Origin of the sequence: Marinitoga sp. 1138 (assembly GCF_013363265.1) — a bacterium.
Classification (GTDB): domain Bacteria; phylum Thermotogota; class Thermotogae; order Petrotogales; family Petrotogaceae; genus Marinitoga; species Marinitoga piezophila.
Window position 1 is genome coordinate 1 of sequence record NZ_LBFA01000002.1, and the last position, 57,671, is coordinate 57,671.

Genomic DNA, 57,671 nt, shown 5'->3' on the forward strand with positions numbered 1-57,671 from the left:
CTTGAATTATTAAGAATAAACATCATATTTATTCCTAAACACAAATAATCTCTTATAACCAACTATAATTAATTTACACAGTATTTTGGATAGTCCCAAAATTTTTGATATCTCATTAAAAATTATAACTTTAATATCTTGCTTTTACAAAGTATTGAATTTTCTTGAATTATTAAGAATAAATGTCATATTTATTTCCAAATGCAAATAATTGTTTATAACTAACTATAACCAATTTACACAGTATTTTGGATAGTTCTGAAAGTTTTATAGTTAAATTATCGCTTGATTATACTTATAATTTTCTAATAATATTTTTTTATTTTTTCTTCAAGTTGTTCGCTTAAATGTTTAAAACTTTCGTTTGATTTTTGATCTAGAAAATTTTTTAATTCATTCCAAAAAATCCCTTTTTTGGATATTTCTTGTGCTAATCCAGATTCCCAAATATCTTCAGATAATAAATTTTTAATTTTTTTTGTGAGACTAGGCATTTCATTTTTTGAAATATTATCAAATAACTCGAAATCAATATAACTATCAAAATCAATTTTTTGGATTTCTTCTTCCATTTCTTTTCTTAATTGTTTTATCCAATTTAATAATTCTTCCCAATAGTTTGAAAGATTTAAATAGTCAAAAAATTCTTTTCCATATTTTAAAAGTATTTCATCACTTTTATCGAATATACTTTTTTCTTTCTTTTCATTTATTATACGTTCATAAAAATTTTTATTCTTTTTAAAAGAAGGATCAATAAAAAAAATAATTCCTATTATTTTTTTAGAAGCATTTTCATTTCGTTGTTTAAGAATCTCATATTTATTAAAGAAATTTTCTATTTGTCCTCTTCTTTTAGTAGAATCATGATCATCTCTTATTTTTATTTCTCCAAAGTAAATTTTAGAATTTTTTTCAAAATGAAAATCTAAGTCTTTTTTATTTCTAGTATTTTCAGAAATATCATTTATTTTTCTATTCTTTTTTTCAAAACCTTCATCTTCTAAAATTTTATTTATAACATCTTCTAAAGCATTTCCAAAATCTATTTCTCCTTTTTGAGTTAAAAATTGCATAATCTTCAATTTTGGACTAGTTATCCTGAATTTACTTGAAAATCTTTGCGGTTTGTCTAAAATACTAAATAATAATGTGTAATTTAAATTTTTTACATAATTATTATGATAATTTTCTTTTAAAAGTGAATTATGAAACACATGTTTAAAATAAAATCTTTTAAAATCAGAATAATTCATTAAATTCCCTCCTTATTTATTGTTTTTTTCACCAAATATTATGTAATTTATATCAGCATGAAACACATAACAAATATTAATAAACATTTTAAATGAAGGGTTTCTTCTTCCTGTTTCAATATCACTTATAGTTTTAGGAGAACAACCTAATATTTCAGCTAATTCCTCTTGTGTCATATTTTTCTTTATTCTTTCATGCTTTAATCTACTTAAAATTTCAATATAATTAATACTATTTTTCATTTTCAATCACCCCGCAAAAAATTATATATAAAAAAATGAAAAATCAGAACCGGCAAATAGCCGGATTATTTTTTACTTTTAAAAATTATTTAATCATAATTTTAGATAAAAATGTTATGCTAATAGCAAATAATATTTTTGAAAGGAATGATAAAATGAAAAAAGATATTATAATAAATGGTGATGCATTAATGGAATTAAAAAAAATACCAGATGAATCCATAGATATGATATTTGCCGATCCACCTTATTGGATGAGAATTGATAAAAACAAGAGATTGATTCGCACCGAAGGATATGAATTTAATGGAGTTACTGATGAGTGGGATAATCAGTTTGATACATTAGAAGATTATGAAAAATTTACATTCAATTGGTTAAAAGAAGCAAAAAGAATATTGAAAAAAAATGGTTCTATTTGGGTTATTGGAGGAATGCAATGTATATATACAATTGGTGCGATAATGCAAAAATTAGGTTTTTGGTTCATTAATGATGTAATTTGGTGGAAAAAGAATCCAACTCCAAATTTTAGGGGAACAAGATTAACTAATAGTCATGAAACACTTATTTGGGCAGTAAAGTCGAAAGAAAGTAAATATACATTTAACTATAAAACAGCTAAGCATTTAAATACGGATACTGTAAGTGATTTTGAGTATAATAATGGTATTAGAAAACAATTAGGGTCAGTATGGAGAATTGGAATAGCCCAAGGAAATGAAAGACTAAAAGATGAAAATGGAAAAAAATTACATTCGACACAAAAACCCGAAGAATTACTATATAGAATAATAGCTATTAGTACAAAATTAGGAGATTTAATATTAGATCCATTTGGAGGCACAATGACTACTGCTGCAGTTGCAAAAAAAATGGGAAGACATTACATAATGATAGAAAAAGATGAAAAATATTGTAAATACGGCGAGAAAAGATTAGGATGCATATTACCAATGATCGGAGATATTGAAAAAGCTATTTTTGATAAGAAGGAACCTAGGATATACCTTAAAGATCTAATAAAATCAAAAAAATTAATTGTTGGAGAAAAATTGTACTTTAAAAAAGACAAAGATAAATACGTTATTTTAACCAAAGACGGAAAAGTTGATTTATTAAATGGGGAATTACTAGATATGCACTCAGCAGCTGCAAAATTTATTAATGGTAAAGCACATAGATTGAATGGATATAAATATTGGTATGTTATAAGAAATAATAATATGATTAGCATAGACGAAATAAGAAATGAATACAAAAACTCTTTATAAATCGAAACTTTCAGAACTATCCAAAATACTGTGTAAATTAATTATAGTTGGTTATAAGAGATTATTTATATTTAGGAATAAATATGATGTTTATTCTTAATAATTCAAGAAAATTCAATACTTTGTGAAATCAAAATATTAGAGTTATAATTTTTAATGAGATATTAAAAATTGTTTGAATAATTTTTTTAATAATCTTTTTGTTTTTTAAGAAGCTAATTTTTGAGTTTTCACTCCTTTTGCACAATTTAGTGCAATCTTTTAAGAAATATTCACTTTTCAAAGTTTAATATATACAGAATTTTGAATTTTCTTTTTAATCGTTTGTTCTGTAAATAGGCACTCTATCATCTGAACAGCCCCTTGTCAAGTAGACAGGTAAATTAATTAAAAATTAAGCGATATGAAGTGCTTGATTCCGATACTCAGTTGGAGTCAGGCACTTTAATCTTTTTTGGAAACGTTTTTCGTTGTAAAAGGTTATATCTTCAACATCATTCCAATTTTTGATTTCATTCTCTTCTCTTTTATATATTGTTTTATAAAAATTCTATTCAGATTGTCAAGAACCTGTTTATTTTTCCCTTTTCTTTTCCTTTCCTTGGTATTGTTATCGTTATCTCCACATATTGTTTTTCCTATTTACATATTTTTTATTATACTATCTTTATATAGCAAAAAAAGATTGAAATGTTTAACTTTAATTGAGTATTTGAAATAAGCACTTTAAATTGTTTAGTTTTTAATTAATTTACTTGTTTATTTGGCATAAGGTTGTTCATAAAACTCGGAAGGGCTTTTTATAATTTTAGTATGGTATAATTTTAATATAGCAAAGAAAATCCATAATACTTTTTAAGAGGTGGGGTAAATGAAAAAGAAAATACCATATGGAGAACAAAATTTTGAAAGATTAAGAAAAGATAATTATTATTATATAGATAGAACAGAATATATAAAAAAATTAGAAAATTTAGATGAAAAATATATAGTCTTTTTAAGACCAAGAAAGTTTGGAAAAACATTGTTTTTAGATACACTTGGAAAATATTATGATATTAATTATAAAAACAAATTTGAAGAATTATTTGGAGATTTATATATCGGCAAAAATCCAACACCATTAAAAAATGAATATTACATATTATATATGGATTTCTCAGGAATACAAACAGAAAACAAGGATATATTAATAAAAAGTTTTAAAAATAATGTAATAGCTTCACTTGTAGATTTCAATAATAGATATGATTTAGAATTAACAATAAAAGAAGAATATAGTGAACCAGCAGATATAATAAGAGCTTTTTTAACTGATACGAAAGATATTTTAGACAAACCAATATATTTATTAATAGATGAATATGACCATTTTGCCAATGAATTATTGAGTTTTAATCTTGACTTGTTTAGAGATAGCGTAACAAAACATGGATTTGTAAGGAAATTCTATGAAGAAATCAAAAAAGGAACAAAAACAATAATAAAAAGAATATTCATGACAGGGGTAAGCCCTATTATGCTTGACTCATTAACCAGTGGATTTAATATTACAATGAATATAACCTTAGAAAAAGAATTTAATAGAATGCTTGGATTTACAAAAGAAGAGGTAATTGAATTATTAAAATATTATGAAATATATTCAGATAAATTACTTAAAGAAATGGAAGAAAATTATAATGGCTATAAGTTCAATCCAGATGCAAAAGAAACAGTATATAACCCTGATATGGTATTTTATTTCATAATAAAATATCAAAGGGGGAAAAAACCACCGGAAAAAATAATAGACGACAACATATTAAGTGATTATAAAAAAGTACAAAACCTATTTGATTTAGGGGAATTACTAGGAGTAGCGATAGAAAATAATAAAGATTTGTCAAAAGAAGAAAAAGAAAAAGAAAGCTCAAAAAGGATAATAGGGAATCTATTAAATGAAATACTATTAACAGGAAGAACGGAATTAACAGAATTAACCACCATATTCAATCCTGGAAAAAGGATAGACATAAAAGACATAAAATCATTATTATTCTATCTTGGATTTATGACATTTGAAAAAGAAGGGATAATAACATATTTAAAAATACCCAATTATTCAATGAGAAAGATATTCTCAGATTATTTCACAGAATATATAGAAGAAAAATTAACAGATATAATAGACACCGGTAAAATAGAAGATGCAATAATAAGTCTATTATCAGAAGGAACAATAGAACCATTTGTAAAAGAGATAGAAAATATATTAAAGAAGCTGGATAACAGAATATTTATGGGATTTGATGAAAAATATATAAAAATACTAATGTATAGTTATTTAGTATTAACCTCATTAGCAATGGTAAAAATGGAATATCCAGTAGAAGGTGGATATGTGGATATAGCAATATTCAAAAGATATGAAGAAGTGCCATATGAAGCAATAATAGAAGTAAAATACATAAAACAGAACGAATATACCGAAAGTAAATTCAAGGAAAAAATCGTTCAGGCGAGAGAACAGATAGAAAGATACAAAAAGTCATATGAATTAAATTCAAAAAACGGAAGAATGAAAAAATTCATAATAATTTTTGTTGGAAAAGAAGCTAAGTTGGTTGAAGTGGTGGAATAAAAGAATGTAAAATATAGTAAAAAAAGGGGGATATTATTAAAGTTAATATAAATGATCTTATTGGAGAAATGGAAATTCAAATGGCGGAAACAACTACATATTATAACAAAAAAAATGGAGAATTTATTATGATTGAAGACGAATATCTTCAAGATGCTGAGGATGATTATGATAATATATATTCAAAAGCCGATGAATGGGAAAAGGAACAGTTAAAATTGGCAGAGGATATATTAAGTCATCCGGAAAATTATATTCCAATACCATCACAATATGACATTCATGAATATATGATCATGAAAAAGTTTTCTATTTATATGGTTGATGACGAAACTTCTGAAATATTATTAAATGCAATTAGGGGTAGAGGAGCATTTAGAAGATTTAAAGATGAAATTTTTAGATTAGGTCTAAGAGAAAAATGGTTCGATTATAAAACAGAAAAATATAAAGAAATCGCTATAGAATGGTGTGAAAAACACGGAATAGAATATGAGGAATGAAAAATAAAATTTAACATAAAAGTGAATTTGTAAAATGGATAGATTTATATATTCGTGGGAATTTATGTATGTTGGTTATAAACAAATAACAAAAAAATATTTAATTAAAAATTAAAAATCCCCTTCCGACAAAGCACGGAAGGGATTTTTATAATTTTAGTATGGTATAATAACACCGTGGGGGTGAAAGAATGGAAAAATTGAAGAAACTTCCTCTCGGAAAAAGCGATTTTAAAAGTTTAATAGAAAACAATATGTATTTTGTGGATAAAAGCATGCTTATAAAAGATATATTAGAAGGTGGAGATGTAATATTAATCACTCGACCAAGAAGATTTGGAAAAACATTAAATATGAGCATGTTAGAGCATTTCTTTTCAATGAAGGAAAATAGTAAGGATTTATTTAAAGATTTAAAAATCTGGAATGAAAAGGAAATAATAGAAAGGTATTTAAATAAATATCCTGTTATATTTATAACCTTTAAAGACACAAAAAAAGATAAATTACTTTCAATGAAAATAGAAGTAAAAGCATTAATAAGAAAGATATATTCAGAACATCTATATTTACTGGAAAGCGATAAATTAAATATACTGGAAAAAAGATATATAAAACAATTGTTAGAATTAGAGGAAATTCCAGGAAAAACAGATGAAGAGAAAGATGCAAAAGAAGATACAATATTTGAATCATCATTAAAAAATCTAACAGAATTTATTTACAAGCATCATGGTAAAAAGGTAATATTATTAATAGACGAATACGACACACCAATACAACAATCATATCTAAATGGATATTACAATGAATTCATAAACTTCATAGGAAATATACTTGGAAGCGCATTAAAAGATAATGAGTATTTAGAAAAAGCAGTATTAACAGGAATAACAAGAGTGGCAAAAGAAAGCATATTTACAGGTGTGAATAATCTTCAAGTATCAACGGTATTAAGTGAATTATTCAATGACAAATTCGGACTAACAAAAGAAGAATTACATGAAGCATTGAAATATTATGGAATGGAATATGAAGAAGAAAAGATAATAGAATGGTATAATGGATTTAATTTTGGAGGATTGGAAATATATAATCCATATTCAATAATGAATTTATTATATGAAAAGAAAATAAAGAATTATTGGATAAACACCAGCGGGAATAAATTAATAAAGGATTTAATAGCAAAAGGAACAGCAGAAATAAAAGCAAAGATGTATGATTTAATAGAAGGTGGAACAGTAACAACAACAATAAATGAAAATTTGGTATATGGAGATTTAAATGTCAATGTAGAAGAAAGCGTATGGACATTATTTCTATTTACTGGATATTTAACCTGGATAGATAAAAAAGGAGATGAAGAAAATCCAGAATATACATTGAGAATAACAAACAAAGAGACAAAAGGCTTCTTTGAAAGAACAGTGGTGAATATATTAGAAGAAAATAGAATAGATTATAAGAGTATAATCTGGTTGCTAACAAATAATAAGAAAAAAAAGTTTGAAGAGGAATTTAAAAAGATAGTAGAAGGAACATTAAGTTATTTTGATGTAAGCGGAGAAGAACCGGAAAGATTTTACCATGGACTTATATTGGGAATGAGTGTGGGATTACAAAGAGAATATATAATAAAAAGCAATAGAGAATCAGGATACGGAAGAGCAGATTTAATACTGATTCCAAAAGAGAAAAGCAAGCCAGGAATAATATTTGAATTCAAAAAATTAGATATAGACGAAGATAAAAACTTAAAAGAATGTGCAGAAAAAGGAATGAAACAAATAGAAGAAAAGAATTATGAAGCAGAAATCAAGAGTTATGGAATAGAAAAAATAATAAAAGTTGCGATTGCCTTTGATAAGAAAGAGGTTGAGATTGTAATTAAATAAGAATTCTATAAAAGATTTATTATATCTCCCTTCCGACAAAACTCGGAAGGGATTTTTATAATTTTAGTATGGTATAATTTTAATATAGCAAAAAAAATTCATAATAATCTTTGTTGGAAAAGAAGCTAAGTTTGTTGAGGAAGTGAAATAATAAAATTAATGAAAATCAGGATAATATAAAAAATTCTATAAAAACGGGGGAATGATATGAAAGAGTTGAAGTTAATTAATTTAAATAAAAATCACTTTGATGAAATTGCTGAGTTTATATTGCCTTTATATGAGAAAGATCCTATGAATTTTCTCTTTTTAGGACCTTCTGGTGATTATGTAAAGCAAATTGCAGAAAGTGTTGCAAGAAAAGTTGATAAGACTATCAATAGAGATGCATTTAGGGTTATAAATCAATATGCTGTTGAGATGTTTAGAAGATATGAGCCAACTTCCCTTTTTATAGACAGAGATTTTTTAAAAGCCTATATCGCCAAGGAATTAGAAGATTTAATTGAAAAAGAAAAAAATAATATAGAGTTTAGAAAATATGTAAAAACACTTGCAAAATCAAAACAGGCCATTGAATATTTGCTTGAAATCTTCGAAAAGAAATGGGAAATATCTAGAATTGAAGATGAAAAACTTATTGAAAATCATCCGTTGTATTCAGAAATAGATAAAGATATGGAAAGTGATAATAATCTCTTTAAACTGTATAAACATCTTGAAGAAAAATTAGAAGATATCTTAAATACAACTTTTGACGATTCAAAAAACAATGGGAAAAATTATGATCAGATTAGTATTTATAAATGGTTCTATAAGGAATTGCCTGAAATTGAAAAAAAACTTGGAAAAACACTTGTTATAAGTGGATTTTTTGATATTCCTCCAATATTAAATAAAGTATTAAAAACATTGTTTAATCTGTTTGATAATGTAATCTTTTTTGCGTGGAATCCTATTGATGATGAGTCGTTTGAAAGTCTTGAAAATATTCTTTATTTCCTGAAAAATGAAGGTTTTTCTGGAAATTATAAAAAGGAAAGTTTAAAGGAATTATTTTTAAATACAACTTTTCAAAAGGGCGTGTTTAAGAATACTGTTCTTGAAATTGAAAATATTGCAAAAGAAATAAAAAGAAAAATAATATACGAGAATTATCAACCTGATGATTTCGGAATAATTGTTCCAGATTCACAAACTGCCAATGCATTTGCAGAATTTTTTGAAGAATTAAAGGTTCCATATAGATTAAAAAACGATATGCCACTTTCAGAAAGTGTAATGGTATCTAAATTATTATTGCCATTAAAAACAAAATATTCCGGTTATGAGGTTGAAGATTTGCTTGCATTAATAGAAGCAGGTTATGGCGGAGAACGTTCATTATCAATTGATGAAATAGAATCGCTTTTAAAAACATTAAACCTTTATTATGACTTTCCAAAAGCAACTTTGAAATCGAGAAAAGAAAAGTGGTTGAGTGTTGTTTCAAAGCGTCTTAAAGAAATAGATAAAGAATTAATTGATTCCGATGAAAAAGAAAGATTGGAATTACAGAGAGCCGAATTGGAAGAATTAGAGAAGATACTTGAAACATTGTTTGATTTACTGGAAGAAATAGATAAAAACGATTTTGAGCTTACATATTATAGGGAACTTTTAAATACATGGATTAAAGAAGGAAGAATAAAAGTAGAAAATATTGATAAGGTTGAAAGTGAATTAAATGCATTGTATAAATTTCATGAACTGCTGCTTACATTAGAAAAAAATCTGGAACATTTAATACCTGGAAAAATAAAACTTTCAAAGTTCTATAATATTCTTTCCAGTTTAATAGAAACGGAAAAATACAGAATTTCAGAAAGATATTCCAATACAGTGGAAATATTTTCACTTAATGATTCCAGGTTTGTACATAAAAAGTATAAAATATTTGTTTCATTTACGGATATGAATTATCCTTCTGTACATATAAATCCGTTATTATCTTCTATTACAAAAGAAAATAATTACTCAAAAATTTCTGAATTGCAATTTAGGGAAAATATGTATATTTCAATGCTTTTTGCTGATAATGTGATATTTACATATCCAAAAGCCACGTTATCTGGAGAGGAAATTCTTGGTTCTTCATATGAAAAGGATTTTGAAAAATTATTTGAAATTAGAGAGTATCCTTTTGCTATAAAAAGCGAAGAGATTATTCCTGAAAACACGGACGAAATTTATTCTCTTGAACAGGCAGCTCTGTATTTTACCTATAATAATTTAAAATCCAATCTTGATGAAATTAATGAAGTTATTTCAGAAATTGAAAAATTAAAAGAGAAAAGGGATAATTATAATTGGGTATTAGATACCAAATATCCTATTGGGGATATCAGTCATAATAAGATATCCACATATGTTGATTGCCCATTTAAATATTATCTGAAATATATAGCAAGAATAGGGGCAAATAAGGACTTTTCTATTTTCTATGTAGGTAATTTAAAGCATAAGATAATGAAGAAATTATTTGATAAGTATCCAACATATAATTCCATTTATAGCCTTATTGGAGACGAAGAAAAATTATATGAAGAAATTAAAAGTATTGCTTATGAAGAATGGGATAATTCAGGTGTAGATGAATTGAAATCGTATAAGATTGTAAAAGAAGTGGAGATTGAGGATATATCACAGGATTTGATCTTTACGATAAAAAGATTGATAGAGTCTTATATTTATTTTAAAAATTCAAAGATTAAAGACGAACAAAAGAAGAGGGTAAAATACAAAAAAGTATTGAAAAGTGAATTTCCTGTTTCCGGTAAATATGAAAATTATGATCTTTTTGCAAGGATTGATAGAATCGATATTCTTGAAGAAGATGTGATTTTTGATATTGACAAGTCAAAGAATGAATTGATTCCTGTTGGTAAAGAAGAAAAGGAAGCATATTCAATAATAGATTATAAAAATAGTAAAAGTTTCCAAAGTGAACAATTATTATTTTATTATTATATATTATTAAGCAATTCTGATTGGAAAGAAAAATTAAAAGAAAAATCCGTATTTTTGAGCTTCCTTCCAATGAAAGAAAAGGATTTTAATAAAACTGACGCTTTAATATGGATTAAAATAAAAAATGACGATTTGTATATAAAATATTCTGGAAATTCAAATTCATATAATCAAATATCACTAAAAGAATTTGAAAGCTGGTTTAATGAAGTGGTAGATGCCATTAAAAATTCAGAATTTTATCCTGTTTTTATTAATGATGATGAAAAACTAAAATTTAGATTTTTAGATTATTTAAAATCAAAAGGATACAATGTGAGAAATAGTAATGAAAAATATTATGCATGTAAAGGTAATGATAATCCTAACGGATTATCAATAAAATGTGAGTATTATTCATTATGTAAGATTATGGGATTTGGAAAATATATTAATTTAAAAAATAGAGATCACTTAAAAGCTAAACGTAAATCTAAATAATGAGGTGAAGAAAATGCCTGAAGTTTTAAATATAGAAGAAATGAAAAAGAATCTTGATAAAAATTATTTTATTTCAGCTTCTGCAGGTACTGGAAAAACATATACTATAACTCAATATTATGTTGCCATACTGGAAAAATACGAAAAAGAAAATAATCCAGATATTGTTCAAAATATTCTTGCTGTTACCTTTACCAATAAAGCGGCTGGAGAAATGAAAGAAAGGATTTTGGAGGAGATTGATAAAAAGTTAGATAAAGGAAAAAATTATAAATATTGGCGTCAGATAAAAACAAATCTCAATAGTGCATGGATAATGACAATAGACAGTTTCTGCTCGAGAATATTGAGAGAAAATAATATAGCAATAGGTGTTGATCCAAATTTTACAATAATCAATGAATTAAGAATGGGAATTGAAATAGAAAAATCTGTCTATAATACATTGAAAATAATATTTTCGATATATGAAGATATTATAGAAGACAAAGAATCAAATATTGAAGAAATTACATTCTTTTTATCGCCTGAACGAAGAGAGACAGTGAAAAAAATTATAAATGAGTTAATTCAAAATAAAGAAAATTTCATTGTTGCATTGAAGTTTATACTTCAGGAGCTAAAAATCGATACATTTAAGGAAGTTTTATTGGATACATTAAGAAATTGGCGAACTGAAATGAAAATGAGTCAAATTCCTGAATATGATTTACCTAATCCTGATTATAATAAGGTATTATGGCTCTTTAAAAATGCTGTTTTAATAGCGCAGGAAATATATAACTTATATACAGAAGATCAATTTCAATTTGATTTTAAAGGTGTATTAGCCAAAACGTTGGAAACACTTGAAGATGAAAATATAAAAGAAAAGTATCAGCATAAATTTAAATATATAATAGTCGATGAGTATCAGGATACCAATTTCCTTCAAAAAGCATTATTTGATAAGATTCATACAGATGAAAATTATATCTTTTATGTTGGAGACAGGAAACAATCAATATATAGATTTAGAGGTGCAGATGTTTCTGTATTTGCAGTTACAGAAAATGAATTTGAAGAAAACAGTAAATTTCAATTAAGGGTTAATAGACGTTCAAATGCAGAAATTGTTGAGTTTGCCAATAAAATTTCAAAAAATGTGCTGTTTAGTGATGAATTGCTTGGAGTATATGAAAATGTAAAGGATATATATGGAGATATATATAAAAATTTGCTATTTAGTGATGACAAAGATTATTCTGAATATGAAGCAAGAGATGAAAATGATATTATTCCTTCAATTTCAAAAGATGGAACAGATAAAAGAAGAATAAAATATGTAACGTACATAAAACCAAAGAAAAATGATAAAAAGTCAGATGAAGAAAAGAATATTGAATATGAAACAATTGCCAGAACTATTCAATCATTAATTGGTAAAAAAATGAAATTTAGAAAAAGAGAAAATGGGAAAATTATTTTTGAAGAAAGAGAAATAAAATATAGCGATATTGCTGTATTATTGAGAGAATTAAAAATTTCAGAAGATAAAATAAGAAAATCATTTAAAAAATATAATATTCCTTTTTATATTCTTGGAAGTAAATCATTTTATGATAAAAACGAAATTCAGACCATATTTTCTGCATTAAATGCCGTTCAAAATCCTCGTAATGACTTCAATTTTTCAGCATATATGATGTCATTAATTGGTGGTATGACATTTGAAAGATTAAATGAGTTCATAGAAATAAAAAAAGGAAATAAGGAAAAATATAGTTCATTATATGAAGTAGTAAGCAATAATAAAGATAAACTATCTCCTGAAGAATTAAAAGCATTTGAAGTTCTGGAAAGATATGTGAAATTAAAATACTATTTAAAACCAACACATATTTTAAAACAATTTATTTCAGAAACAAATTATTTATCAAAATTAACACTGATGTCTGATGCACATTATGCAATAGCAAATGTAAAAAAACTTATCAATGAAGCTGAACAATATAACACACTTGCTGTTTCATTTGCGGAATTAATAAAATTATTAAAAAAGACATCGGAAGTTTCAGAAAGCGAAGCAGCTATAGAAGATGAAAAACAAAATGTTGTAAAAGTATTAACAATCCACAAGTCAAAAGGCCTTGAATTTCCTATTGTAATACTTGGTGGCCTTGGTAAAGAGCTAAATTTAAATTCAGAAGAAGAAACAGGTGAAAATGTCAGTTTAAGTAAGGAAGAAACGGAATTTTCATTGCCAGAAGACAATGTAAGATATTTTATTCTAAAAAAATTATTCCTCAAGACAGTTAAAAATATAGAACTTCCTTTAACAGATAAAGAAAAAATTAATGTGGAACTTGGAGAAGGTTTTTCAAAAAAGTTTGATATTAATAAATTTCTTGAAGATACTGAAGTTTTAAGGTTAATGTATGTTGCAATAACAAGGCCAAAAGAAATGTTAATTCCTATAATTCCTATTGTTCAGGAAAATAAAACAAAAAAGAAAAAAGATGAAAATGATGATGGAAAGTATAAATATGTAGCCGATTTGTTTATGCATTTTCAATACGAAGACAAGCGAGATATTATTGCATTAGAAGAGCTTGAAAATAATGAAATATCTGTAAATGAAGAAGTTTCTGAAAAATCGCGTGATATAAAAGAGAAACAACTAAGTGATTTAACAGGATTTGCATATAAAAAATATATAGCACCAACATATATAATCAATGAATTAAAAAAGGAAGAAACAACAGATGATTTAACAGAAGAAGGATATATAAAAATCACAGCAGATGATTTCTTTTCTGATGAAGAAAGTATATTAAAAGGAACGGAATTACACAATTTAATGGAAAGTGTTGGTAATTTCAGTCAAATATTGAATTTAATCGAAACTGGAGAGCTTCCAGAGGAATTGAATAATGCGTTAATTGAAAGATTATTTTCTGCTAAAAGGTTCAAAACTGAATGGCGACTTGTGAAAAGGTTGTTGATTGATAATAAAGAGTATATGATTTTTGGTGTTCCAGATAGGGTAATATTTGATGAAGAAAATAATATTGAAATTCTGGACTATAAATATTCAGAATTGAACAATTCTGAAAAAATAGAAGATTATAAATTCCAATTGCAATTTTATATGTATCTTTTAAAAGACTTTGGAAATCCGTTAAAAGGATATATTATAAGCTTGAAAAATGGAAAAATAATTGAGGTTGAATACAACAAAAACTTTGAAGAAGAGTTAAAAAAGAAGATATCCATGTTATAATAAAGGAGCCAGAGTTTATTGATGACGGAAGATATTTTAAAGTTATTATTTATAAGATAATAGAAAATAAAGAAGCTTTTGAAAATACAGTGCCGGAAAGTGCCGGAAAATTGCCGGAAAGTGCCGGAAAATTGCCGGAAATAAACGAGGATATATTAAAATTTTTAAATGAACATGGGAAAATCACAAGGAGTGATGTTGAAAAAATCCTTAATATAAAAGAAAGACAGGCGCGTAATATTTTAAAAGAATATGTTGAAAAAGGATTACTTAAAAGAAATGGCAGCGGAAAAAATACATATTATACAATTAATCCCCACTCGTAATGAGTGGGGATTGTATTAATAAACATTATTTGGATTTGATAAAAATTCTTCTTTAAATTCGAGAAATCTATCTTCTTCTATAGCTTTTCGTACCTCTTTTACAAAATTAATAAGGAATCTAAGGTTATGAATACTCAATAATATCTTACCAAGTATTTCATCTTTTCTTATGAGGTGGTGAATATAACCTCTTGTATGGTTTTGACATGCATAACAATCACATTTGTTGTCTATTGGTTCAGTTGAATATTTCCATTTTCCTGCTTTTAAATTCACCTTTCCTTCCCAGGTCATAGCAGTTCCATGCCTTCCCATTCTTGTTGGAAGAACACAATCAAACATGTCCATGCCATTTTCAACAGACATTAATATTATTAAAGGTGTTCCAATTCCCATTATATATCGAGGCTTATCTTCAGGTAATTTTGGTCCTGAATGTTTTAATATTCTTTCGGTTTCAGAATAATGTTCTCCAACAGACAATCCTCCAAGTGCAAAACCGTCAAAATCAATTGAAGTAATCTGTTTTAAGCTTCTATCCCTTAAATCTTCATGGAATCCACCCTGAACTATTCCAAATAAAGCCTGGTCTTTTTTAGTATGAGCTTTATATGAACGCTTAGCCCATTCAAAAGTCCTATCTACTGATTCTTCAACATATTTTCTTTCAGCACCAGCTTCCACGCATTCATCAAAAGCCATGGCAATATTTGAACCTATTGTCATTTGAATTTCCATAGATAATTCAGGAGTCATCATAATTTTCGAACCATCAAGCGGTGATCTAAATAGCACCCCTTCGTCAGAAATCTTTCTATCTCGTAAAGAAAATACCTGAAATCCTCCACTATCAGTTAATATTGGCCTATCCCAATTCATAAATTTATGTAATCCACCAGCATTTTTAAGCACTTCTAATCCCGGTCTCAAAAATAAATGAAAAGCATTTCCAAGTATTATCTCTGCTTCAATATCTTTTAAATCTGAGTTTTTTAAGGCTTTTACTGTTCCGTTAGTTCCAACAGGCATAAATACTGGTGTTTCAATTATCCCATTTGGTGTATATATTCTTCCTCTTCGTGCATTACTGTGTTTATCTTTGTGTAATAATTCATATTTTAAAGGTCCTTCAAGCATCAAAAATCCTCCTATAATTTAATATTTTTCTCTTCAAATAATTCTCTAATTTTCTTTACTAATCCATCAGTTTCAGCAGTAAATTCATTGATATCTTCAATCAATTCTTTTTTATATTCTTCATCTGATAAATATTGTATATTATCTTTTACCAGGATTAGACCTGATTGTAACGTAGCCCAGGCATAATATCCTGTTATGATAGCATCTGAAAGTAAATTTTGGTTTCCATATTTTGCAATATTGTATGAATTATTTAAAATTTCATAGCCGCATTTTGCAATTTTATAAGCTGTTTCTATACCATTTCGTACAGCAATATTTATTTTTTCTTTATCCTTTGATTTAAAGGCATCTTTTATCCCTTGATATGCATTCATATCTTCTTCAGCAAGTTCAATAAGCCTTTCTTTGCATTTTAAAAAGTTTTCCAGAGATTTTTCAATAATTGGTTGAAAATCTTCAAGTCCTTTTTTCTTTAATGAATATTTTGACACCATTATTCCCAACGATGCAGCAATTGCTCCGCAAACGCCAGCCATTGCTCCTCCGCCAGGTGTAGGAGTTTTGGCGCTTAAATCATCAAGAAACTCTATTATTTTTTTTTCATTTAACATAATTTCACCTCCATAATGGAATGTTTTCTAATAGTATTATATCAAAAATAAATTTTTATATAGTAAAATCGCCATATTTTTGTGATAAAATTTAAGTAAAGACTAAAACGAATATGAAAGGGAGGAATTTATATGTATAAGAAAATTCAGGAAGCAGCAGAATATATTAAATCAAAATCAGATATTAAACCGGTAATTGGATTAATTTTAGGATCTGGATTAGGATATATCGCTGACGAAATTGAAGATCCTATTATTATTGATTATAAGGATATTCCGCATTTTCCACAGTCTACAGTAAAGGGTCATGCAGGAAAAATGGTTATTGGCATGTTAGAAGGGAAACCTGTTATCACTTTAAAAGGAAGATTTCATGCATATGAAGGTCATGAGTTAAGTAAATTGGTATTTCCAATTTATGTTTTTAAAGAACTAGGCGTTGAAGGACTTGTATTAACTAATGCCGCAGGTGGAGTTAATAGAACATATAATCCTGGAGATATTGTAGCTAATACAAGTTTTATAAATTTCACATTTAAGAATCCATTAATTGGTCCAAATATTGACGAAATGGGTCCAAGATTTCCATCAATGGCAACACCAATTGATAGAAAATGGCTTGATAAAATTGAAAAAGGTGCTGAAGAAAAGAAAATAAAGATTCAGGAAGGAACATATTGCTGGATGTTAGGTCCATCTTATGAATCACCTGCAGAAATAAAGATGCTTGAAAAATTAGAAGGTGATCTTGTTGGTATGTCAACAATGCCGGAAATTATTGCTGCAAATCATTGTGGCATAAAGGCCGTTGCTTTTTCTGCAGTAACTAATATGGCAGCAGGTATTTTGCCTCAGCCACTTAATCATAAGGAAGTTATGGAAGTTGCTGAAAGAATAAAACATAAATTTGCTAAAGTTGTAAAAATAGCAATTAAAACGTTTTGAGGTGATTGGATGTTGAGAAATATAGAAGCTATAGTTGGTGAAATAGAAAAAGCAAAAAATATTCTTGTTGTTGGACATATTATGCCAGATGGTGATGATATATCATCAGTATTATCAATGGTTATTGCTTTGGAAAGATTAGGAAAGAATGTAAGAGGGGTTATTGATTATGAAATCCCAGCGTATCTTGAAGAATTTCCAGGAGTTAAGGATAAAATAAAATCGTATGATTGTATAAAAGAATTTCCAGCTGAATTAATTATTTCAGTGGATGCTTCTTCGCCTGACAGAATAGGTAGGGTCTATGACCATTTTAAGTTTGCAAGAAGTATAGTAATTGATCATCATGCAACTAATACATATTTTGGAAATATTAATTGGGTTGAAATGTATGGTGCAACTGCACAGATGGTTATGAGAATAAATAAAATGTTAGGTGTTGAGTATGATAAAGAATTGGCAACTGCAAATTTATTAGGAATTGCTACAGACACAGGATTTTTTAAATACTCAAATACTGATGCAACAGTTTTTGAAGATGTTGCATGGCTTGTTGGAAAAGGTGGAGATATTGCATTTATAAGTAATATGATTCTTGAAAATAGACCTCTTGAACATATACTTTTATATAAAGATTTCCTTGATGTAATGAAATTGGATTATAACAATACAATTGCATATTCACATATTACATTGGATATGTTAAAAAAATATGATATTAAACCAAAGGATTCACCATCATTTGTTGGGGATTTAAGATCCATAAAAGGCGTAGAAGTAGCTATTACATTTACCGAAGCTGAAGAAAATGAGTTTCATGTTAGTATGAGATCAAAATCATGGTTTGATGTTTCAAAAGTTGCTGTACATTTTGGTGGCGGTGGCCACCCAAGAGCTGCTGGGTTTAGTATAAATACAGATAATATTGAAAAAACTGAACAAGAGGTTATTGATACAATAAAAAAATTAATGGAGAGTTATAAATGATATACTTATTTATATTATTTCTCTGGTTAGGGTTTATAGGATCATTAAATGATATATCCATATCTCTTGGAATAATTATTTCTATTGCTGTTGTGAAAATTTCTGAATATTTTCTAAAAGAAGAAATTAAAGGAGTTGTAGAATTATTTATATCAGCCATTGGCAGAATTATTCAGATGTATAAAACAACATTTAAGATGTTACCTTTTCTAATAAAAAAAAGTTATACTGGGCTTGTTCCAGTAGATGTAAATAATAAAACTGATTCTGAGAAAGCTGCTATAGCAAATTGCATTACCCTAACACCAGGAACAATGTTTATTTTTGAAGAGAATAATCATTTAATAATCCATAAAGTTGATAAATCACCCGATGAAGCACACAATCCAAACAATGTATGGAAGGGTGAATTGTTTTGATATTTATAATTCTGGATATATTAATTTTAATTTCTTTGATATTAATGATAATAAAACTTATACTCGGTCCCACAGCGTGGGATCGAGTTTTAGCATTTGCTTCAATGTCATCTAAAATTTCTATATTATCTATTGTTTATGCAATAAATAAACAGTTTTATGTAATGATTGATATAATTATAATCTTTCTGGTATTAAATTTATGGGGAGTTGTAATTATCTCAAGGTTTCTTGAACGGAGTGGAAAAAATGATTAGCAATATATTGCTTATTGTTGGCGGGATATTAATATTATTGGGAAGTATAGGAATGCTAAACCAAAAAGATTTATATACGCGAATTCAATTTGCAGGTATTGCAGATACTGTAGGAACTTTTACAGTACTAATAGGTTTTGCTTTAAAGTATCAGGACGAAATATTCCGTTTTTTAATTATAAGTATTTTAATATTATTAATAGGTCCCGTATTATCTCATGCAATTGCTCACAGTGCTGCACAAAATAAGGTTAAGGTGAGAGATAATGATTGAAATTGTACTTTTGACTTCTTTACTAATTCTTGCAATTATGATGTTTTTTGTGAAAAAATATATTAAAGCAATCCTGATATATGCATCATTTGGAACGATTTTATCGGGTGTTTTTTTTGTTTTTAATGCACCTGATGTTGCTGCAGTTCAAATGACTATAGGTTCTGCATTTATAATCTTTGTCTATATTATCGCAATAAAAACAAGGTCTAAAATTAGAGTTGGGTATATAGAAGCACCGTATTTAATTGAAGAAATTGATGGAAAACTAACGGGTTTTGAAAAGGAACTTATTGAAAATTTCTCTGAAAATTCTTTTTTTGATGTAGAATATGTAAAGATGGATAAAAATAATCTTTTGGACAATATAAAAAAAGAACGCCTGGATATGATAATTGGCGGAATAAGTATTGAAAATCCCAAAAAATTAAAATTATTGTTTTCCAAAGAATATCTTCCAACAAAATTATTTATAGTCAATGAAGAAATACCAGAAGAATTTAAAATGCTTTTTTCAGATTTTGAAAATAAAAATTTGATGGATTACTTAAGATTAAAAGCTTATTTGAGAAAAGAGAAAAATATTTCTCCAGAAGAATATAAAAGCTCAGGTTATATAGCACTATTTCCAAAAAATAATAAAGCGTTAAAGGATGAATTTAACAGGTTTTTAAAAGGTTTCTTATCTTCAAAAGAATATGAAAATATAATCCGGAGGAATCTGGGATGAAAAAATTATTTCTTTCTTTATTATCACTTGGCTTATTCTTTTATATTTTAATAGTTGAAGTTCCTCATGAGTTTATAAAAAATCAATATTATGGAATTAACGTTTTAAATGAAAACGGATCTTTGAATATTGTGTCTGCAATAGTTTTAGATTATAGATTTTATGATACTTTCTTTGAAATTCTTGTTTTTACAGTTACTATAATTGGAATTTCATATTTTATGAAATTCTTTGGAAAAAGTGAATATGAATTTTCCGAACCATCTGTTGTGTTAAAAGTCTTTTCACCTGTTATGTTTCCAATAACACTTCTTCTTGGTTTTTATAATACATTTACAGGTCATTTATACCCTGGTGGAGGATTTAATTCTGGAATTATTTTAGGAACAGGCGTTCTTTCATTGGCATTGGTAAAAAAATATGAGGATATTGAAGAAGTATTTGAAAAATCTCATATTGAAGAAATAAAAGTCTTAGTGCCGCTTTTTATAATTATATATGCAGTAATTGGAAAGATTTTTTTTGGTGAATATTTTATAAACTTTTTCCCAAAATTTGAACCAGGTTCGCTTTTCAGTGGTGGAAGTGCTATAATGTTAAATTCTTTTATTGCTTTTGAGGTTTTTGGTGGCTCCTGGACAATATTATATCAGTTTATAAAACATAGGGGGCTGTTATAATGAGTTATGTATACATAATATTCTCATTTATAATAATCATTTTAGGATTATTGGGAATTATTATAAAAAAAGACTTAATAATTAAATTATTTTTTTTAAGTATCTTTCAATCTGGTGTTTTGTTGTTTTTTACCTTTGTAGCCTATGATGAAAATATACCTATAATATCTCAGCAAATTAGGGAAAATTTCTCAGATCCGTTAATACATTCGTTTTTATTAACTGTTATTGTTATTGGTTTTGCCACAATCTCACTTTCTCTTGTTTATATTATGATACTTGCAGAAAAATTTAAAACTCATAATGTTGAAATTATAGAAGAGGAGTTAGAAAAATAATGGCTATTTTATTGATTTTATTTCCTGTATCAATGGGAATTATAGCATATCTTTCCAGACATCACCATCAAAAAATTGGTTATATAACCTATGCTTTTCTTATTACATTAAATACGTATTTAATGTTCTTTGGAAAAGAAGAAAGAATATTTCCAGGTGGTTGGAATAGATTTAACGGAATAGAAATCTATTTTCCGAGAGAAATGTATGTTGTTGCCTTCTTTTTCAATATTATGATGTTTATAATATATTGGCGTTCAGCAAGACGTCATGATAATATCTTTACGGCACTCTGGCTTATTATAAATGGTACGCTCATTGGTATATTAACCTCAGAAGATTTTTTTAATACATATGTTCATTTAGAATTAATTTCAATATCTTCATTTTTGCTAATTGGAATAGGAAGAAATGAAAGAAGGATATGGGCAAGTTTAAAATATATGTTTTTGAGTTATATTGGATTAACCTTTTATTTAATAGGAGTTGGTCTAATATATGCACAAACTGGAAGCTTGAATTTACATATAGCATTTTCAAAAGAACCAAATCCTTTAGCTGTTTCACTTATTGTTACTGGATTGTTAGTTAAAAGCGGTATGATTTTTTTATCTGCATGGTTACCAACAGCACATTCTGAAGCTTCTTCTGAAATTTCCGCGGTTTTATCAGGTTACATTGCACCAATTGGAACTTATGTAATATATTCTTTTGCTTTATATGACGGATTTTATAATGAAATAAAAGAAATTTTATTAATTTATGGTTTTATTTCTTTAATTATTGGTGGTATTTTAGCTTTTCTGGAAAATGATGCCAAAAGGATACTTGCATATTCGACGATATCTCAAATGGGATTAGCAATGATAATTATAGCTGAAAAGAAAGAACTTTTTATTCCGTTTTTTATTATGCATATGATATATAAATCTTTAGCTTTTTACAATGTTGGAAGAATTTATGAAAAAACGCATATTCGTAGTATAATATTATTGAGAGATGTAAATAATTACGATATAAATAAAATGCTGGCTATATTCAGTATTTTTGGTTTATCAGGAATTTTTCCATCACATGGATTTTTTGTAAAAGAAAGTATAGGTATCCATGGGGATTTAAAGATATTATTGTATATATCAGCATTTACAACAGCGATGTATTCAATAAAAATAATAAATGCTTTAAAACTATCAAAAAAAATATATTATTCAACTATATTAATTTCTATTATTCCATTAATTGGAATTGTTGAATATCATTTTACCAAACTTGATTTAATTATTTCCATTACAGCTTTAATAGTTTCACTTGCTGTTTCCAATTTGAAAACGAAATCATTATCTATTAAATTAAATTATCTGGAAAACTCTTTGATATTGCAGATTTTTTCAATTGTTATTGGTTATTATATAATAAAATTAATATAAAGTGAGGGAGAGAAAGGAGGAAGTTTATGTGAAAAAGTTTTTTGTATTGTTTTTGACTATGGTATTTATGGGGATGGGGTATGGAGCATTACTAAAGTCTGTTGATGGAAATACTGTTACAACAGAAATCATTGAAATAAAAGATGGCGTTGTAAAAATGAAAGTTTTTAATCAGATAATGACAGTAATGCTTGATAATGTTTTATATATTTCTTTTGATGAAAAAACAACGTCTGATTATGGAGTAATTGTTGATGATAAGATTTTTGAAGGTAAATTAACTTCTTATGCATCTGGAACAGCTAATATTCAAATGAATATTGGTGAATTAATATTAAACGATGTTTCAAAGCTAAAGTTTGTAAATGTTGCACATCCAGAGGTTCCAGATGTTGAATGGACAAGAAAAGAACAGCCCACTAACTTTGAAATAACATTAGGGGATAATTATACTGAAATTAAAGGTAATATATTTGAAGCTAAAGATAATCAATTGTTTTTGAATATTCCTGTTTTAGGGCAAGGTGCTCTTGATTTATCAGTAATAAAAAGTATTTCATATCCGAAATATGAATTTAAAAAACCATATACTCTAAAACTTTATAATGGTTATGAATTTAAATATGAAAAACTCATAAAAAAGGTAAATGATTATTATTTCTTTGATGTTGGCTATGGAACTTTGAGTTTATTAAATAATGCTATTTACGGATTTTCTGGAGGTATGGAAAAACCTGAAAGCAAATATACATATTTTGTATTGCAAAATGGAATGAAATTTTTTGGAGATATTACAGGTAGTGATGAAGCAAATATAAATGTAACAAGCATTTTTGGAGAACATACAATTTCAAAGGATTCAATTTTAACCTATGCAAAAATTCCTGACGAAAATACAATGGTTGTTCTTTCAAAGGATGGAATATTATATGGAAATTATACAAAAGAAAACAGAAAAATCTCATTTAAACCGCAGAACAAAAGCGATATAGATTTAATAGATGTTGTTTCAGAAAAAACTACAGAAAACGTTTTGAAAAATCCTGAAATAAATTGGGATCTAAAAAGCAATGTAATAGGTAAAGCTATAGCTTTAAGTAAATATAATCTTCTTGCTTATGGAAATGACAAAATGGTTATGATTGTATCAGATATAACCAATGAAGGTTTTGATAGTTACAATCACGATAATAAAATCACGGCACTTGCTTTTGATGATGAAGATCAGTTATTATATTCTGGTGATGAAAAAGGTATATTAAATGTTTATAATCTTACTACAAAGAAGATTGATTATACCTTTAATTTTAAAAACGGCATAACCTATTTAACAGCGAAAAATAAAATGGTATATGTAGCTTTAAAAAATGGCAATTTATATGTAATTACCGGAACAGAGAAAAAGCTCCTTGTTGATTTAAAAGAAGAAATAACAAAAGTTAGTGTAAATGACAGAGCTATCTATATTTCAACATTAGATGGTATGGTTTCTAAAATTGATAAATTTAATGGTAAGTTAATCTGGAAGGTTAAATTCAATAATACAATTACAGATATCTTATTGTTAAAAAATGACAAATATCTTATTGCAGCAGAATTTGATGGAAAAATTTCTATAATAAATATTGAAGATGGAAATGTTTTAACTTCCTTTAAATCATTTGAAGGTGTGTATAACGTTTCACCATCTCTTTTGAAAAAATATTTTATTGTTTCCGGTAAAGGCGGTAATGTGGAAATATGGAATAGTGTAAATTTGAATAAAGTTTATAGTTTTAACTTAAAATACGATATAAAATATGCTTTAGTTGATAAAACAGGAGATGTGATTTTCTTACTTGGAAAGGATTCTGTAAAATCAATGAAAATATTTCAATATTAAAAATAGCTCCCGTCAGGGAGCTATTTTTAATTATATATTTTTTCCAGCTTTTTTTAGATAATTAATTTCATATACCATAACTAAAATCATAAATAAACTAAAAACAAAAATGTCAATTTTAAATATAGGAGGATTCTCCTGACTTGTATAAACTGCAAGCCATCCAAATATGTATTTTAATATCTCATATATCCCTATTAAAACAGAAATAATACCACTAACGATAATATGTGCGGAACGATGATACCATATATTTTTTATATCTTCCCAAAATCCAAAAAAAGCTATTAATGATACAGTAATATAGGAAAGGAAAATGAAATTATCATATGAAAAATTTATATAACCCATTATTAAAGACATAATTCCTATTATAATGAGCAATAATCGTTTGTTTTTCATAATATAAAACCTCCAATCCAATATACAAGATTGGCAAGGCCATAAGCTACCAATAATGTATAAAATAATTCAAAGAACATCCATTTCCAGCTATTTGTTTCTTGTTTAATTACACTAAGTGTAGCAAAGCATGGAATATATGTCAATACAAAGAATATTAAAGCTAAAGCTGAACGTTCTGTTAAAATAGTTCTCAAAGCATATGAAATTCCGTCTTCTCCAACGTTTAATATGGTCATATATGATGATGCAACAACTTCTTTTGCAACAGCTCCGAATAATAAGGAAATATTTGTTTGCCAATTCCATCCTAAGTGCATTGTTATAGGTTCAAAGAATTTACCAAGCATTGCTGCATATGAATTAGCTATATCATTATTATTTGGAAAATAAGATAAAAGCCAGATAAAAATAGTTGCGATTAATATAATTCCTCCAGCTTTTTCAAGGAAATGTTTTCCTCTATTCCATGAATATAAAGCAAGATTTCTAAATGTAGGCATTCTAAAACGTGGCAATTCTATTGTAAATGGAACTTCTTCACCACGGATAAAGAAGATTTGTAATATTTTAGCTGAAATTAAAACTAATAAAATACTGGTAATATATACAGAAAGCAATATAAATGCAGCATTTTTATCGAAAAAGGCGCTTATTAAAAGTATAAATACAGGTAATCTTGCTGAACATGAAGCAAATGGGATACTTAAAATTAAAGCCATTCTTTCTTTCTTATTGGCAATAGTTTTTGTTGACATTATTGCCGGAACACTACATCCAAATCCTAAAATTATTGACATAAAAGAACGTCCGCTAAGACCGAATTTTCTAACCAGTTTATCAACAAGAAATGCGGCACGAGGTAAATACCCAGATTCTTCTAAAAATCCCATAAAGAAAAATAGCACGAAAAGTTGTGGGATAAATACTAAAACTCCGCCAACTCCACCGATAATTCCATCTACAATCAATGAATTTAACCATGGAATTTGAATCTTACCATCAATTAAGTTCCCTAATGCGCTAAATCCCATATCAATTAGATCAGAAAGAGGACTGGCAATATTAAAGGTTAAAGAAAATACAAAATACAATGCAATAACATAAATTAATAACCCTAAAACTTTATGTGTCATTACATGATCTAAAATGTCTCTCATTGCCCAGCTTCTACCTTCTTCAACGACAGCGCTGTTTATAAGAGAAGAGATAAATTTAAATTTCCAGTTCATGAATTCTGATTTTAATTTATTCATATCGAATTTTTTGTTAATATGTTCTATTAACTCTTCAGGATAATGAAAGTTTTTATTTCCAAATTCAAGATAGTATATTGCCAACCATCTTGAATCATATGAATTTAACATGGAATATTTTTTCACTTCATTTATAAATTCGTTTATGTACTCATTGATTTTATCTGTATAAAGAAAATTTTTCGCAGGAACATGTTTTGTTTCAGCAGTTTTATGAATTTCTTCAAGTAATTTATCAATACCAATATTTTTCTTCGCAGAAGTTAAAATTACGGGGATATTCAATGTTTTTGAAATAAATGAAGGATTTATAACCTTTCCTTTTGCTTCAGCTTCATCAATTGAATTTATTGCCAGAACAACCGGTAAATTCATTTCTAAAATCTGAGTCAAAAGATACATTGAGCGTTCAAGGTTTAATGCATCAGCAACAACGACTACAGCATCAGGAGATTCATTTATTAAATAATCACGTGCAACCTTTTCATCGTCACTTTGGGCTGAAAGCGTATAAATACCGGGTAAGTCAACTAATTTAAAGTTGTGTCCCATGTATTTAAATGAACCAACCTTTTTTTCTACAGTAACTCCAGGCCAATTGGCAATATACTGCCTACTTCCAGTAATAATATTAAATATAGAGGTTTTACCTACATTTGGATTACCTATTATGGCTATTTCAAAAGTCATATCTTACCCTCCACAACTTTTTTTATTGCAAAAACCTTTTAAAGGACAACTTTCACAGGTTAAGTTCATTGATTCAAAAGTGTTTATTTTGACACCGTTTGATAATAAAAAAGGATAAATAATGTTCCAATCAGTATCAGAAAGATTAAAATATCTTTTTATATCATCAGTAGATACATTTTCCTGTTGACTATTAATATACTCCATTATTTCGTTTACCATTATTCCACCAGCTTTATTATCTGATTTTTCTGAGAATTATTTTTCTCGACCTTCCTTTACCAAATCCTATTTTTTTACCATTTGCATTAATTAAAACCTTTCCATAATTATTGCTTAAAACCTGAATTTTACTGCCTATAGTAATACCTGTCTTCTCCAATTCTTTTTTTAATAACATTCCGCCTTTAATCATAAAAACTTCATACATTCCCGGACGTGCCTCATCCAAAGTAATATATTCTTCAGTAACATCAACAAAAATACGCTGAGCTTCGCTTTTTCTTATCATGATTTTATTATCTTCAATTTTAAATACCATTGGGTCACCAAATGGTGATTCATGAACATAAGTTATTTTCTTACCAGGCAATACCCCCATGGCAATAAATCTTTCCTTTATTGAATCTTCAAAATCGAGCCTTACAATTATTCCATCCATTCCTATTATTAAACTGCTTAATGGTATTATCATGACGAATTCCTCCTACATAGAATATAAAAACAAAATCAAAAAGTGTTGTGATATTTTTCATTACTATTATACTCTAAATCTGTTAAAAAGAGTCAGAATTAGAGCAAAGGTATTATTACCTATAAAGAATAAAAAATATTTTTTTATCTTTTACCGCAAAAAATCTTTCTTGAAAAAACAAATTCTTTTCTAAATAAAATTTATTTTTACATATTATTATTTTTTATTAACATATAATTTTGCAGCTAACCGATGAGATAATTAAATGACAAAAATTTAATATAACCAGGCATATTATATAACATTTTTATTGATTTTAGATGTAAGTATTTATAATTTTTGTGGTATGATAAAATGGTAAAGATAAAGATAATTACGGAGGAGGAAGTAGTATGAATGTCAGGTCAAAGTATCCAGCTGATATTATGGCAATGGGAGTTTTCTTTTTAGTATTACCATTTTTAATGGTGCCATCATGGGTTTATGAGTATTCAACACAAAAACATCTCGTTTTTGCTCTTTTTTATACCGCTATGTTTTTTGTTTATTTGTTCAAGCTTAATAAAGAAAAATATGAAATTTCTTATTCTCTAAATCACATATATTTCTCGTTATTTGGTCTGGCGTCTGTTTTTTCTTTGATAAACGTATTTATACAAAATAAATATTATTTCAGATATTCTTTTGAAGTAGCTTTATATATCTCAATAATTGTTTTTGTATCCTATATTTTAACAAATAGATTTGGAAAAGACTTCAAATTTATTGAAGATGCGCTGTTTATATTCTTAATAACTGGTTTTATCATTGGCGTAGATGGATTATTAAATAAATTTTTCGGATATGATATATTTTTTGGGAAATATGGTGATCCTTCCCAGAGAATAACCTTAAGAACAACAATAGGAAATCCAAATTTTGTTTCAGACTACATGGGACAAATGATTCCAATAGGAATATATTTTGCATTATCAAAAAACTCTTCTCTTTTAAAAAGAGTCTTTAGTATTATCTCAATATTTGTTATGTTCTGGGTATTATTATTTGCACAAACACGTTCAATTTATTTATCTTTTTTCCTTGGAATGGCAATATTTGCAATATTCTTTTCAATTAGTTTTTTAAAAAATAAAAACGATGAAGATATTAATTATATAAAAAGCAAAAAGTTTTTAATTCCGATGATTTTAATTATTCTTATAATTTCCTTTTTATTAATTATGTTCAATATTCCATCACCATTTAACAAGGGTGGGGAAGTTGTTGCAGCAAAGAGATTCGAAGCAATTACATCGGTATCTTCATGGGATGAAAGAACTTTATCCTGGCTTGCTGCTGTTGAACAGTGGAAAGACCCAAATCATCTATTAAATAGATTTATAGGTGGAGGAATTGTCACTTATCCTGTTTATGCTGTAAGATATATGGCTGATATTCAGGCAAGAAACCCTGAAAAATTTTATTATGCATGGAACAATTTTAAAAGAGCTCATAATGATTACTTACAGGTTTTAGGTGAAACGGGTTTATTTGGTTTTATATCAATAATGTTATTATTATTTGGTTTAATAACTGTTTTCTTTAAAAGAGTTTTTAATATTAAAGACTTCAATAAACTTTTAATGTTCAATTTATTTGCATGGTCACTTACAATTGTAGCAATTCATAGTGCAACTGAATTCCCAATGCATTTACATCCAAATATAATGTCCGCATTGTTTATTATTTCTGTAGCTGTTTCAGAACAGTTTGGAGAAACAAAAAAAGTATCAATTTCTTCTAAAACATTAAAGAGTGTATTTGTTGTATTTTTTATAATTGGAATTCTTGTATCATTTTTAAAAATCAATTCTACAGCGGCAGAAATCTACTTTAAAACCGCCAATGCAGAATATATGAAAATTGATGCTTATCAAAATGTAGTTAAAAACCAAATTCCAAATATAATAAATCAAATTGATACTCAAATAAGTAAATTAAAAAATTATAAAGTATCAAATCCGCTTGAATTACAAAAGATTTCTTCAGAAATACAGAAACTGGAAGATGAAAAGAAAAAATATCTAAATACAAAAAGAGAATATGAAAATAAAGCTTTTGAATCATATAAAAAAGCAAAAGAATATTTCTTAAAATCATTAAAAGCTAATCCAGCATTTGGAAAATCTGGATTTTATCTTGCGCAGTTACTTGCAAAAACGCCATATAGGTTAATGGAAATTGATTATAATAAATTAACTGATTATATGGATATGAAATATCCTGAATATGATTTTATGCTTAAAAAATTCGAAGGCGCATTAGACTTAATGCCGTATTCTTCATCTCAGATTAGATTTACTATAAAAAATCTTTATTTATTACTTAAAGAAAAAACAAACGGAAATCCAGAAGTATTACAGGCACTTGCATATATACAAAGTTTACAGGATGAAATTGATCAATTAAAAAGTAATTATACATCTTTTAATGAAAAAAATGCGTATAGATTAATTTCAAAATTAAATGTTATCATTTTCCAGAATTTAAATAATCTAGAACGATATTTTAATGAAGATAAAAACATTGTTGAAGAGATAGAAAAGTTAAAAAAGCATTACTATACTCAATTTGTGTATTGGTATGATAAAACAATTGAAATACTGCCAGGAGGATGGAATAGATTTCCTGAATGGGAAGATGTATATACCGAATACATGAAAATAATGTTTAACTTTAATGGCTATATAGGTATGGAAAAAACAATAAATAATATTTTAAAAATAGCCGAAAAAGAAGCAAAAGCAGATTATTATATGATGAAAAAAACAAGAGGAATACCTGATAAATCTTTTGCATTTTTTGAAGATCTCTATTTTTATCTAAAGTCAAATGGTAATTCGGAATTGGCAATAAAATTAGCGGAACATGTAACAAAATTTTATTCAGAAGTTTATAATTATAATTTACTATATTTAGAGAGATATCCTGATACACGTTATAAATCCAGAATAGAAAATTTTAAAAGGGTGTATGAATTTTTAAAATGAGATTGGCAATAATTCTTTTAACAATAATTATAGTCATAAATTCAATAACTTTCTATTTCTATTTAAATGTTAGACAGCGTGAAAATCTAAAATCAAAATATAATATTTTTGATGCATATTTAAAAGTAAGATTTTATGATAAATTACTCATGTTTATGAACAATCATTCAGAAATAAAAGAAGTAAAAATAAATAATTTGATTTTTAAACGAGAGGGTAATTATATAGTCGTAGAGGAGGAACAAAAATGAAAAGGGCAATAATCGTAGATTCAGGATGTTCTCCGACACCTGACTGGATTGAAAAATATAATCTGAAATTTATGGGAATGAAGGTATATATTGATGGAAAAGAATATACTGATGGTGTAGATCTTTCAAAAGAAAAATTTTATGATTTAGTAGAAGGTGCTGAAGAAATTCATACCGCTCAACCATCCTTAAAGGAAATAATGAATATTTATGAGTCATTAAAAGAAGAGGGATATGATGAAATTGTTGATATTCATTTTTCATCGAAAATGTCAGGGTTATACAACACTGCTAATATGGCAAAAAATATGCTCAATGATATTAATCTAAAAATTGTTGACACCAAAATGGTTTCAATAGGAGCTTCTCTTGTTGCGAGAAGAATTGTTGAACTCTTAAATGAAGGAAGAGAATTTGAAGAAGTTAACGAATTAATTCCGAAAATTATAGATAATACATTTATGGAATTTTCTGTCCCAACATTAAAATATCTTATTAAAAATGGAAGGATTGGAAAAGCAGCAGGGATGGCAGGAACTTTATTAAAAATAATTCCAGTATTAACTGTTGAAGATGCTGAAATTACTCCGTTAGCTAAGGTTAGAGGTTTAAATAAAGCATATAAAACTATGTCTGAATCATTGTTTGAATTTATAAAAAATAAACCTTATAACATTAAAATATATAAAATACACGGATTTGAAAGCAATAAAGAACAGGAAGAAAAAGTGTTTAACATGTTTATGGACAAATTCCAAACACTTGGCTATGATTACGAACTAATTGAAGGTAGAATATGGCCAACAGTAGCATGTCATAGTGGTCCGGAAGTATTCGGGCTTGCAGTATATGGGGAGGAAAAACCCTTATAATGAATATAGAAGACTTTTTTAACGGTCTCGAAGCTAAATTAAAAGATGCTTTAAAAGAAAAACTAAAATGGGAATATTTATTTAAAGAGTTATATAAATATTCCGCCAATTATATAAACATAATAGAACAGGAGAAGGGCCTAAAAGAAAAAATAGGCTCTTTTCTTGGTTATTATAAACCTATAGCTAATCTTTCAGATGAAAGGCGTATAAAAAGAGCTTTAAATGGTTTAGAACTAATAGAAAAATTGAAATATGAATATCTAATTGATTCACCAGAAAAACCATATAAAGATATGCCATTAGCTACAGATATTAAATTTATCAAAGGTGTCGGCAATAAACGTGCAAAAATATTAAGAGAATTTGGTATTAATTCAATTGAAGATACATTTTATTTTTTCCCGAGAGATTATGAAGATAGAAGAGAAATTAAACGTATTATTGATTGTTATCATGGTCAAAATTGTCTTGTTGTTGGTAATATAGTAAATTTTGAAGAAAAAAATATAGGAAGTTTAAGAATATTATCATATGCTCTTGAAGATAAAGATGGGAGTGTTTTAATTCTTACATGGTTTAATCAGGAATATATAAAAAAATTTATTCAAGTTGGATTAAAGGTTGCAGCCTATGGAACAGTTGAAGTGGAGTTTGGCAGGAAAACCATTAAAAATCCTGATTTTCAGATAATAACTTCTGAACAAGAAGTTCAAACTGGAATTCTTCCAGTATATCCTTTAAAAAGAGGTATATACCAAAACAATATGAGAAACATTTTTTCAGAAACAATTCCCTATGTAAATTATAAAGAAGAATTTATTCCTGAAGAAATCAAAAATAAATATAAATTAATAAGCTTATCCAGGCGAATAAAAGGGATACATTTTCCAAAGAGTTTTTTTCATTATGAAAAAGCCAAAGAAGCTTTAAAATATGAAGAGATTTTTTTATTTGAATTTTCAGTATTAATGAAAAAAAGATTAATTAAAGAAAAAATAGGTATATCTAAGAAAAATGAAGGGAAATTAATTGAAGAATTTAAAAAGATATTATCTTTTAAATTGACTAATGCTCAAAATAAGGTTTTTAATGAAATAAGAAAAGATATGGATTCCAAAGAACCTATGAACAGACTATTACAAGGAGATGTTGGTTCAGGAAAAACTGTAGTTTCAGAAATGGCATTATTATACAATTATGAAAGTGGTTTTCAGGGAGCAGTGATGGTACCAACCTCTGTACTCGCTAAACAACAATTTTTAAAAATTAAAAAACATATGGAGAATTTTGGGATTAACGTGGAATTATTATTGGGTGAAACAAAAAATTCTGAGAAAAAAATTATTAAAGAAAAATTAAAAAATGGTGAAATAGATATTTTGATAGGAACACATGCATTAATTCAGGAAGATGTAGAATTTAAAAACCTTGGTCTTGTTGTAATTGACGAACAACATCGTTTTGGAGTAAAACAGCGTTTAAGCTTAATAAATAAAGGGGTAATGCCTGATATCTTATTTATGACAGCTACCCCAATTCCCCGAACGCTCGCCATGACATTGTATGGAGATCTTGATGTTTCAATAATTGATGAAATGCCATCTGGAAGGAAGAAAGTTAAAACAGTTTATGCAACAGAAGAAAAAATAAATGAAATATATAAATTTATAGAAGATGAATTAAAACAAAAACACCAGGTTTTCTTTATATATCCGCTAATTGAAGAATCTGAAGCAATAGATTTAAAAGCCGCAACGGAAATGTATGAAGTATTAAATGAAAGATTTAAAAAATATGGTGTTGAACTATTACATGGTAAAATGAAATCACAGGAAAAAAACGATATTATGGAACGATTTTCCAAAAAAGAATTCTTAATCCTTGTTTCTACAACAGTTGTGGAAGTTGGTGTTGATATTCCAGATGCTACCGTAATTGTTATAGAACATGCAGAACGTTTTGGTCTATCACAATTGCATCAATTAAGAGGAAGAGTTGGAAGAAGTAATAAGCAGGCTTACTGTTTCCTTGTTGTTAGCAAAAAAACAACTTCTGAAACACGAGAACGCTTAAGAAAATTTGCTCAAACAACAAATGGATTTGAAGTTTCAGAAATGGATCTGCAATGGAGAGGGCCTGGAAAATTCTTTGGCACTGAGCAGCATGGATTACCAGATTTTAAATTTCCTGATATATTAAGCAATCCAGAACTTATAAACACAGCAAGAAAAGATGCTAATGAAATATTGTCCAAAGATCCCGATTTAATAAAATATCCTGCATTAAGAGAAGAAATATATAAACGATATGGGAAAAAATTAAAAATGTTAGAAGCGTAGGTGAAAAAGATATGTTATCAATAGAAAGTGGAAGTTTAAGAGGAAAAAAAGTAATGACTGTTAATGATAAAAGAACACGTTATACACCGGCAAATGTAAGAAGAGCTATATTTAATTTTGTTGATGTGGAAGATATGAAATCTCTTGAAATATTCGGAGGTTCAGGAATAGTTACTTTCGAATTTTTAAGTTCAGGAGCCACAGATGCAACTATTATTGAAGCATCTAAAAAAGCCTGTTCTACTATATTAAAAAATGCAAGGAATTTAGGAGTTAAAGACAAAATAAATTTAATATGTTCTGATTTTAGAAATGCTATTGCAAAATTAACAGAAAAATACGATATAATATTTATGGATCCACCTTTTCAAATGGGACTTGCAGATGAAGCAATGAAAAAAATTAGTGAAAACTCTAATATATATGATGAAGATACTTTAATCATAGTTGAACATTCAAAAAGAGAAGAAATTTCAGAAAAATATGGTGAACTTGCAGTATATAAGGTGTATAATTATGGTGATATAAAACTAACATTATTTACAATGGGGGGAAAATGATGATTATTGAAAAGTATCATATTACTAATGTAATGGAACATATAGTTGAAGAAATAACCAATGAAATGTTTGCGATGCCAAATATCGATATGTGTATATGCGACAGATGTAGAGCCGATGTTATTGCACTGGCATTAAACCATCTGCATCCAAAATATGTAGTCACTGAAAAAGGTAGATTATATTCAGAATTGCAAAATTACACATTCCAGACAAGAGCGGAAGTATTAACAGAAGTATTAAAAGCCATGGAAAAGGTAAAAGAACATCCTTCACACCCTAAAGAAGAATCTATATATAGAAATGAAGAAAATATAGATCTTGACGAACTTGAAAAGCATTTTGAAAATATAAGTAATAACAAAAAAAATAAATAATTAAAAATACGCAGAAAAAATCATACCTAAAATAGACTCATTCTGGGAAATGATTGTATTTCCCAATTTCATCATTATTAATTGATTTTCTAAAGAACGAATTTTTTCTTCTAATTCAGATTTTATAATTGGATCAGTTTCACTTTGTGCATAATTTTTCAAACGTTTTATTAACATTTCCATTTCCAGGAGTTTTTTATCCTTATTTTTTGTAGGATTTAAAGAATTTTTTTCATCTTTATCACTTTCGGGATTTAATGGATTGGAATTATCCGGATTTAACGTATCATCAGATTTTTTATAAGCAACTTTTACTTCTGTTTTTCCAGCAACAGCAGCCAGAAAGGCACCTCGCTTTTCCATATCAAGCGAGATTTTGCTATAAATTATATACCCGCCGTTTTTTGCGGCTTCTGCTTTAAAACGTACTAAATTTGAAGTTTCTTGGGAAAGAACACGTAAAATACTCAATGATGCAGGTGCTCCCGTTGAAAGACCAGGTTCTCCGGGATCAAGTTTATATCCAAGAATTGGATTTACAGCATCAGGATTTATTCGCATATTTTCAACTCCTAAGTTGAAAACTCTAATACTTTAGAATAAACATATACTTAAAAAGTTCAAATAAAGAGAGATGGGAAGATGGACAAAATAATTGATGAATTGAAGAAAAATTCACAGATAATTAAATTTAACTCTTATAATGTGTTTTTCTCATATATTGAGAAAACGCTAAATAATTATATAGATAAGTATGTAAATTCAGAAATTTTTGGAATTTATGATATTTACATAATTTTTATTATTGAAACTCATGAAAAAATAAAAGTTATAATAAAATCTGCAAATTCGGATATAGATATCAATAAATTAAAGAAATACTATAAAATAGATATGTTATCCCATAATATGATTTCATTTGAAAGCTCAATAAAATCACCGGATATTCTTTTGAAAGAAATCTTAAATAACATAGATAATATCTGTATTCCAAAAATTAGAGCACAAGACATTATGTCTTCACCTGTAAGAACAGTATTATCAGAAGAACCAATAGAAAAGATATATAAACTTATGATACAAACTGGACATAGCGGATTTCCAATTATTGAAAAAAATGAATTAATTGGAATTGTTACCAAAAAAGATGTTGAAAAAGCTATAAACCATGGTCTTGAAAAAGAGCCTATAAAAAAAATAATGTCAAAAAAGATAATTTCCGTTTCACCTGAAACCTCTATTGAAAAAATTAGAGAAATAATGGCGGAAAATGGAATAGGAAGAATTCTTGTTTTAAATAAAGAGAATCTTCTTATAGGAATAATTACAAGAAGCGATTTAATAAAAGGGAAATTTTTTCACAAATCACCTGCAAAAATAATAATTGACTATACCAATACTCTTCATAAAAAAAATATTTTAAAAAAGATGTTAGAGATTATAGAACCAAAATATCTAAATCTTTTAAGATTACTCGGAATATATGGAGCAGAACTTAACTTTCCAGTATATGTAGTTGGAGGTTTTGTAAGAGATTTATTATTGGGAAAAAAGAATTACGATATTGATATAGTTATTGAAGGTGATGGATTAAAGTATGCAAAATACGTATCTAAAAACCTTAGAACAACATTTGTTGAACATAAAGAGTTCCATACAGGTTCATTATTCTTTAAAGATGGATTTAGAATAGATATTGCAACTGCACGTGTTGAATATTATGAAAAACCTGCTGATTTACCAAAAGTTGAAATAAGTACAATAAAAAAAGATCTTTACAGGCGTGACTTTTCAATAAATGCAATGGCTATAAAATTAAATCCAGAAGAATTTGGTGTATTATTTGATTTCTTTGGATGTCAAAATGATTTAGAAAATGGCATAATAAGGATTTTATATAATTTAAGTTTTATTGAAGATCCAACAAGGATTTTAAGAGCAATACGTTTTGAAAGAAGATTTAATTTTAAAATAGAAGAAAGAACACTTGAATTAATGAAAGAAGCTATAAACAATAATTATATTGAAAAAGTTACCGGAATGCGTTTGAGAGAAGAATTAGAAAAAATATTATCTGAAAAAAATGTAATAGATTCTATTATTGAAATGGGAGAATTATCAATATTTGATCATTTATTCTGGCATTCAAAATATAAAAAAGAAAAAGTAGAACGCTTTAAAAAAATACTTAAATTTAAAAAATGGTTTGAAAATAAATGTAATATAAAAAATAAGAAAATTAAGGATTTCCATATATTCTTATATAGCTATTTAGCCTGCGAAAATGGAGAGGCGGCGATATATGCAACTGAAAGATATGGGTTGCCAAAGAAATTTATAAATAACCTGAACAGATTAAACATCATAATAGAAAAGTTTAAAACTTTGCCATTTAAATGGAAAAATTCGGATTTTTATAATATTTTAGGAGATATAGATGATGAATTGAAGATTGTGATTTCTGGTTTTTTAACCAGTAAGGAAATGGAGGAAAAATATATAAAATATCTTAAGGCCATTTCAAATTTAGAATTAAAAATTACAGGAAAAGATATCATAAAAAAAGGTATTTCAGGAAAAAAAGTCGGAGAAATATTAGAATATATAAAAATCAAAAAACTTGATGGTGAAATTCAAGATGAAAAAGAATTTTTGGAACGTTTGGTGATATCAAATGAATGAATATAAAATATACATGAGTATATCAGCTTTTATCATTATCGTTTCACTGATTTTAGCTGTTAAAATACTTCAAAACTCAGCAGATTTAATATATATTGCTTCATCTCAAAAAATTCCAGTGGAAATTACAAATAATGGAACAAAAACTGTTTTTATAAACGATGAAATCTTAAAACCTGGAAATACAAAAAACCTAATAATAGGAAAAAATGAAAAATTTATTATTAAAGACAATTATGGAATAATTACTGTAAAAACTTACGATAAAATATATAAAATTAAACTCAAAAAATTTGAGGTGGTGGTCGAAGATGGGAAAAATTAAAGATATTGATAGAGTTAATTATGTCATACACTTCTTTTCAGCTGGTAATACCGATTACTGGTTATATACTGAGGGAGTATATAATGAACTTGTAAAACATTTTGGAGAAATAGATTATATTTCAGATGAAATTGACTTTCAAAAATATACATATTATTACAATATGGAAATGGGGCAAAACGTTAAAATAAAAGCGCGAATGATAAGTTTTAAAAACCTATATTCGCCTGGATTTCTTGCAGAAGCTAAAACAATAACAAATGATATAGAAAAAAAATATTCTGTTGATGGAAAAAGAAAGGTAAATCTTGATATTGGTTATGTTCATCATATGCAATTTGTTTTAGCGAGTACTAAACCATGGGGTAATAGAATCTATTTATCCAAAGGAATTTATGCCGAAATAACCTTAATGTATGTATATGAACAATGGAAGGCTTTTGACCATTCTTATCAAAATTTTAAAGATAAAGAATACCAGGAAGAATTAACAAAAATAAGAAATCTATATCTTGAAAAAAGAAAAAAATGGCTGGCAGGGAAGATTAGATGAAGAAAATAGTATTAATATTTTTTATAGCAATCTTAAATACTATATTATTTAGTTCCGCAAAATTACTTTTTCCTGGAACAATCGAATATTATTATCAAAAATCGTTAAACATGTATGCCGGTATTCAATATACCGGTTTTCCTTTATTATACAAAAATGATTCAGAATACAAATCTTCAATTTTATTTAAAATACCCCTGGGTTACGAAAAAAGATTAGAAAATACAGTAATATTTGATGGTGGAGGATATTCTACCCTTGAAAAAGATGAAATATTTTTTAGTGATATGTATAAGGAATATTATTCATGGTTGGATTTTGGCTTTGAATTCTATCATAATAAAAATTTATATGCACAATTTATTGTTGATTTTAAAGAAGGAAATTCGCCTTACTTTAAATATAAAAGCATGAACATTTATGATATATACAAAGATGCATCAATCTTAACTCGAACAACTCTAGACACACCATCTCTTAGTTATCTCAGTTTAAACGAAAAAAAATGGAGCATGGTACTTGGACGTACTCCTATATCATTAGGTCCTTTAAAAAACTCACTTTTAATATCAGATGCATCTAAATACTATGAAAATATAAATTTTAAAGTAAAATTGCCTGATATTACCTGTAATTCCATATTAATTTCAATGCAGCCAATGATGACAAAAACGGAATACGAAAAACAATTTTCAACAGATGCAACACTTGCCTTTAAAGAAGTATGGGTAAACAGAATAGATTATGAAAGTTACGCAATAAACATAGGACTTTCAACCTTAGGATTATATGGTGGAGAAATTCCATCTACACCATTTGATGTAAAAAATGCTTTAGCAGGTATTGACATTCAATATCAAAAAATGCCTTTTAGATTGTACTTTCAAGATGCATATAATCCTATAAAACAAAAAAATAGTTACGGATATGGTGTGGAAATATTATTAAAACCTTTAAAAGAACTATTTATTTCAGGACAATACGAATATTATTCTGTAGATGCTGGAATATACGAAGACGATATTCCATATAATAGATTATACAACCGTTCACTTGAAATAATAAATGACCCGGGAGCAAGATATTTTTATGATTATCCCCTTGGATTTAAATATGATGAAAATTCAAAAGCAACTTCCATTTCAGGATATATTTCTTCAAAAAACTGGTTGTTATACTATGAAAATGAATTTGGGATATCTTTTGGTGAAGAATTTAAAGTACAAAAAATAAAAGGGATAATAAATATACCTTTAATTGAAAATCTTGAATTTAAATATATTAATATGGAATACGGCGATGAAAGATACAATATATATTCAATATTTACAACAATACCACTTAAATTAAAGTAATAGAGGTGTGTTATGAAAAAAACAGTTATTTTGATACTATTTATAGTATTATCAGCAATACAACTATTTGCTTTTTCATTTGAAAACGATAATGAATATAAAATTTACACAATCGAGAAAACTATATCTGGTGAGACACTTCCAACAGCAATTTCACCTTATCCTATTGAATATACCAAAAATATTTCCTTGTATTTTCCTTTTTTACGAAAAAATACAGGTTATGAATTATATGATCTTTTTTCATACAGAGCAAATAATTATGGTATACTTTTTGAAATAACTCCTGAAAACAATTTAAACTTTGAATATTACTTTGGAAAAAAGATAAACAGTTTCTGGTTTATTGCTGGAAAGTATAAAACAGATTGGTCTTTGTTGGAACATGGCGTGTTTTTTTCAGACGCACTTCCATATGTAAATGGAATTACAGGTGGTTTCACAACAGACTTTTTATTAGGTGAAATGGGAATATATTTTGGCGCATACTCATTTAATGCATATCTTACAGATGAAGAATTAGCAATACAAAAAATGAATGTAGATGGAAATTCCGATAGAAGATCAATAGGTATAGGATATTATGATCCATACAAGTCTCTCTTAATTCATAGATTGGATATTAAACCTATAAAACAATTTAGATTTTCATTTAATGAATTAAATCTTATTGGTGGTAAATTCCCTGATTTAGTCGATTTAAATTTTATGAATATTTTACATAATACATATGGCGAAGGATATTCAAATGCTCTTTTTGGATTAGATGGAGAAATTGTTCCTTTTAAAGGAATAAAGTTATATGGCGAATTTGCCATGGATGACTATGTTGTACCTTTAACTGAAGCTGGTGCTGAATCATATAAACCAACAGCATTTGCATGGGGATACGGAAGCTCTATAAATGGAAAATATAAAAACACATATTTTATTTTAAAAGGTGAAAAATATAAAATATACTCCTGGATGTATAATAGATGGCAGGAACTATTAAAATTTACCGGACGATATATTGACGGAAATAAAATATACGATATACCAATGGGATATGATTATGGCAACGATATAGAAAGCTATCTCATTTCATTAGAATTTATAAATAAATTTGACAATTTAAAGGTATTATATGAGCACATAATTAAAGGCGAAATAGATTTAAACACATCATATTTTAATACTGAATTAAAGGGAAATACCAAAACATGGTCAGGACCATATGGTGAAACAACTGAATTCAACTACACAACATTACAATTAAAACTCAAAAATTTAGAAATCAATACAACATTTGATAAATTTGAATTAATCAAATATACAGTAAAAATATCATGTGAATTCTAAAATCAAATGCAATAAATCATCTAAATATATTAAAGGAGTGAAAAAATGAAGGTTGGACTAATATTTGGAACGAGACCAGAAGCAATAAAGATGGCACCGGTATATCATTCATTAAAAGAACATAATATAGACGCAAAAGTTATTGCAACTGCACAGCATAGAGAAATGCTGGATCAGGTTTTAGAACTATTCAATATAAAACCTGATTACGATTTAAATGTAATGACACATCGCCAAACATTGCCGGAATTAACAGCAAATCTCGTAAAAAAAATAGATGATATCTTAAAAAAGGAAAAATTTGATTATATACTCGTTCAGGGAGATACAACTTCAACATTTATAGGTGCTTTAATCTCATTTTATTATAAAATTCCTGTTGGACATGTGGAAGCAGGATTAAGAACAAACAATAAATATAACCCTTTTCCGGAAGAAATGAATAGAAGATTAACTGGAGTATTAAGCACTTTACATTTTCCTCCAACACAAAATGCAAAAGAAAATCTATTAAAAGATGGAATAAACGAAAAAGATATATTTATAACAGGAAATACGGTTATTGATGCATTGTTATGGGTTATAGATAAAAATAAAGAAAAAATAGAAAAAATAAAGGAAAAATACGGATTAAACGATAAAAGATACATACTAATGACAATGCATAGAAGAGAAAATTGGGGAGAACCAATGAAAAATGTAATGGAAACAGTTAAAGAGTTCCTTGAAATAAATCCAGATATATATTTAGTATTTCCAGTACATTTAAATCCTGCAGTAAGAGAAGTTGTTTATCCAATATTAGAAAATATAAAAAATGCTATCTTAATAGATCCTGTTGAATATCTTGAATTTACAGCTTTAATGACAGGAGCTGATTTTATTATGACCGATTCCGGTGGTATCCAGGAAGAAGCTCCAGCTTTAGGAAAACCAACATTAGTTTTAAGAAAAACAACAGAAAGACCTGAAGCAATAGAAGCCGGGACAGCAAAACTCATAGGAACTGAAAAAGAAACAGTAAAAGAATATATAAATAAATTGGCATTTGATAAAGATTTCTATAATAAAATGTCTCATGCAAAAAATCCTTTTGGTGATGGAAAGGCATCTTTAAGAATTTCAAAAATTTTACTTGGTGAAGATATAAAAGAATTTAATATATAACAATAACATCCTCCCTTTTGGAGGATGTTATTGTTATAATGAGTTTTTAAATGCTGAACGCCATCTACCGATTTTATCAAACGAACAATGAAGAATTTTTTTAACCTCTTCTGTAGAAAATGGTTTCATAAGATAATCATCTGCACCGTGTTCTATGGCTTCAAGAACTCTTTTTAATGTAGAATTTCCAGTTATCATAATAACCTGAATTAAAGAATTTAATTTTTTAACTTCTTTTAAAAACTCAAATGCATCCATACCAGGCATTACGATATCGAGCATGATAATATGAAATTGTTTTTCTTTCAGAAGTTTTGATGCTTCATCCGCATTTTCAACAATAGAAATTTTTGCATCTTTAAATTCCAAACTTATATACTCTTTTAAAATTTCTCTAATCTCTTTTTCATCATCAACTATTAAAATGTTCCAAGTCATTCTTCTTCCCCCTTAAATTTTTTAAATTTTAAAGAAAAAACTGTCTCCTTTTCAGGAACACTTTCTACTGATATATCTATATTGTATTTTTTACATATACTTGATACAAGATATAAACCATAACCAAGACCATGTCGACTTTTAGTTGTAAAAAATGGTTCAAATATCTTAGAAATAATCTCTGCTGGTATACCTTTCCCGTTATCCTCAATACTAACGATATAATAATCGTTTAGACTTGATATTTTTATATTTATAATTCCTCTTTCCCTATTGGCTTTTTGAATGGAATCAATAGCATTACTTATTAAATTGGTAAATACGATTATTAAATCAGCTTCATTTCCATATATATAATGTGGTGACCAATTTTCTGGAATTATATTAATATATATTTTTTCCATATCTTTATGTTCAAGAAATTTTATGGAATTATTTATCAAATTCAATAAATCTATTTTTTTAACTTCATTTGTCTGTTTAACCATATCTCTGAAAATTTTTGTAATAGAAATGATTTTTTTTAAGTTATTATAAATCTTCAAGAGTTTTGGGCCTAATGTTTCATCACTCTTATATACGCTCAAGAGCATCTCGCTTTGCATTAAAGCAACAGTAAGTGGATTATTTATTTCATGAAACATACCTATTAATAATGCATTAGCAGTATCCCAGAATTCAAAATTGCTTTTTGCAGAAGTTTTATTAACTTCATGAGCACTAGTCAATCTCAATAATGTCTCTATAGATTTCAAAATAGTATGTCTAATATTTATTGGTATATCTGTATTCAAACTAAAATAAAAGACATAACCATTAATAAGACTTAAAACATAATCAAAGTCTTCCAATTCTTCACGATGGAAATCTTGTCTTTCTTCTTTTCTATGATAAAAAAACTTACTTATTAATCCTTCAGATTTTAATGTATTTCCGTAAAATTCTATAGTTTCTTCGAAACCAATATTTTTAGGTGGATCAAAAAAGTTAAGATATTTTAGATAAAAATTAATAATTCTTTCATACGTATCAACAGTAATTGAAAATTTGGTACTTTTCTTCTTTAATGTGTCTTCAGCTATCACTTCTACATTTCGAGGTTGAAATTCTATTAAGAATTTATCATCTTCATATGGAATAAAAGAAATTTTGAAATAGAGATTTTTTACTGTAGTATACTTCTTTCCGCTTCTTTCATAAAATACAAGTAATGTTCTGCTATCAATCATTCTTTTCAATGCTGAATGAAAATGAGGTAATATTATATCAAATATATTATCTGCAACTTCAAAAGAATTCTTGAAGGAAAAATTTTTATATATCAAATTCCCTTCAGAATCCATAATTGCCATAGCAGTTGGAAGATACTCAATATTTACCTTCATTTTCACATCACCTGCTCAATGAATTATTAAATAAATCAAAACTTTCTGGCGACATAGCAAACATAAGATTTCCCTGAATATCGAATTCTTTTATTTCAAATTTTACTCTAACACCCTTTAATATCAAATCATTATTATAAGATATCTTTTCTATTACCGGTAACGAAAAATAAAATTTCTTATTTAAAGCATTTGCAAAAGAAGAAATTACATTACCACATATAATATTTCCAACTTCCATAAAAGAATCTATTAGTTCTTCTTCATTTTGAACTTCGGTAATTGTTTCTCCTTCTATAACAGATAAAAACTTTAAAAATTCTTTTGTTATCATAGTAAAATAAAAATCAATAAACAAACCTTCATTGTCAAAGGCTTTCTGTTTTAGAATATATGAATTTTCTATATTCTTATCTATATTGAACTCGGAAATGTTAGAAGAATTTAATCTAACATCAAATCCCGTCATTTCCTTCAAAACATTTGCGGCATTATCAATGCCTTCTTTTAAAATCTTATCTAAGAATTCCACTTCTCAAATTCCTCCTTAAGAATTTTCATTTTATCAAGAGTAATAGGTTTTTCTATGAAAACTTTAACTCCTTTTTCAAATAATTCACTTTTAACAGCATCCTGAATATTAGAAGACATTACTACAAGAAAAATACCTTTAGTGCTTTTAAAATTCTTATAAATATCTTCAACAATTTCAAATCCCGAGATTTCAGGCATCAATAAATCAGTAATTATAATATCAAAATCACCTAAATTGTCTCTTTGAGAAAGGTATTCTTTGGGTGTGTATGAATTTATTGTAAAATCAGGAAATACCTTTAAAAAAAATTTTTTAAAAAGTTTCAGACTCAATTTAGAGTCATCAATATGTATAGCAGTCACTCCACACCCTCCTCATCAAAGAAATCCAATAAAATATCTTTTTTTTCTTTTACCTTTATAAAATTATCGTCCAACTCAAAGATTTGTCTTAACAAATCCTTATAATCCTTTTTTAATGAAATTATAAGTTTCCTTTTCCCAATACGTTTTAAATCTACTATATTATTTTCATAAAAAAAATCAATAACCTTTTTTAAGCTTCCAGCTCCACTATTTATTCTTCTTCTTAAATCATTAAAATAAATTTCATCTGTTTCAACAAGAACCTTCAATACTTTAATTTTTAACTTACTGTTAAAAAAAATTTCTATCATACTTTACACCCCTATTAGTTTTGTGGTATAATACAAGTGAATTCTTTTTTTAGTTTAAATTATTCTATTTTTAGAATAGAATACAATATAATTATACAATATTTTTTATAGTGATGTCAAGTCCTATATAAAAATTTAAGACGAGGTGATATTATGGAGGATTTGAGAATATTGTTTGAAAAGAATAATGATGATGAATTTTTAATTGGTTTAAAAGAAATTAAAAATAATATTGAATTAATTGAAAAAAATAAGGATTTTTTGGTTAAAGTTTTGCAAAAAACAGACAACAGAATGATAAAAGAAACTATCGTAAACATACTTAAAAAGGCAAATTTTGATGATGTTGATGAAAAAAAGCTTGAAGAATTATTAATGAATGATGATTTGTTTGTAAGAGATTCCATATTGACAATTCTTGGAAAATCAAGATCTTTATATTATTTGAATAAATTATTAAATTCGAAAAATAAACATATAAGGAAATATGCTCTCGATTCTCTATTTAGAATGGAAGATCCAGAATTAATGGATTTTATTGCCAAAGGTCTTGAAGATGAAGACATAAATAATGTTATGGCAGCAATTGAATATCTCGGAGAACTCGAAGGATATAAATATGCTGATAAGATTAGTGATCTGATTGATAAATTCGATAATCCGTTTTTTATTTCCACAGTATTGCAAACATTGAGCATTATAGGAAATAATTACTCTTTAGAAATTATAAAAAACAAATTTAAGCAACCTGAGAATTTACCTGATATGATTTTAATACCTTATTTAAATTTTATGGCGAAATTTAATAATATAGATACTATAGAAATTATTGAAAAAATAATTGATAAAAAGGGGACTATACTTTATAAAGAATTTATTGACATAATAAAAAGTATTATTCAAAATACTCAAATGGATAAAAAAACAAAATTAAGAATAAAAGAAATATTAAAAGAATTATTCTATTCAGATATTCCGTATCCCAATAAATATGAAATATTGATACTTGTAGGAGAATTTTGTGAAGATGAAGAAGTTAAAAATTTTATAAAAAAAGTATTAAATGAAGGATTTGAAAATAATTATATATTATTTGGTATTTTGGATGTTATTTCTGAAAAAGGTTATATAGAATTTAAGGATATACTAAAAAAAATACTTTCTGAATCTAAAGATGAAGACGTTGTTTTTGCTATTGAAGATACGCTAAAATCCCTCGAAGAGAGGTGAAATAATGATTTTTGGATTAAATGAATTCAAAATACTAAGGGATTTTATATATAAAAAAACTGGTATATATATCGGAAACGAAAAGGTATATTTTTTAAAAAAAAGAGTGATGGATCGTTTGAAGGAACTAAATATTGATAATATAAATAACTATATACATTATTTGAAATATGTTGATAGACGCGGAAAGGAATTACAGGAACTAATAAATTCAATAACTATAAACGAAACGTATTTTTTCAGGGAATTCTCACAATTACAGGCCTTTGGGGAAGTCTGTTTATATGAAGTAATTGAAAATAAAGGAAGCCAGGATATAAAAATATTATCTGCAGGTTGTTCTTCAGGCGAAGAACCATATACATTATCAATTATTATGCAGGAATTACTCGATCCACCATATACTTATAAAATTTATGGTGTAGATATAGATGAAAATATATTAAAAAAGGCTAGAGCAGGTATTTATAATGAATATTCAATAAAACATGTCCCTCAGCCGTATCTTGAAAAGTACTTTATTATAACCGAAGATGGAAAGTATAAAATAAAAAATAATGTAAAAAAATATGTTGAATTTTTTAAGGCAAACTTAAGCGATTCAAATAGTCTTTTAAAATTAGGAAAAGGTTTTGATTTTATTTTTTGTAGAAATGTTCTTATTTATTTTTCTGAAGAATCAAGGCGTGAGGTAATTGAAACATTTTATTCAATGTTAAATTCAGGGGGATATATTTTCCTTGGACATTCCGAATCAATGAGTCGTATTTCAAATGCATTTAAATTAAAAAGAGCTGGAGATATGATTGTTTATCAAAAACCATAAGAGGGGTGTAAATTATGGGAAAAATTCTTATTGTTGATGATTCAAAGATGACAAGGAATTATCATGCATATATATTAAGAGAAGCAAATTATGAAGTGCTTGAGGCAATAGACGGTGCTGAAGCGTTGGAAATACTATATATGTTTGGAGATAATATTGATTGTGTTCTTACTGATTTAAATATGCCAAATCTTGATGGATATGAATTAATAAAAAAGATAAGAGAAGATGAAAAATTAAAGGATATTCCGGTAATTATCGTAACAACAATGGATGATGCAAAGGATAAAACAAAAGGATTGGCGTTAGGAGCAAATTTTTATATAGTAAAACCTGCCGATCCAAAACTTTTAAAAGAAAGCATTAAACTGGTCTTAGGAGATGATAGTAATGAAGTTTCTTGAAGATGATATGGAAATATTGGAATCAATCCTTGAAGAAGCACCTTCACATCTTGAAGGATTAGAAGAAAAGATAATGGAGCTTGAAAATAATCCGTCTAAAGAAAGTATAGATGACGTCTTTAGGTCATTTCATTCTATAAAAGGAATTTCAAGTTTTGCAAATCTTATCCCTATTGTAAATACCTGTCATGCAGTTGAAGATATATTAAAAATGGCAAAGAAAGATGAAATCTCATTAAATTCTGAACATATAGATTTATTTTTAGAAGGACTTGATGTAATTAAGGATACAATTTCATTGGTAAGAGAAGCTCTTGAAAACGCTCAGGGGAATGAAGTGGATATTCCGCTTGAAGATATAAACTATCAGGATATCGTTGATGAAATAGAAAAAAGTAAAGAGTTAAAAAACGAGAATGAAAGCACAAATCAAGAAAATTCTGAAAAGCAGTTATTAGAAGAAAAACCACCCATTATTGACAATAAAATTAAAGTTGAAAATAATGATGATGATTTTACAATGGACGTTGATGATGAAATGATGAACGATTTTCTTGATGAATATACAGAAAATCTTGAAAGTCTTGAACAAAATCTTGTTGAATATGAAGAATCTCAAAAAGAAGATATAGCAAATGTTTTAATGAGAAACTTTCATAGTATAAAAGGTGTTTCAAGGCTTTTATTATCAATGGGATTAAGTGGAAATAAAAGAGAAATTTTGGAAAAAATTGAAAAAATTTCTCATATGCTTGAGGATATAATGCTTGATTCTAAAAATGGAAAAAATAAAAAAGATATAGCTTTTCTTATAAATATTCTCTATGAAGGTATTGATCTACTAAAAGATTTCAAAACAACACTTATAAACGACGAAAAATCACCTGATATTAACGAGTATTTAATAAAAATTTCCTCATTATTAGATGGAAAGGTTAGAGATAATAATCAAAAAAATGAAAAAACTATTGAAATACACGAAAATAAACATACAGTATATGAAGCAACTTCTAATATAATTTCACAATTAATTGAATATTTGAAATCTGATAATGTCGAAGTTTCACAAGTAGAACGAATGGCAGTGCCAATATCAAACGGAATAGAAAAAAGTAATGATGAAAGTTTAAAAGAAATTTTTGAAAAATTTATGAATTTTATTAAGAAAAGCGATTTCCAAAGTGGGGTAACTGAATTAACAAGGTTAAGAGACAAAATCAACAAAAAAAATATAGAAATAAAAGAAAAGATTGTTAAAAACAAAGAAAAAGAACCTCAAACAAAAAAACATACAACATTTACCTCAAAAACTATAAGAGTTGAAAGCGAAAAACTTGATAAAATGATAAATCTAGTTGGAGAGCTTATTACATTAAAAAATTCTTCACAACATTTTGCAAAAGCAGATATAAAAGACAAAAATTTACTATTACAAATGAAAAATCTTAATACCAAATTAGAAAGATTATCGGCTGAATTTCAAAATGTAGTTATGTCATTGAGAATGGTTCCTATAAGAGATTTATTTGTAAAGTTCAAAAGAACAGTAAGAGATTTTTCAAAAAGTCTTGGTAAGAATGTTGAACTTATTATGGAAGGTGAAGACACAGAAGTTGATAGAGCAGTTATCGAATTGCTTTCCGATCCACTTACACATATGATTAGAAATTCCCTTGATCACGGCCTTGAAACACCTGAAGAAAGGAAAAAATCGGGAAAAGAACCTGTAGGTAAAATTTATTTAAGAGCATATTACAAAGGAAGCTATGTCTTTATAGAAATAGAAGATGATGGTCGCGGAATAAATCCAGAAGCAGTTAGATATAAAGCAATAGAAAAAGGTTTGGTTTCTTCAGAAGAAGCGCTTCAAATATCTGATGAGGAAATTTTATACTATATTTTTGAGCCTGGATTTAGTACAGCAAAAAAGGTTACAGATATTTCCGGGCGTGGTGTAGGAATGGATGTTGTAAAAACAAATATTGAAAAGATGAATGGTAAGGTTTATGTTGAATCTGAAATTGGAAAAGGAACAAAATTTATTTTAAGAATTCCGCTTTCACTATCTGTTATTATGGGAATTATGGTTGAGTCTGAGCAAGAAAAATATATATTCCCTCTTGAAGGTATTGAAGAAACCTTAAAAATACATAAAGATAAAGTCCATAATTTTGCAGGTGAGATATTTATAGAAGTAAGAGGAGAAGTTATTCCATTAATTTCATTAAGAGATGTTTTGAATTCTAAAGAAAGCAATGTTGAGGATATACTAAATCGAGAATATGAATTTGACTTATTACCCCTTGTAATAGTAGAGGAAAATAATGAAAGAGTAGCTGTTCTTGTAGATAAGTTTTTGGAAGAAGGAGAATATTTAATAAAATCCATACCAGAATATTTGAGAAGTGGTTTTATCTCAGGTTCTACAATTTTAGGAAATGGCCAGGTTGTCCTTGTATTAAATCCTATGGGACTGGTGATATAATGGCTATCAAAATCGTCTTTTCAAATAGAAAAGGAGGAAGTGGAAAGACAACACTTGCATATAATATAGCTTCAATTGTATCAGAAAAACACAAAACATTATTAATAGATTTTGATTCACAGGCACACTCTTCTGTATATGCTGGCTTAAATCCTTTTGAAGTTAAATATGGCATATATGAGGGAATTATAGATTTTATAAAAAACAATACTATAAAAAATGAAATAATTACTAAAAATGACACTCTTGATCTAATTCCAGCCAATCAACATCTTGCAGCGCTAGAAATAGAATTAAATAATTTTGAGGATAAAAATATTATTTTAAAAAATTTTCTAATAGATATAGAAAATAATTACGATTATATATTTATTGATACACCACCTTCTTTAAACTTATTAACTATAAATGCGCTTAACGCGGCGAATTATCTTATTATTCCAGTAAAAACAGATTTTTTATCTCTTGTTGGCATTTCACAAATAATGGAAGTTTTTTATTACGTAAATACATATCAAAATCCTGATATAAAACTTCTTGGAATAATACCAACAATGGTAAATAAAAGATTAAAAATAACTCAGGAAATATTTGATAATTTAACTAATACATTTGGCAATGAAAAAATATTGACTCCTTTGAGAAATGATGTAAAAGTAATTGAATCTTCAAGTCATGGAATACCTGTACATAAATATGCACCAAAATCGCGAGCAAGTAGCGACTTAAAAAAAATTGCTGCTGAAATATTAAAGAAGGTGGAATCATGAAACTACTTGGAAGAGGATTAGAAACCTTCTTTGATGAAAAGAGAATAAAAAAATCTTTTGTAAAAGAAAATAATAATATTGAAGAATTATACGAAAAAGCTAAAGAATTTGATATAAAAGGAAATTATTTGATGGCTTTTCATTATTATATGCTCGTTTCAAATTCTAATGCAAGTAATACAATAAAAGCAAAAGCTTTAAATAATGCGGCTATATTACTTGCAGAGCACGAATTCGAAAGTGAAGCTATTGAATTTCTTGAGAAAGGATTTAAAATCGATCCAAACAATATGGAAATAAGTGAAAATTTAAAAATATTGAGGGGATCAGAATGATTTACGGTATTGATTTTGGAACAACAAATTCGTTAGTTGCTATATTAAATGATAAAAACAGACCAGAAATTATTATTAATGAACGTGGAAAAAGATTAACGCCATCAGTGGTATATTTAAAAAATGAAAAAGAAGTTCTTGTTGGAGAAATGGCAAAATCTTATTCATACGTAAAAAGAGAAAATGTAATAAAACGCGTAAAAAGGGATATGGGAAGCTTAAAAAAATATAGAATTTTCAATAAAGAATTCACACCAGAAGAAATAGGTTCATTTATATTTTTCAAATTAAAAAAATATGCTGAAGAAACCTATGGCAAAGAATTAAAAAAGGCGGTTGTTAGTGTTCCTGCTTATTTTGATGATAATCAAAGGCAGAGTGTAATAAAATCAGCAAATCTTGCAGGTATTGAAGTACTGAAATTAATTAATGAACCAACAGCTGCTGCTCTTGCATATGGTGTAAATCTCAATGAAGAAAAACAAATCCTTGTTTTAGATCTTGGTGGGGGAACATTTGATATTACTCTAATGAATATAAACAATGGAATATTTGAAGTAATAAATACTGGTGGAAGTACGCACATAGGTGGTGCAGACTTTGATGAAATAATTGCAAAATGGATATTGGAAAAGGTATATGAAGAACATAATATTGATTTAAGTACAGATACTATAGCTTTGCAACAAATATATAATAATGCAGAAAAAGCAAAAATGGATTTATCTTCTGTCGATGAAACAAACATTATAATACCATATATTTCCATTAAAAACGGACAACCGTTACATATTAACCTTAATTTTTCAAATAAAATCTTCAGAAAAATTTCAAAAAATTTAATAGAAGAGATAAAAAGATTGATACTGGAAACAATAAAGGATTTCCAAATTGAAAATATTGATGAGATATTACTTGTTGGTGGAGCATCAAGAATGAAAATATTCAAGGAAATTGTTCTGGAATTATTTCCATATAATGAGATTAAGTATTCGCTCAATCCAGATGAAATTGTTGTCCAGGGAGCAGCTTTATACGCTGGAATTATTGAAAAAACTATTCAAAATATTGAATTAAAAGATATTCTTCCGCATTCACTTGGAATTCTTGATGATGATGGTAATTTTATAACAATTCTAAAAAAAGGCATTCATTATCCCTGCGAGTCGATGGAGTTCTTTACCAATACAGAAGATAATCAGGATACTGTAATAATTAATGTTTTACAAAAAGTTGAAGATAAACTTGTTTCTCTTGGTTTATTCCATTTTAAATCAAAAAGAAAATGGCAAAAAGGCGAAGCCAATCTTTCTGTTTCATTTAAACTAAATAAAAATGGTGTTCTGGAGGTGACAGCTGAAGATCTGGATACAGGCGATACTAACGAATTAATAATTACTGATACAGTTTATGAAAATAAAAAAGATACAAATTTTATAAATGATTATAAAATAATTTGACTTAATTTGGGAAAGGAGAGAAAATTATGGAAAGAAGAAAATTAATAGCACCAGATTCTTCACCTAAAACAGGCTTAAGAGTTTCTGATTCAAAAGAAAATGAATTGTTGAGAAAAAAAGAAGAAGCTAGAAGAAAAGCTCAAGAAAGAGCTAGAGCAAGAACTTTGGCAAAAAGACAGGCAATGGCTGAAAGAATTTCTGCTGCATCAGAACAATTACTAGCCAATGTTGAAGAAACATTAGCATCAATTGAAGAACTTTCAAAAGCAATGGAACAGATTTCCGCTGGTGCTGAACAATCTTCTGGAGCAATACATGAAACAAGAGCTGCAATTGCTGAGATTAATGCAAATGCTAAAAACATAAATAATATTGCCATTGATGTTCAAAAAGATACTTCAAGCGCAAAAGAAAGTATAAACATATCTATTGAACACATAAATAGTCTTGTAAATGCGGTAAATGACGCAATAAACGATAATAGAGAAACAAATAATATTATTGACAAGTTATCACAACAATCAGAAAAAATTGGAGATATAGTAAAAACGGTAGTTTTAATAGCAGACCAAACTAATTTATTGGCATTAAACGCTGCGATTGAGGCAGCAAGAGCTGGAGAACATGGTAGTGGATTTGCAGTTGTAGCCGATGAAGTTAGAGGACTTGCAGAGGTTTCTGAAAAATCAGCAAGGGATATAAGAGAAATTGTAGATAGCATAAAGGTTTCTGTTTCTAAAATAGTAGATTCCGTCAAAAAAATTAATAAAGATTTTGAATCACAAAAAGAACTTGGAAATGATATAGAAAAGAACTTTAATGATATTATGAATACTTTTAATAATGTTGTTGAAAGTATAAATAAAGAAATTAAAAGCATTCAAAAAATGTATGAAAAATCTGAAGAATATGCTGAATCTGCAGAACATCTTGCAAGTGCTTCAGAACAAATAAGCTCAGCTTCTCTTGAATCATTAAATGCTATTCAGGAACAAAGTAAAGCATTATCTGAAATTAATAGTGCAACAAGGGAGTTGGTCGATCTTGCAGAAGATTTAAAAAATTCAACTGATACAGAAAAATCTGCAGAAATTCTTGCTGCTGCATCAGAACAGTTATCTGCAAATATTGAGGAATCATATAAGAGTTCTCAAGAAATAAAAGTTGCTTTGGGACAACTTGCTACAGGTTCAGAAGTATTAGCGGAAGAAGTAATGAAAGTATTTGAAGTTGTTGAAGAGCTATTAAAAATAATAACAGCAATAAGAGATACCATAGAAGAAGATAATGAGATGCTTAAAGAATCATTTGAAGAAATTAGAGAAAACAGAGTTCAAATAAATGAATTATTAAAAGGAATTCAGGATGCTGAAGAAGATTTTAATCATATTCTTTCAGAGGTTTCACTATTATCAGAAAAATCCAGAAAAATAGATAAAACTGTTGATAAGATAGATAATGTAGCAATACAAACAAATATGCTTGCTGTAAACGGATTTATCGAAGCAGCAAGAGCTGGAGAGTATGGAAAAGGTTTTGGAGTTGTTTCAAATGATATTAGAAGTCTTGCCATGGAATCTACAGAGAATATGGAACAGATAAAAGAACTTGTTAATGATATACAATATCAGGTAATTCTTTCTGAATCAAGTGTAAAAAATAGTAAGAGAAAAGCCAGTGAAGAGACAGAAAAATCAAAGCTCGCGGTAAAAGTGCTTGATAATGTTGAAAATGTGCTTGATGAACTATTAAAAAAGTTTGATCAAATGTTTATAGCAATAAATGAAATTGTTGCAGCAATTGAACAATCAAAAAAGGCTATTGAACAAATAAACGCAGCTGCTGAAGAATCCGCAGCTGCTATAGAGGAAGCTTCAAAAGCAGCTGAAGAACAATCAAGAGCCATGGAAGAAATTGCAAATGCCATTGAAGAAATATCAACTGTAGCCGATGAACTGCAGTCATAAAAGGGGATGATTATATGACCCAATATGTAACTTTTTTCTTAGGAAAGGAAATATACGCACTACCTATGCAAAAGGTTCAAGAAATAATACGATTACCTCAAATAACAAAGATTCCATCAACACCTGATTATGTTCTTGGATTAGCGAATTTGCGTGGGAGTATTGTTACTATAATAGATATAAGAAAAAAATTAAATATAGAATCAGGATTTTCTGAAAATACCAAAGTTTTAATTATTAATATAAACAATTATCTTTTTGGTATTGTTGTAGATAAAACAGCTCAAGTTATAAGGGTTACAGAAGATGAAATAGAAACATCCGGCACTTCTGGTGAATATATAAAAAGTGTTATAAAAAAAGAAAATAATATTTATATGATTTTAGAATTAGACTCTTTAATTGAAATTCAAAAAAAGGATAATTCCAGTAAATCATTTAATAATGCCAACAAAAAGAAAAATGAATCTGAAAAAGAAAAAGAAGATTATGTACAAATTGCTACTTTTGAAATCCAAAATGAATTATATGGTTTTTTGATTAATGAAGTTCAGGAGATTATAAGATATACATTTCCAAATGCTTTACCTGATATGCCGACATATATAAAAGGTGTAATAACTTTGAGAGAATCGGTAATTCCAATAATTGATTTAAAAGAAATGCTTATTGATGAAGAAACAGAAATAGATGATTTTACAAAAGTTATAATATTAAGAATTGGAAATTTCAAATTTGGCCTTATAGTTGATAAAATACATGAAGTTATAAGAATTAAAAAATCTCTTCTAAAAAATCCACCATCGTTGTTAACGAAAAAAGATAAGGTCGAAGTAAAAGGAATAGTAAAAACAGAAGATAAAGTGATTATGTTACTTGATGGAGAAAAGTTGATTCCTCAAAGCCTTGAAGATCTTGAAGAATTTAAAGAAAATGAATTTGAAGAAAGTCAAAAAAATGAAAATTCTGAAGAATCTTCGCAATATGTAACTTTTATAGTCTCTGATGAATTATATGGAATAAAAATCGATAAGGTAAAAGAAATTACAAAGATTTCTGAAATTACAAAAATTCCTCATACACCAGAATTTATTGAAGGAATTATGAATCTTAGGGGAGAAATTCTTCCAATTATAGATTTAAATAAGCGTTTCGGAAATATAGATCACACCATTACAGAAAGCTCAAGAATAATAGTTATTGAATCACAGAATAATTTAATTGGTTTCATTGTTGATAAGATAAACGGAGTAAGGAAGATTAAGAATAGTAATCTAACAAAAATTCCTAAAGTTTCCAAGGAAACAAAGAAAAATGAGTTTGTTTCTGAAGTTATAAAGGATGAAAATGAAATAGTATTGGTGTTAAACCTTGAAAAAATTCTTAATGCTAATGAGTTAAAAGAGATTGAAAAAATTTCATCTGAGAATAATGGAACTGAAAAGAAAATTAAAAAGAAAACTAATTCCAAAACTAAAATTAAAGAAAAGAAAAAGAGTGGTGAAACAAAAACAAAAAAATTAAAGAGATCTCAATAGCCGAATAAAGGTTGGTGATAAAAAATGGAAAAAATAAAGGTTTTAATAGCAGACGATTCGGCATTGATGAGAAAATTATTGAAAAAAATTATTGAAAGTGACCGAAGATTCGAAGTAATTGCAACAGCAAGAGATGGTGAAGATGCTGTTTTAAAAGCTCGTAAAGTAAAACCAGATGTTATAACAATGGACGTAAATATGCCAAAAATGGATGGTCTTACTGCTGTTCAATATATTGTTGAAGAAAAGATAGCACCTGTTATTGTTGTTTCATCATTAACTCAAAAAGGATCTATTACAGCATATGAAGCTTTAGAACTTGGTGCATTTGATTATATAGGAAAACCAGAAGGAACTGTTTCAAAAAATATATATTCTGTTCGTGATGAATTATTAAAAAAACTTCTTGCGGCATACGAATCTTCACGTCGCACAACAGCTTTTGAACATTTTACAAAAATTAAAAAAAGTACCGAAGAAACACCTGTTATAAAAAAGAAAACGCTTACTAAGAGTTATTCTAATTTTGATTATTATGCAATAGCAATTGGAATTTCCACAGGTGGTCCTAAAACTATATATGATGTAATCCCGTTACTGCCTTCAGATTTAAATGCGGCTGTATTTCTTGTACAACATATGCCGCCACAATTTACAAAACAATATGCTGAAAGATTAAATAAATATAGTAAAATGCTTGTAGTTGAAGCTGAAGATGATATGGTTGTAGAACCTGGAGTGGTTTATGTTGGTAAAGGTGGCTATCATTTAAAGGTTAGAAAAGGTTTAAATGGTGTAAAAATAAGACTTTCAAAAGTTCCAAGACATTTATTTATGCCGTCAGTAGATATTATGATGGATTCAGTGTCAAATGTATACAAAGATAAAACAATAGGCGTGTTGATGACAGGAATGGGGGATGATGGAGCTGAGGCAATGAAAAAAATAAAAAAAATGGGCGGGTATACAATCGCAGAATCAGAAGAAACAGCTGTTGTTTTTGGAATGCCTGCTGAAGCAATTAAACGTGGTGGTGCAAGTATTGTATTGCCATCATACAAAATAGCAGAAGAATTAATTAAAAAAGCAGATAGGAGGAGATAATATGACATACAAAGTTATGGTTGTTGATGATTCACCATTAATAAGAAATTTAGTA

General features: G+C 27.3%; 55 protein-coding genes (1 of these 55 running past the window's edge). 40 read left to right on the plus strand and 15 right to left on the minus strand.

Going from position 1 to position 57,671, the window contains the following annotated elements; all coding sequences use genetic code 11:
- Positions 1 to 305: 305 nt before the first annotated feature.
- Positions 306 to 1,256 (minus strand): hypothetical protein, encoded by a 951-nt coding sequence (locus XO11_RS01185; RefSeq protein WP_175418022.1) that lies wholly within the window; start codon positions 1,254 to 1,256, stop codon positions 306 to 308.
- A 12-nt stretch (positions 1,257 to 1,268) separates the two neighbouring features.
- The gene (locus XO11_RS01190; protein ID WP_175418023.1) at positions 1,269 to 1,499 is read right to left on the minus strand and encodes a helix-turn-helix domain-containing protein; all 231 of its coding nucleotides are present in this window, start codon (positions 1,497 to 1,499) and stop codon (positions 1,269 to 1,271) included.
- Between the two features lie 155 nt (positions 1,500 to 1,654).
- Between XO11_RS01190 and XO11_RS01195 the strand changes: the two genes are divergently transcribed.
- A complete protein-coding gene (locus XO11_RS01195) occupies positions 1,655 to 2,773 on the plus strand; it encodes a site-specific DNA-methyltransferase (protein WP_175418024.1) in 1,119 nt (372 codons plus the stop codon).
- Positions 2,774 to 3,167: 394 nt separating this feature from the next.
- Here XO11_RS01195 and XO11_RS10695 read toward each other — a convergent pair whose 3' ends face one another.
- Entirely contained in the window at positions 3,168 to 3,308 is a 141-nt protein-coding gene (locus XO11_RS10695; protein ID WP_175418062.1) for an IS3 family transposase, read from the minus strand.
- Positions 3,309 to 3,644: 336 nt separating this feature from the next.
- Here XO11_RS10695 and XO11_RS01205 point away from each other — a divergent pair, with 336 nt between their 5' ends.
- The 6 genes from XO11_RS01205 to XO11_RS01230 all read left to right on the plus strand — a co-directional run bounded on the left by XO11_RS01205 (position 3,645) and on the right by XO11_RS01230 (position 14,874).
- Positions 3,645 to 5,396: an AAA family ATPase gene (locus tag XO11_RS01205; protein WP_175418025.1), complete on the plus strand. Its 1,752-nt coding sequence runs from the start codon at positions 3,645 to 3,647 to the stop codon at positions 5,394 to 5,396.
- A 68-nt stretch (positions 5,397 to 5,464) separates the two neighbouring features.
- A complete protein-coding gene (locus tag XO11_RS01210; RefSeq protein WP_175418026.1) occupies positions 5,465 to 5,899 on the plus strand; it encodes a UPF0158 family protein in 435 nt (144 codons plus the stop codon).
- A gap of 191 nt (positions 5,900 to 6,090) precedes the next feature.
- Positions 6,091 to 7,797 carry an AAA family ATPase gene (locus XO11_RS01215; RefSeq protein WP_175418027.1) on the plus strand — a complete coding sequence of 569 codons (1,707 nt, stop codon included), beginning with the start codon at positions 6,091 to 6,093 and terminating at the stop codon, positions 7,795 to 7,797.
- Positions 7,798 to 8,004: 207 nt separating this feature from the next.
- The gene (locus tag XO11_RS01220; protein WP_175418028.1) at positions 8,005 to 11,286 is read left to right on the plus strand and encodes a PD-(D/E)XK nuclease family protein; all 3,282 of its coding nucleotides are present in this window, start codon (positions 8,005 to 8,007) and stop codon (positions 11,284 to 11,286) included.
- Positions 11,287 to 11,299: 13 nt separating this feature from the next.
- Positions 11,300 to 14,548, plus strand: coding sequence for an exodeoxyribonuclease V subunit beta (locus tag XO11_RS01225; RefSeq protein ID WP_175418029.1), 3,249 nt, complete (start codon positions 11,300 to 11,302; stop codon positions 14,546 to 14,548).
- 89 nt (positions 14,549 to 14,637) lie between these two features.
- Positions 14,638 to 14,874, plus strand: coding sequence for a hypothetical protein (locus XO11_RS01230; protein WP_041638412.1), 237 nt, complete (start codon positions 14,638 to 14,640; stop codon positions 14,872 to 14,874).
- Positions 14,875 to 14,889: 15 nt separating this feature from the next.
- Here XO11_RS01230 and tgt read toward each other — a convergent pair whose 3' ends face one another.
- Together tgt and XO11_RS01240 are read right to left on the minus strand one after the other, a co-directional pair.
- Positions 14,890 to 16,011 (minus strand): tRNA guanosine(34) transglycosylase Tgt, encoded by a 1,122-nt coding sequence (tgt, locus tag XO11_RS01235; RefSeq protein WP_014295699.1) that lies wholly within the window; start codon positions 16,009 to 16,011, stop codon positions 14,890 to 14,892.
- Positions 16,012 to 16,022: 11 nt separating this feature from the next.
- The gene (locus XO11_RS01240; protein WP_014295700.1) at positions 16,023 to 16,628 is read right to left on the minus strand and encodes a cyclodeaminase/cyclohydrolase family protein; all 606 of its coding nucleotides are present in this window, start codon (positions 16,626 to 16,628) and stop codon (positions 16,023 to 16,025) included.
- Positions 16,629 to 16,760: 132 nt separating this feature from the next.
- Here XO11_RS01240 and XO11_RS01245 point away from each other — a divergent pair, with 132 nt between their 5' ends.
- From XO11_RS01245 to XO11_RS01290, 10 genes are read left to right on the plus strand one after another with little or no spacing between them, the layout of a single operon-like run.
- A complete protein-coding gene (locus tag XO11_RS01245) occupies positions 16,761 to 17,573 on the plus strand; it encodes a purine-nucleoside phosphorylase (RefSeq protein WP_075780132.1) in 813 nt (270 codons plus the stop codon).
- A 9-nt stretch (positions 17,574 to 17,582) separates the two neighbouring features.
- On the plus strand, positions 17,583 to 18,560 hold the full coding sequence (locus tag XO11_RS01250) for a bifunctional oligoribonuclease/PAP phosphatase NrnA (RefSeq protein WP_014295702.1): 978 nt from the start codon (positions 17,583 to 17,585) through the stop codon (positions 18,558 to 18,560).
- Positions 18,557 to 18,979 (plus strand): Na+/H+ antiporter subunit E, encoded by a 423-nt coding sequence (locus XO11_RS01255; protein ID WP_014295703.1) that lies wholly within the window; start codon positions 18,557 to 18,559, stop codon positions 18,977 to 18,979. Before XO11_RS01250 ends, XO11_RS01255 begins: the two co-directional genes overlap by 4 nt.
- Positions 18,980 to 19,023: 44 nt before the next feature.
- Positions 19,024 to 19,236, plus strand: a complete 213-nt coding sequence (locus tag XO11_RS01260) for a monovalent cation/H+ antiporter complex subunit F (RefSeq protein ID WP_148265118.1) — start codon at positions 19,024 to 19,026, stop codon at positions 19,234 to 19,236.
- Positions 19,229 to 19,510 (plus strand): monovalent cation/H(+) antiporter subunit G, encoded by a 282-nt coding sequence (gene mnhG, locus XO11_RS01265; protein ID WP_014295705.1) that lies wholly within the window; start codon positions 19,229 to 19,231, stop codon positions 19,508 to 19,510. Before XO11_RS01260 ends, mnhG begins: the two co-directional genes overlap by 8 nt.
- Positions 19,503 to 20,240 (plus strand): transporter substrate-binding domain-containing protein, encoded by a 738-nt coding sequence (locus XO11_RS01270; protein ID WP_175418030.1) that lies wholly within the window; start codon positions 19,503 to 19,505, stop codon positions 20,238 to 20,240. The genes mnhG and XO11_RS01270 overlap by 8 nt, the downstream gene beginning before the upstream one ends.
- Positions 20,237 to 20,920, plus strand: coding sequence for an MnhB domain-containing protein (locus tag XO11_RS01275; protein ID WP_014295707.1), 684 nt, complete (start codon positions 20,237 to 20,239; stop codon positions 20,918 to 20,920). The genes XO11_RS01270 and XO11_RS01275 overlap by 4 nt, the downstream gene beginning before the upstream one ends.
- On the plus strand, positions 20,920 to 21,258 hold the full coding sequence (locus XO11_RS01280; RefSeq protein ID WP_175418031.1) for an NADH-quinone oxidoreductase subunit K: 339 nt from the start codon (positions 20,920 to 20,922) through the stop codon (positions 21,256 to 21,258). The genes XO11_RS01275 and XO11_RS01280 overlap by 1 nt, the downstream gene beginning before the upstream one ends.
- Positions 21,258 to 22,685, plus strand: a complete 1,428-nt coding sequence (locus XO11_RS01285; protein WP_014295709.1) for a complex I subunit 5 family protein — start codon at positions 21,258 to 21,260, stop codon at positions 22,683 to 22,685. Before XO11_RS01280 ends, XO11_RS01285 begins: the two co-directional genes overlap by 1 nt.
- Positions 22,686 to 22,713: 28 nt before the next feature.
- Positions 22,714 to 24,567: a PQQ-binding-like beta-propeller repeat protein gene (locus XO11_RS01290; protein ID WP_014295710.1), complete on the plus strand. Its 1,854-nt coding sequence runs from the start codon at positions 22,714 to 22,716 to the stop codon at positions 24,565 to 24,567.
- 30 nt (positions 24,568 to 24,597) lie between these two features.
- On the opposite strand, the gene XO11_RS01295 is transcribed toward XO11_RS01290, so the two are convergent.
- From XO11_RS01295 to XO11_RS01305, 4 genes are read right to left on the minus strand one after another with little or no spacing between them, the layout of a single operon-like run.
- Positions 24,598 to 24,969, minus strand: a complete 372-nt coding sequence (locus XO11_RS01295; protein WP_014295711.1) for a hypothetical protein — start codon at positions 24,967 to 24,969, stop codon at positions 24,598 to 24,600.
- Complete coding sequence (gene feoB / locus XO11_RS01300; RefSeq protein ID WP_014295712.1) at positions 24,966 to 26,915, minus strand: ferrous iron transport protein B; 1,950 nt, start codon at positions 26,913 to 26,915, stop codon at positions 24,966 to 24,968. Before feoB ends, XO11_RS01295 begins: the two co-directional genes overlap by 4 nt.
- Positions 26,916 to 26,918: 3 nt before the next feature.
- Positions 26,919 to 27,137 (minus strand): hypothetical protein, encoded by a 219-nt coding sequence (locus tag XO11_RS10385; RefSeq protein WP_075780137.1) that lies wholly within the window; start codon positions 27,135 to 27,137, stop codon positions 26,919 to 26,921.
- Between the two features lie 16 nt (positions 27,138 to 27,153).
- Entirely contained in the window at positions 27,154 to 27,609 is a 456-nt protein-coding gene (locus tag XO11_RS01305) for a FeoA family protein (protein ID WP_014295714.1), read from the minus strand.
- 392 nt (positions 27,610 to 28,001) lie between these two features.
- Between XO11_RS01305 and XO11_RS01310 the strand changes: the two genes are divergently transcribed.
- The 6 genes from XO11_RS01310 to XO11_RS01335 are packed head-to-tail and all read left to right on the plus strand — an operon-like array spanning position 28,002 to position 35,040.
- Positions 28,002 to 30,638 carry an O-antigen ligase family protein gene (locus XO11_RS01310; RefSeq protein WP_175418032.1) on the plus strand — a complete coding sequence of 879 codons (2,637 nt, stop codon included), beginning with the start codon at positions 28,002 to 28,004 and terminating at the stop codon, positions 30,636 to 30,638.
- Positions 30,635 to 30,889: a hypothetical protein gene (locus XO11_RS01315; RefSeq protein WP_014295716.1), complete on the plus strand. Its 255-nt coding sequence runs from the start codon at positions 30,635 to 30,637 to the stop codon at positions 30,887 to 30,889. Before XO11_RS01310 ends, XO11_RS01315 begins: the two co-directional genes overlap by 4 nt.
- Positions 30,886 to 31,761, plus strand: a complete 876-nt coding sequence (locus tag XO11_RS01320) for a DegV family protein (RefSeq protein ID WP_014295717.1) — start codon at positions 30,886 to 30,888, stop codon at positions 31,759 to 31,761. The genes XO11_RS01315 and XO11_RS01320 overlap by 4 nt, the downstream gene beginning before the upstream one ends.
- On the plus strand, positions 31,761 to 34,103 hold the full coding sequence (gene recG, locus XO11_RS01325; protein ID WP_175418033.1) for an ATP-dependent DNA helicase RecG: 2,343 nt from the start codon (positions 31,761 to 31,763) through the stop codon (positions 34,101 to 34,103). The genes XO11_RS01320 and recG overlap by 1 nt, the downstream gene beginning before the upstream one ends.
- Positions 34,104 to 34,114: 11 nt before the next feature.
- Complete coding sequence (gene rsmD, locus XO11_RS01330; RefSeq protein ID WP_014295719.1) at positions 34,115 to 34,663, plus strand: 16S rRNA (guanine(966)-N(2))-methyltransferase RsmD; 549 nt, start codon at positions 34,115 to 34,117, stop codon at positions 34,661 to 34,663.
- A complete protein-coding gene (locus XO11_RS01335; RefSeq protein ID WP_014295720.1) occupies positions 34,663 to 35,040 on the plus strand; it encodes a late competence development ComFB family protein in 378 nt (125 codons plus the stop codon). Before rsmD ends, XO11_RS01335 begins: the two co-directional genes overlap by 1 nt.
- On the opposite strand, the gene XO11_RS01340 is transcribed toward XO11_RS01335, so the two are convergent.
- Positions 35,041 to 35,601, minus strand: a complete 561-nt coding sequence (locus tag XO11_RS01340) for a hypothetical protein (RefSeq protein WP_014295721.1) — start codon at positions 35,599 to 35,601, stop codon at positions 35,041 to 35,043.
- 81 nt (positions 35,602 to 35,682) lie between these two features.
- Between XO11_RS01340 and XO11_RS01345 the strand changes: the two genes are divergently transcribed.
- From XO11_RS01345 to wecB, 6 genes are read left to right on the plus strand one after another with little or no spacing between them, the layout of a single operon-like run.
- Complete coding sequence (locus XO11_RS01345; protein ID WP_175418034.1) at positions 35,683 to 37,722, plus strand: CBS domain-containing protein; 2,040 nt, start codon at positions 35,683 to 35,685, stop codon at positions 37,720 to 37,722.
- Positions 37,715 to 38,047: a hypothetical protein gene (locus XO11_RS01350; RefSeq protein ID WP_014295723.1), complete on the plus strand. Its 333-nt coding sequence runs from the start codon at positions 37,715 to 37,717 to the stop codon at positions 38,045 to 38,047. The genes XO11_RS01345 and XO11_RS01350 overlap by 8 nt, the downstream gene beginning before the upstream one ends.
- A complete protein-coding gene (locus tag XO11_RS01355; protein WP_014295724.1) occupies positions 38,034 to 38,600 on the plus strand; it encodes a DUF4416 family protein in 567 nt (188 codons plus the stop codon). Before XO11_RS01350 ends, XO11_RS01355 begins: the two co-directional genes overlap by 14 nt.
- A complete protein-coding gene (locus tag XO11_RS01360) occupies positions 38,597 to 39,955 on the plus strand; it encodes a hypothetical protein (protein ID WP_175418035.1) in 1,359 nt (452 codons plus the stop codon). The genes XO11_RS01355 and XO11_RS01360 overlap by 4 nt, the downstream gene beginning before the upstream one ends.
- A gap of 12 nt (positions 39,956 to 39,967) precedes the next feature.
- Entirely contained in the window at positions 39,968 to 41,296 is a 1,329-nt protein-coding gene (locus tag XO11_RS01365; protein WP_175418036.1) for a hypothetical protein, read from the plus strand.
- A 45-nt stretch (positions 41,297 to 41,341) separates the two neighbouring features.
- A complete protein-coding gene (wecB, locus tag XO11_RS01370) occupies positions 41,342 to 42,463 on the plus strand; it encodes a non-hydrolyzing UDP-N-acetylglucosamine 2-epimerase (protein WP_175418037.1) in 1,122 nt (373 codons plus the stop codon).
- 33 nt (positions 42,464 to 42,496) lie between these two features.
- Here the strand turns inward: wecB and XO11_RS01375 are convergent, their stop codons facing one another.
- From XO11_RS01375 to XO11_RS01395, 5 genes are read right to left on the minus strand one after another with little or no spacing between them, the layout of a single operon-like run.
- Positions 42,497 to 42,901 carry a response regulator gene (locus XO11_RS01375; protein ID WP_175418038.1) on the minus strand — a complete coding sequence of 135 codons (405 nt, stop codon included), beginning with the start codon at positions 42,899 to 42,901 and terminating at the stop codon, positions 42,497 to 42,499.
- Positions 42,898 to 44,286, minus strand: a complete 1,389-nt coding sequence (locus XO11_RS01380; protein ID WP_175418039.1) for a HAMP domain-containing sensor histidine kinase — start codon at positions 44,284 to 44,286, stop codon at positions 42,898 to 42,900. The genes XO11_RS01375 and XO11_RS01380 overlap by 4 nt, the downstream gene beginning before the upstream one ends.
- A gap of 7 nt (positions 44,287 to 44,293) precedes the next feature.
- A complete protein-coding gene (locus XO11_RS10700) occupies positions 44,294 to 44,818 on the minus strand; it encodes a chemotaxis protein CheX (protein ID WP_175418040.1) in 525 nt (174 codons plus the stop codon).
- Positions 44,806 to 45,183, minus strand: a complete 378-nt coding sequence (locus tag XO11_RS01390; RefSeq protein ID WP_175418041.1) for a response regulator — start codon at positions 45,181 to 45,183, stop codon at positions 44,806 to 44,808. The genes XO11_RS10700 and XO11_RS01390 overlap by 13 nt, the downstream gene beginning before the upstream one ends.
- A complete protein-coding gene (locus tag XO11_RS01395; protein ID WP_175418042.1) occupies positions 45,180 to 45,497 on the minus strand; it encodes a hypothetical protein in 318 nt (105 codons plus the stop codon). The genes XO11_RS01390 and XO11_RS01395 overlap by 4 nt, the downstream gene beginning before the upstream one ends.
- Positions 45,498 to 45,650: 153 nt before the next feature.
- On the opposite strand from XO11_RS01395, the gene XO11_RS01400 reads away from it, so the two are divergent.
- The 11 genes in view from XO11_RS01400 to XO11_RS01450 are tightly spaced (at most 26 nt apart) and all read left to right on the plus strand, a layout consistent with a single transcriptional unit that may run on beyond the window.
- Positions 45,651 to 46,727: a HEAT repeat domain-containing protein gene (locus XO11_RS01400; protein ID WP_175418043.1), complete on the plus strand. Its 1,077-nt coding sequence runs from the start codon at positions 45,651 to 45,653 to the stop codon at positions 46,725 to 46,727.
- Between the two features lie 4 nt (positions 46,728 to 46,731).
- Positions 46,732 to 47,553 (plus strand): protein-glutamate O-methyltransferase CheR, encoded by an 822-nt coding sequence (locus XO11_RS01405; RefSeq protein ID WP_175418044.1) that lies wholly within the window; start codon positions 46,732 to 46,734, stop codon positions 47,551 to 47,553.
- 14 nt (positions 47,554 to 47,567) lie between these two features.
- Complete coding sequence (locus XO11_RS01410; protein ID WP_217671592.1) at positions 47,568 to 47,957, plus strand: response regulator; 390 nt, start codon at positions 47,568 to 47,570, stop codon at positions 47,955 to 47,957.
- Positions 47,944 to 50,442: a chemotaxis protein CheA gene (locus tag XO11_RS01415; RefSeq protein WP_175418045.1), complete on the plus strand. Its 2,499-nt coding sequence runs from the start codon at positions 47,944 to 47,946 to the stop codon at positions 50,440 to 50,442. The genes XO11_RS01410 and XO11_RS01415 overlap by 14 nt, the downstream gene beginning before the upstream one ends.
- Complete coding sequence (locus XO11_RS01420; protein ID WP_175418046.1) at positions 50,442 to 51,212, plus strand: ParA family protein; 771 nt, start codon at positions 50,442 to 50,444, stop codon at positions 51,210 to 51,212. Before XO11_RS01415 ends, XO11_RS01420 begins: the two co-directional genes overlap by 1 nt.
- Positions 51,209 to 51,547 carry a hypothetical protein gene (locus XO11_RS01425; RefSeq protein WP_175418047.1) on the plus strand — a complete coding sequence of 113 codons (339 nt, stop codon included), beginning with the start codon at positions 51,209 to 51,211 and terminating at the stop codon, positions 51,545 to 51,547. Before XO11_RS01420 ends, XO11_RS01425 begins: the two co-directional genes overlap by 4 nt.
- Entirely contained in the window at positions 51,544 to 53,007 is a 1,464-nt protein-coding gene (locus XO11_RS01430) for an Hsp70 family protein (RefSeq protein WP_175418048.1), read from the plus strand. The genes XO11_RS01425 and XO11_RS01430 overlap by 4 nt, the downstream gene beginning before the upstream one ends.
- A 26-nt stretch (positions 53,008 to 53,033) precedes the next feature.
- Complete coding sequence (locus tag XO11_RS01435) at positions 53,034 to 54,974, plus strand: methyl-accepting chemotaxis protein (protein ID WP_175418049.1); 1,941 nt, start codon at positions 53,034 to 53,036, stop codon at positions 54,972 to 54,974.
- Positions 54,975 to 54,988: 14 nt separating this feature from the next.
- Entirely contained in the window at positions 54,989 to 56,512 is a 1,524-nt protein-coding gene (locus tag XO11_RS01440; RefSeq protein ID WP_175418050.1) for a chemotaxis protein CheW, read from the plus strand.
- Positions 56,513 to 56,536: 24 nt separating this feature from the next.
- Entirely contained in the window at positions 56,537 to 57,616 is a 1,080-nt protein-coding gene (locus tag XO11_RS01445; RefSeq protein ID WP_175418051.1) for a chemotaxis response regulator protein-glutamate methylesterase, read from the plus strand.
- Position 57,617: 1 nt separating this feature from the next.
- On the plus strand, positions 57,618 to 57,671 hold the beginning of the coding sequence (locus XO11_RS01450; protein WP_175418052.1) for a response regulator. Its footprint extends 315 nt past the window's final position; the window shows 54 of its 369 coding nt (coding positions 1-54); its start codon is at positions 57,618 to 57,620; its stop codon lies off the right edge, out of view.

What these genes read in the sequence shown, in the direction of transcription:
- XO11_RS01210 (WP_175418026.1), top strand. Translation starts at nt 5,465, where the DNA reads ATGGAAATTCAAATGGCGGAAACAACTACATATTATAACAAAAAAAAT.
- XO11_RS01255 (WP_014295703.1), top strand. Translation starts at nt 18,557, where the DNA reads ATGATATACTTATTTATATTATTTCTCTGGTTAGGGTTTATAGGATCA.
- mnhG (WP_014295705.1), top strand. Translation starts at nt 19,229, where the DNA reads ATGATTAGCAATATATTGCTTATTGTTGGCGGGATATTAATATTATTG.
- XO11_RS01310 (WP_175418032.1), top strand. Translation starts at nt 28,002, where the DNA reads ATGAATGTCAGGTCAAAGTATCCAGCTGATATTATGGCAATGGGAGTT.
- XO11_RS10385 (WP_075780137.1), bottom strand. Translation starts at nt 27,137, where the DNA reads ATGGTAAACGAAATAATGGAGTATATTAATAGTCAACAGGAAAATGTA.
- XO11_RS01335 (WP_014295720.1), top strand. Translation starts at nt 34,663, where the DNA reads ATGATTATTGAAAAGTATCATATTACTAATGTAATGGAACATATAGTT.
- tgt (WP_014295699.1), bottom strand. Translation starts at nt 16,011, where the DNA reads ATGCTTGAAGGACCTTTAAAATATGAATTATTACACAAAGATAAACAC.
- XO11_RS01270 (WP_175418030.1), top strand. Translation starts at nt 19,503, where the DNA reads ATGATTGAAATTGTACTTTTGACTTCTTTACTAATTCTTGCAATTATG.
- XO11_RS01240 (WP_014295700.1), bottom strand. Translation starts at nt 16,628, where the DNA reads ATGTTAAATGAAAAAAAAATAATAGAGTTTCTTGATGATTTAAGCGCC.
- XO11_RS01280 (WP_175418031.1), top strand. Translation starts at nt 20,920, where the DNA reads ATGAGTTATGTATACATAATATTCTCATTTATAATAATCATTTTAGGA.
- XO11_RS01425 (WP_175418047.1), top strand. Translation starts at nt 51,209, where the DNA reads ATGAAACTACTTGGAAGAGGATTAGAAACCTTCTTTGATGAAAAGAGA.
- XO11_RS01430 (WP_175418048.1), top strand. Translation starts at nt 51,544, where the DNA reads ATGATTTACGGTATTGATTTTGGAACAACAAATTCGTTAGTTGCTATA.
- XO11_RS01260 (WP_148265118.1), top strand. Translation starts at nt 19,024, where the DNA reads ATGATAATAAAACTTATACTCGGTCCCACAGCGTGGGATCGAGTTTTA.
- XO11_RS01405 (WP_175418044.1), top strand. Translation starts at nt 46,732, where the DNA reads ATGATTTTTGGATTAAATGAATTCAAAATACTAAGGGATTTTATATAT.
- XO11_RS01345 (WP_175418034.1), top strand. Translation starts at nt 35,683, where the DNA reads ATGGACAAAATAATTGATGAATTGAAGAAAAATTCACAGATAATTAAA.
- XO11_RS01360 (WP_175418035.1), top strand. Translation starts at nt 38,597, where the DNA reads ATGAAGAAAATAGTATTAATATTTTTTATAGCAATCTTAAATACTATA.
- XO11_RS01400 (WP_175418043.1), top strand. Translation starts at nt 45,651, where the DNA reads ATGGAGGATTTGAGAATATTGTTTGAAAAGAATAATGATGATGAATTT.
- XO11_RS01375 (WP_175418038.1), bottom strand. Translation starts at nt 42,901, where the DNA reads ATGACTTGGAACATTTTAATAGTTGATGATGAAAAAGAGATTAGAGAA.
- XO11_RS01420 (WP_175418046.1), top strand. Translation starts at nt 50,442, where the DNA reads ATGGCTATCAAAATCGTCTTTTCAAATAGAAAAGGAGGAAGTGGAAAG.
- XO11_RS01395 (WP_175418042.1), bottom strand. Translation starts at nt 45,497, where the DNA reads ATGATAGAAATTTTTTTTAACAGTAAGTTAAAAATTAAAGTATTGAAG.
- XO11_RS01440 (WP_175418050.1), top strand. Translation starts at nt 54,989, where the DNA reads ATGACCCAATATGTAACTTTTTTCTTAGGAAAGGAAATATACGCACTA.
- XO11_RS01380 (WP_175418039.1), bottom strand. Translation starts at nt 44,286, where the DNA reads ATGAAGGTAAATATTGAGTATCTTCCAACTGCTATGGCAATTATGGAT.
- XO11_RS01195 (WP_175418024.1), top strand. Translation starts at nt 1,655, where the DNA reads ATGAAAAAAGATATTATAATAAATGGTGATGCATTAATGGAATTAAAA.
- XO11_RS01305 (WP_014295714.1), bottom strand. Translation starts at nt 27,609, where the DNA reads ATGATAATACCATTAAGCAGTTTAATAATAGGAATGGATGGAATAATT.
- XO11_RS01295 (WP_014295711.1), bottom strand. Translation starts at nt 24,969, where the DNA reads ATGAAAAACAAACGATTATTGCTCATTATAATAGGAATTATGTCTTTA.
- XO11_RS01245 (WP_075780132.1), top strand. Translation starts at nt 16,761, where the DNA reads ATGTATAAGAAAATTCAGGAAGCAGCAGAATATATTAAATCAAAATCA.
- XO11_RS01445 (WP_175418051.1), top strand. Translation starts at nt 56,537, where the DNA reads ATGGAAAAAATAAAGGTTTTAATAGCAGACGATTCGGCATTGATGAGA.
- XO11_RS01225 (WP_175418029.1), top strand. Translation starts at nt 11,300, where the DNA reads ATGCCTGAAGTTTTAAATATAGAAGAAATGAAAAAGAATCTTGATAAA.
- XO11_RS01315 (WP_014295716.1), top strand. Translation starts at nt 30,635, where the DNA reads ATGAGATTGGCAATAATTCTTTTAACAATAATTATAGTCATAAATTCA.
- XO11_RS01415 (WP_175418045.1), top strand. Translation starts at nt 47,944, where the DNA reads ATGAAGTTTCTTGAAGATGATATGGAAATATTGGAATCAATCCTTGAA.
- XO11_RS01340 (WP_014295721.1), bottom strand. Translation starts at nt 35,601, where the DNA reads ATGCGAATAAATCCTGATGCTGTAAATCCAATTCTTGGATATAAACTT.
- XO11_RS01365 (WP_175418036.1), top strand. Translation starts at nt 39,968, where the DNA reads ATGAAAAAAACAGTTATTTTGATACTATTTATAGTATTATCAGCAATA.
- XO11_RS01190 (WP_175418023.1), bottom strand. Translation starts at nt 1,499, where the DNA reads ATGAAAAATAGTATTAATTATATTGAAATTTTAAGTAGATTAAAGCAT.
- rsmD (WP_014295719.1), top strand. Translation starts at nt 34,115, where the DNA reads ATGTTATCAATAGAAAGTGGAAGTTTAAGAGGAAAAAAAGTAATGACT.
- XO11_RS01205 (WP_175418025.1), top strand. Translation starts at nt 3,645, where the DNA reads ATGAAAAAGAAAATACCATATGGAGAACAAAATTTTGAAAGATTAAGA.
- XO11_RS01250 (WP_014295702.1), top strand. Translation starts at nt 17,583, where the DNA reads ATGTTGAGAAATATAGAAGCTATAGTTGGTGAAATAGAAAAAGCAAAA.
- XO11_RS01275 (WP_014295707.1), top strand. Translation starts at nt 20,237, where the DNA reads ATGAAAAAATTATTTCTTTCTTTATTATCACTTGGCTTATTCTTTTAT.
- XO11_RS01185 (WP_175418022.1), bottom strand. Translation starts at nt 1,256, where the DNA reads ATGAATTATTCTGATTTTAAAAGATTTTATTTTAAACATGTGTTTCAT.
- XO11_RS01215 (WP_175418027.1), top strand. Translation starts at nt 6,091, where the DNA reads ATGGAAAAATTGAAGAAACTTCCTCTCGGAAAAAGCGATTTTAAAAGT.
- XO11_RS01350 (WP_014295723.1), top strand. Translation starts at nt 37,715, where the DNA reads ATGAATGAATATAAAATATACATGAGTATATCAGCTTTTATCATTATC.
- wecB (WP_175418037.1), top strand. Translation starts at nt 41,342, where the DNA reads ATGAAGGTTGGACTAATATTTGGAACGAGACCAGAAGCAATAAAGATG.
- XO11_RS01410 (WP_217671592.1), top strand. Translation starts at nt 47,568, where the DNA reads ATGGGAAAAATTCTTATTGTTGATGATTCAAAGATGACAAGGAATTAT.
- feoB (WP_014295712.1), bottom strand. Translation starts at nt 26,915, where the DNA reads ATGACTTTTGAAATAGCCATAATAGGTAATCCAAATGTAGGTAAAACC.
- XO11_RS01320 (WP_014295717.1), top strand. Translation starts at nt 30,886, where the DNA reads ATGAAAAGGGCAATAATCGTAGATTCAGGATGTTCTCCGACACCTGAC.
- XO11_RS01285 (WP_014295709.1), top strand. Translation starts at nt 21,258, where the DNA reads ATGGCTATTTTATTGATTTTATTTCCTGTATCAATGGGAATTATAGCA.
- XO11_RS01220 (WP_175418028.1), top strand. Translation starts at nt 8,005, where the DNA reads ATGAAAGAGTTGAAGTTAATTAATTTAAATAAAAATCACTTTGATGAA.
- recG (WP_175418033.1), top strand. Translation starts at nt 31,761, where the DNA reads ATGAATATAGAAGACTTTTTTAACGGTCTCGAAGCTAAATTAAAAGAT.
- XO11_RS01435 (WP_175418049.1), top strand. Translation starts at nt 53,034, where the DNA reads ATGGAAAGAAGAAAATTAATAGCACCAGATTCTTCACCTAAAACAGGC.
- XO11_RS01355 (WP_014295724.1), top strand. Translation starts at nt 38,034, where the DNA reads ATGGGAAAAATTAAAGATATTGATAGAGTTAATTATGTCATACACTTC.